This is a genomic window from Streptococcus parasanguinis (assembly GCF_016648925.1).
Classification (GTDB): domain Bacteria; phylum Bacillota; class Bacilli; order Lactobacillales; family Streptococcaceae; genus Streptococcus.
The window spans coordinates 1-55642 of record NZ_JACLQX010000010.1 but is presented as its reverse complement, the minus strand read 5'-3'; the positions used below and the strand labels follow the sequence as shown (position 1 = coordinate 55642).

The window sequence follows — 55642 nt, the reverse complement described above, 5'->3', positions numbered from 1 at the left end:
CGCCCTGAAGACATGATGAAAGGGGTTATCCTTGCGGCCATGGTTGAAACCTACGCCATCTTGGCCTTCGTTGTGTCCTTCCTATTGACCCTACGCGTCGGCTAAGAGCTAGCTTTGATGGATTCGCCTTTCGAGGCGAAAAACACAAGACGCATGCAATAGGAGAAAAACGATATGGATGAACAAACCCAATTAAAGGATTCGATCTTGGCCCAAGCCCATGAAAAAGGGCGTAAACTCTTAGAAGAGGCCAAGGAAACCATCCTAAAAGAAGAGACTGCGCAAGAAGAGCGTTTGATTCAAGATAAACTCAATCAACGCTCCGAGCAGCTCAAGCGGATTCAACGTCAATTGCAACGTGAAACCCAACAAATCGAAAATAAAAAACGCCAATCAACCCTTGTCACCAAGCAACGCGTCTTAAAGGATCTCTTTGCAGATGCTTATGAAGCGATGGTGGCTTGGCCCCTTGAAAAGGAAATGCAGTTTGTAGATGCGGTCTTAGATCGCTATCAGGGACAAGTTGTGACCCTGACCTTCGGTGCGGTGAGTGCTAGCAAATTTGATTCAGCAGCTCTCGAGAGATTGAAGCAGACACATCAGAATGTGACAGTTGCAGATGCAACGATCCCAGCTCAAGCAGGATTTGTCTTGTCGGTTGGGAAGATTGATGACAACTATCTCTACCGTGATTTGGTGGATTCCATTTGGGAGCAAGAAAGCTACCAGATGGCAGCCAGCATTTTCACAGATGAAGAGAACTAGGAGGTTGCAATGAGCGAACGGACCTATTCTCAAGTCAATACAGGAATCAGCGTACGTGAGGCTAGTTTTGTCAGTCCCAGTCAATTCGAGCAGTTGCTTGCAAGTCCCTCAAGCGAGAGCCGAGAAGGCTTGCTACAAGGAACACCTTATGCTTTAGACAGCCACGAGATCAAGGATTTATCAGCCCTTGAAGCCCGCCTGATGGCAGCCTTGTTGGCAGAATACCAATGGGCTTTTGAGGTAAGCCCTCAGCCAGACTTGGTTAGCCTGTTTACCTTGAAATACACCTATCATAATCTCAAGGTTTGTCTGAAACACAAGGCAACAGAGCGCAAGTTGGGGCACTTATTGATCCCTATCGGTCCTTATTCTCTCGATGTGCTCGAGCATTTGGTGGCGACCTTTTCTGCGGAGCATTGTCCGGCCTTTATGGCGGAAGAAGTGGCTGCAACCTGGCAAGAATTCCAAGACTATCAGGACTTGCGGGTTCTCGAAATCGGGATGGACTTAGCTTATTTTAAACACCTGAGATACTTAGGGGACAGCCTAGATCATCCGATTCTGAAGCAGTTGGTGGACGTGACCATTGACTTTTACAATGCGATTACAGTTAAGCGGGCCTTGGATCAGCAAAAACCGCATAGCTTTATGCACCAATTACTTTCAGATGAAGGAAGCCTCAGTGCCCATCAGGTGATCGACCTGCTAGAATCCGGTCAGTGGTTGACCTGGTTTTATCAAGTCAATCCGCTGGACTACGATCTCGCCTTAGAGACTTATGAAGAAAAGATGCGCACCGGTCAACTAAAGACCGTAGAGTTGGAGTATTTAGAAAGCTTGGTGAAATTCAGTCTTCTAGACGCTGGCCGTTTTGAAGTCGATGGACCACTCCCTCTTGTCCGTTATCTTTACGGAAAAGAGTTAGAGGTGACCAACCTTCGTTTGGTCATCTCTGGTTTGGACAATGGTTTTCCGCTAGCAGACATCAAAGAAAGGATGAGACCGATTTATGGACAAACTGACCTATAAGATCGCCGTTGTGGGCAATCGGGACGCCATCCTTCCTTTTCGCCTGATTGGCTTTCAAACCTATCCGGTCACGGAGCCACAAGAAGCGATCAATACCCTGCGAAAACTCAGTCGGGAAAACTTCGGGATTATCTACCTGACAGAGGATATTGCTCAGGCCATTCCAGATACAGTGGCTTTTTACGACCAGCAGCTGACACCGGCTCTGATCCTTATCCCGACCCATAGAGGAACTACGGGACTGGGCCAACAGCGGATTCGTGATAATGTCGAAAAAGCAGTAGGACAGGATATTTTATGAGAACAAATGAATTTGGCCAAGCGATTGGCGATGCACTGCCGGATTTTACACCAGGGCGTCTGCCAGCTATTGAGCGGATCGAAGGTCGCTATACCGTGATCGAGCGCCTCTCAAAAGAAAAACATGGAGCAGATCTTTATCAGGTCTACGGGCCGGACTCTCCAGCAGCGATGTGGACCTTTCTGTTCAAAGGCCCTGCCCGCAATGAAGAGGAGTGGGACCATCTATTAGATGATCTCATGACAGCCCAAGGTCGCTTTTACTATGCGATTGTAGACAAAGATTCAGGCAAGGCTTTGGGAACTTTCTCTCTCATGCGGATCGATCAAGCCAACCGGGTGATCGAAGTCGGAGCAGTGACCTACTCACCAGCGCTCCAAAAAACACGCATGGCTACGGAAGCCCAGTATTTGTTAGCGCGCTACGTGTTTGAAGATTTAGGCTACCGCCGCTATGAGTGGAAATGCGATGCCTTAAACCAAGCATCTCGCAAAGCAGCTGAGCGCTTAGGGTTTACCTATGAAGGCTGTTTCCGTCAGGCTGTTGTTTATAAAGGTCGGACCCGTGATACAGACTGGTTGTCCATCATTGACCAAGAATGGCCAGCTATCAAACAGCGGCTAGAAGCTTGGTTGGATCCAAGCAATTTCGATGCCAATGGCCAACAAAAGCAATCTCTAAGAGAGATGGCACAAAAGTAAAACAAAGAAACAAAGGATTCCCAGGAGGAATACATGACTCAAGGAAAAATTATCAAAGTTTCCGGTCCCTTGGTGGTTGCATCAGGGATGCAGGAGGCCAATATTCAAGACATTTGCCGGGTCGGCGATCTTGGTTTGATTGGCGAAATTATTGAGATGCGGCGGGATGAAGCCTCTATCCAAGTATATGAAGAAACATCTGGAGTCGGTCCAGGAGAACCAGTGGTCACAACCGGAGCTCCCCTTTCTGTTGAATTGGGACCAGGCTTGATCTCTCAGATGTTTGACGGGATCCAACGCCCCTTGGAACGCTTCCAAGAAGTGACTGCCAGTGACTTTTTGGTTCGTGGGGTGCAAGTTCCAAATCTAGATCGGGACACCAAATGGGCCTTCGAACCAAGTGTGACTGAAGGGACAGAAGTGGTCGCTGGAGACATCGTCGGTACCGTTCAAGAGACCAATATGGTGGAACACCGCATCATGGTACCCTTTGGTGTCAGTGGACGTGTGACCAAGATCGCAGCAGGTTCTTACACAGTGGAAGAGCCGGTCTATGAGATCGAGCAGGCAGATGGCAGCCTCTTTACTGGTACTTTGATGCAAAAATGGCCGGTTCGTCGAGGCCGTCCTTTTGCACAAAAACTGATTCCAGTAGAGCCTTTGGTCACCGGTCAACGGGTCATCGATACCTTCTTCCCTGTGACAAAAGGTGGAGCTGCAGCTGTTCCTGGTCCTTTCGGAGCTGGGAAAACAGTCGTGCAACACCAGGTGGCCAAGTTTGCCAATGTAGACATCGTAATTTACGTGGGTTGTGGGGAACGTGGAAATGAAATGACGGACGTTCTGAATGAATTTCCAGAATTGATCGATCCAACGACCGGTCAATCCATCATGCAACGGACCGTTCTGATCGCCAACACTTCGAACATGCCGGTAGCGGCGCGGGAAGCTTCCATCTACACAGGGATTACTATTGCCGAATACTTCCGTGATATGGGCTATTCCGTTGCCATCATGGCGGATTCTACTTCTCGTTGGGCAGAAGCTCTCCGTGAAATGTCTGGTCGTCTAGAAGAAATGCCAGGGGATGAAGGCTACCCAGCCTATCTTGGTAGCCGGATTGCCGAATACTACGAGCGTGCAGGTCGGGTCAAGACACTCGGAACCACTGCGCGTGAAGGTTCGATTACCGCTATCGGTGCCGTTTCCCCTCCAGGTGGAGATATTTCAGAGCCCGTAACGCAAAATACCTTGCGAATTGTTAAGGTCTTCTGGGGCTTAGATGCTCAATTGGCGCAACGTCGTCACTTCCCAGCCATCAACTGGTTGAGTTCTTATTCGCTTTACCAAGATGAAGTTGGTCGCTATATCGATTTACATGAACAAATCAGCTGGTCTGAAAAAGTGACCCGCGCTATGAATTTGCTTCAAAAGGAAAGTGAATTGCAAGAAATCGTGCGCTTGGTTGGTCTAGATTCCTTGTCTGAAAAAGACCGCTTGACCATGAATGCGGCCAAGATGATCCGTGAAGACTACCTGCAACAAAATGCCTTTGATGAGGTCGATACCTATACCTCTTTCAGCAAGCAGGTGGCCTTGTTGACCAACATTTTGACCTTTGATCAAGAAAGTCAAAAAGCACTAGAATTGGGAGCTTACTTCACAGAAATCATGGAAGGAACCGTAGCTCTTCGAGACCGTATTGCCCGGAGCAAGTTCATCCATGAGGATCAGTTGGCAACCATTCAAGCCCTGAAAGAAGAAATCGTAGAAACCCTACACCAAATCGTCGCAAAAGGAGGAGTAGACAATGAGCGTGATTAAAGAATACCGTACTGTCAGCGAAGTTGTTGGCCCCTTGATGATTGTCGATCAGGTCGAAGGGGTTCACTACAATGAACTAGTAGAAATCAAGCTTCATGATGGAACGACCCGTCAGGGACAAGTCCTCGAAGTCCAAGAAGATAAGGCCATGGTCCAGCTCTTTGAAGGATCTAGCGGGATCAATTTGGAAAAAGCCAAAGTCCGCTTTACCGGACGTCCCCTAGAACTTCCTGTGTCTGAAGACATGGTCGGACGCATCTTTAACGGAATGGGCAAACCCATCGATGGCGGTCCAGAGATTATCCCAGAGAAGTACTTGGACATTGATGGACAAGCCATCAATCCTGTTTCGCGGGACTATCCAGATGAATTTATCCAGACAGGGATCTCAGCCATTGACCATTTGAATACCTTGGTTCGGGGCCAAAAACTCCCAGTATTCTCAGGTTCTGGTCTTCCTCACAAGGAGTTGGCGGCTCAGATTGCTCGCCAAGCAACGGTTCTTAATTCGGAAGAAAACTTCGCCGTGGTCTTTGCGGCCATGGGAATCACCTTTGAAGAAGCCGAGTTCTTTATGAACGACCTTCGGGAGACAGGTGCGATTGACCGCTCTGTCCTCTTCATCAACCTAGCCAATGACCCAGCTATCGAACGGATTGCCACCCCTCGGATCGCCTTGACAGCTGCCGAATATTTGGCCTATGAAAAAGATATGCACGTCTTGGTTATTATGACCGACATGACCAACTACTGTGAAGCCCTTCGGGAAGTATCTGCTGCCCGCCGGGAAGTTCCAGGTCGTCGGGGCTATCCAGGTTACCTCTATACTAACCTCTCAACCCTCTACGAACGTGCAGGACGCTTGGTTGGAAAGAAAGGATCTGTGACCCAAATTCCGATCCTCTCCATGCCAGAAGATGACATCACCCACCCCATCCCTGACTTGACAGGCTACATCACCGAAGGTCAGATTATTCTGTCCCGTGATCTCTACAATAGTGGTTACCGCCCACCGATCAATGTTCTTCCATCCCTTTCCCGTTTGAAGGACAAGGGTTCTGGTGAAGGCAAGACTCGGGAAGACCATGCGGCGACCATGAACCAGCTCTTTGCGGCTTACGCCCAAGGGAAACAAGCCAAAGAACTAGCTGTAGTGCTTGGAGAGTCTGCCTTGTCAGATACCGACAAGCTCTATGTTAAATTTACAGACCGCTTTGAGCAGGAATACATCAACCAAGGCTTTACCACCAATCGGACGATTGAGGAAAGTTTGGATCTCGGTTGGGAACTCTTATCCATCCTTCCAAGAACAGAGCTTAAACGGATCAAGGATGAGATGATTGACAAGTATCTGCCAAACAAAGAGGATTAGCCTATGGCACGATTAAATGTAAAACCAACTCGGATGGAGCTCAATATTCTCAAAGAGCGCCTCAAGACAGCAACCCGGGGGCACAAGTTGCTCAAGGATAAGCGGGATGAACTCATGCGCCGCTTTATTGAAGCTGTGCGTGAGAATAATCGCCTGCGCCAAAAGGTGGAGGCAGCGCTGGTGGGCAATATGCAAGATTTCGTGATGGCCAAGTCCTTGGAGAGTGACCTCATGGTAGAAGAAATCTTTGCCGTTCCCACTCGAGAAGTGATGCTACACATCGAGGAAGAAAATGTCATGAGTGTGCGCGTGCCCAAGCTCCATGCCCGTATCGATAATCCATACGGAGATGATGAAGGGGACGTGGTTTATAGCTACCTCGCCTCCAACAGTCAAATGGATAGCACGATCCAAGAAATGGGGGATCTACTCCCTGATTTGCTCAAGTTAGCGGAAATCGAAAAAAGCTGCCAACTCATGGCAGATGAAATCGAGAAAACCCGCCGTCGAGTGAACGGACTCGAGTATGCGACCATCCCAGACCTCAAAGAGACTATCTATTATATCGAAATGAAACTCGAAGAAGCCGAACGCGCCAACCTCGTCAGAATCATGAAGGTAAAATAAGATACAAAGCCGTTAAGCAACTCAAAGGAAAATAGGAAATCCAACGACGAAGCGTCCGCTTCTAGTTGGATTTATCTTTTTCCAAAGAGTTGTAGGCGTGTTCAGTTATAAGATACAAAGCCCGTAAAATGCAAAGTGAAAATAGGGAGCAGGACAGAAGCACTGTTGTATAGAATGCTTCGTTGTCCTGCCCCCACAAGGCTGATTAGGATTTTTTCGAGCTCTTAAAGCGAGAGAAAAATCCAATCAGCTACTGTGCCTTTGAAGTTAGTACTATTACAGTTTGCGTTTTTCCCCCAGCTTTTCAGATCGGCCTCAATTACTTAAAAAATACAAGAACCTCATCGAGGAGCCGCTCCTTGATGAGGCTTTTTTTGCGCCCTCGAACTCTTCTTCCAGGACCCTAATTTTATGTTACTAGTTTGTAACAATGTGACAAGAAAGACGAAATGTTACAAGAAAAATACAGTTTTGTTAAATAGCCAAAAAGGCCTTTTATTATTTTTAAATTGTGATAAGATAGTATGGTAGTTAATTTGTCCAAGAAAATCTTGAGCAAAAAAACAAAGAAAAAAGAGGATAAAAGATGAAATTAAAAGTTAATACGAAAGCCTTGATCGCTTCAACAGTAGCTCTTGCAGTGATTCCATTTACAAAAGCCACTGCAGAAACACTTGAAGATTGGGTAGCTCGCTCAGTAGATGAAATCAAACATGATATCCAACAAAGCGGTGAAAACCAACAAACTTATACCATCAAATATGGTGATACATTGAGTTCGATCGCAGAAGCGCTTGGAATCGATGTTCATGTGTTGGCAAACTTAAACAACATCAGCAACATGGATTTGATCTACCCAGGTACTGTATTGAAAACAACAGTAAATGATCAAAAAGAAGTAACTTCAGTTGAAATCCAAACTCCTCAAGCAGGTGCGACAGATGCAACCGTTGCAAGTGCTGACTTGACAACAAACCAAGTGACAGTTGATGACCAAACAGTCGCTGTCAACGATTTGTCTAAACCAGTAAACGAAGATAACAAAGCTGTTCCAGTAGCTCCAGCAGCGGAAACTCAAGAAGCCCCAGCGGAAGCTCCTGTAGTTGAAGTACCAGCAGCAGAAACACCAGCACAACCAGCTGTTCCAGAAACACCAAACTACGGTGCTCCAGCTGTCAATGTTGAAGTACAAAATCAAGAAGCAGCCCCAGCTGCTGCTCCTGAAGCTCCAGCAACTCCTGAAGCTCCAGCTGCTCCTCAATCTGCTCCAGTAGCAGAAGAAGCTCCAGCACAACCAGCAGCAGTAGAAACTGCTGCAGCACCTGAAGTGCAACCAGTAGCATCAACTCCAACAACTGGTAATGCTATTCCAACTGATCCAAATCTTCAACCGCAAGCGGAAGCTTTCCGTCAAGAAATTGCAGCGAAATTCGGTATCACAAACATCGGTGGTTACCGTGAAGGGGATCCAGAAGACCATGGTAAAGGACTTGCAGTGGACGTGATGGTTCCAACAAATTCAGAGCTTGGAGATCAAGTTGCACAGTATGCGATTGATAACATGGACCGTGCAGGTATCTCATATATTATCTGGAAACAACAATTCTACATGCCAGTAAATAACATTTACGGACCAGCTAATACATGGAACCAAATGCCGGACCGTGGTGGAGATACAGCAAACCACAACGACCACGTACATATCTCATTTAACGGATAATAAAACTTTGAACTAGGACAAGTGCCTAGTTCTTTTTTTGTATGCACAAAAAAGGCCGGAAGATGAATCTTCCAGCCAGACGATGATTATAAAATATGATCGACTTTTTCCACCTGATAAAGGGCAATGGCCATGATAATGGTTAAGATCAGGAGCATAAGAATGGCAGGTGTCCAAGAGTGGAAGAGAGATTTGCTGTAGCCGAAGAGGATGGGACCAAAGGCTGCAAAGACGTAGCCTCCTGTTTGGGCAAGACCAGAAAGTTGAGCTGTTTTTTCAGGTGTGCTGGATTTCATGGAGAAAGCGACCATGAGGTAAGGGAAGAGCGAACTAACAGAACTGCCAATTAGGGCATTTAATACCAACCAGTAGAAGAAGTTGCTGGTCGGGATTAAGAGCATGGCTACCCCCAGAATCCCTGCTCCGACAACAATCGCAAGCATCAAGCGTCGATTGCGATCGGATAATCGTGTCGTTAAACTTGGGATCGTCAAGGAGAATGGGAGACTGATCAGGGTGAACACGGAGGCCAGTAGTCCAGATTCAACCTTTGAAAGGCCAGCTTGAACAGCCATGGTCGGAAGCCAGGTCATACTTGTGTAGAAAAGCAGTGACTGCAAGCCTCCGAAAATCATGATAGCCCAGACATATTTATTGGTATACCACTTGCTACTAGATTCTGTAGTGGCCGTCTTTTTTAGATGGTGGTTGTAGCGAAGGTTAGGAATCCAGATGACCAAAGCAAGAGCACACAAGGCTGTCAAGATGTTGACCAAACCTTGCCAAGAAGTGGCTTTGGTGATCGGAACGGCCAAAGAAGAGGCGATCGCTGTGGACATCCCCATAGAAGTGATGTACAAAGTGGTCAGAATGCCTAGTTGACGGGGTCTGTTCGCCTGAATGAGGCTTGGAAGTAGCACATTGAGAAAGGCGATGCCAGCTCCAATCAAGATGGTTCCCAGATAGAGGAAGGGGAGGTTGATAATCCGAATGGCAGATCCGATCGTAATCGCGATCAAAACTAGGAAAAAGAGGCGCTCAATCCCCAACTTTTTAGCAAATTGAATCGCAAAAGGTGAGAAAATGGCAAAGGTGAGAAGTGGCAAGCTAGTCAATAGTCCCAGAGAGCTCACATCCACCTCCAAACCAGCTGCGATGTCAGACAAGACCGTCGGAAGCGTAGTAAATGGTGTTCGTAAAACAATCCCAAGCATAATGATGCCCGGGATGAATAGCATAGAATGTGTTTTTTTCATAAATCCTCCTCAGACAAAAATTCTCTTCATTATAACATAGATGGAGCATAAATTGGAGTATTAGTGCAAATGAAGGGTAAGGAACGTAGTTCTCACTGTCATTCGAACTGCATCAACGTACCTAAGCTCGCTAACGTTCGCTAAAGGAATAAGGAACGTAGTTTTCGCTTCGCTCAAACTGCATCAACGTACCTAAGTTCGTCTACGCCCCTATTGGACTTGACTCACTAAGGTACGTAGAAAAAGCCACCGGTTTTGGTGGCTCTTATAGGGAGATTATTATGAAAAAGTTTAGGATTTTCTATCAAACAAAGTTAGGAGGTCTTTATTTGATGGTTTTATTATAAGGCGGTTTGCTTAAAGAAAACTTAAGAAAAGGCGCTGATTGAAAGAATCGGTCTAAAGTCTGAGACGTCTTTATTCACTGAAGAAATCAATGCCGGTTTTGTTGAGTTCGTTGACCCGTAACATGAATTTTGTCTTGATTTGAACAAGCGGGCTTCCGAAATTTTCAAGTGCAATCAAGCCTTCCAGGGCTTTTAGGACCTGCTTGGCACGGTAGATCCCTTCTTTGTCATTTAAGCCAAGGAGGGCATAGACCTGCATAAATTCTAACTGCATGGAAATACTGGTGTTTAAAATCGGTTTGCGCTTGCGAAGCTGGTTAATTGATTGAAGAAAATTCAGAGCTTCTAGGTAGAGTTCTTTTTTAATAAGATAGTTGGCCAGATTTAACAGCAAAGAGGCCAACGCATTGGCAGAGTAGGCAGAATAACTGCTTTCAAAAAGTTCCAAGGATTCCTTTCGAATCTTAGCGACGACTTCATAGGGCAAGACAGATAAAAGGGCAATGGTGAAGTCTTGCTCAATTTCATTTTGATAGGCAAACGGCACTTCTTGAGCGATTCGTTGAATCGAGACAGGTGCGTCCTCCAGGTGGATTTCTTTTCCCATCGCGTTATTGACATTGATTTCAAGCGAACGCAAATAGAGTTGCCAGAGCTCTTTGTTCTCCTCGGCAACAGGTGATTTTTCGTGCTTTAAGCGCTCAATAATGGACAGAAAATCCATGTTTTCTTGATTGATATGTTTCATCAAAATGGGGCTGAAATTTTGAATAGTTAAGCCAGGATAATGGGACAAAAAGGTGTCCCAATCCACCCCCATAGACAGCAAGAGGCGAGAGAAGGTCTCGATGGTCACTCCTTTTTGAGAACGCTCAAATTGGCTGAGGAACTGAGGAGAGACAATATCTGCAGCGACTTCTTTTAGAGAAAGACCGCGTGCTTCACGAATTTTACGGAATGTTGGACCAAATGGCGAAGATGAGGACATAGGGGAACTTCCTTTCAATTATCATACCATTAGTATACCTCAAAAAAGGCTGGAATTAAACTCAGAGTTTAATTTTTGACAAAAAAACTAGAAATTCTTCGATTTTTAAGAAAAATGAAACTATAGTTTACATGGCCCTTTTTTAGGGAGGGATTTTTGATAAAATAAGGTCAATTCTAGAAGATAAGCTTATAACAAAAGGAGATTTACAATGACGACACAAGAAATTTTACAACTATTAGATGAAAAGCGCGTGCTAACGGCCCCTGCAGCAGTTGCTTGGGATGAAGTTCAACGGCAACAAAACCGATTAAATAAAGCAGCGAAGAGACTCAATGGGCCAATCACGGTCACACTGGCCCTCAATCTTCTTTTCGCCTTTACGATTTTTCTCTTAGAACAAAGTCACCTCATGCACGGTTTTCTACTGATGCTCGGATTGATGGGTGGGTTGATTGCGATCAAATATTTTGTATTTGTAGCCCCAGCCAAGCAAGCTCTTGCCAATGCCCAGGCCCTTTATAACCAGGAAATCAGCCAACCAGCCTACCAACAAGGGATGCAAGGTTTCCCGCAAAAATTTTACAATTACCACGATCTCTTCCGACTGTATAACTTAATTGCAGAAGGACGTGCCTCTACCTTGCCAGAAGCCTACAATCTGCTTGAAATGCAACAATTCCAAGAAACGCAAGTCAATCTGCAAGAAGAAGCCAATGCCCTACAAGCTGATATCGCACGTAGTTCAAGGGTCAGCGCCGTTGCTAATGTAGTCACTGCTTACAATACTTATCGTATCCACAAAGATATGTAATGTCAAAAAGATAAAAGATGAAAAAACCTCCCAAGAGTCATGATCGAAAATCAGAGCTCTCGTGGAGGTTATTTTGTTGTCCTGTAAAAAGTAGTTCCGCAAGGCATCCATGTACTTAAGTTCGCTAACGTATTAAGGACCGTAGTTCTCACTGTCGTTCGAACTGCGTCAACGTACCTAAGCTCACTACCGTTCACTAAGGGAATAAGGAACGTAGTTTTCGCTTCACTCAAACTGCATCAACGTACCTAAACTCGCTGATGCTCGTAAAGGTACGTAGAGAAAAAGCCACCGGTTTTGGTGACTCTTATAGGGAGATTATTATGAAAAAGTTTAGGATTTTCTATCAAACAAAGTTAGGAGGTCTTCATTTGATGGTTTTATTATAAGGCTGATTTCTTAAAGAAAACTTAAGAAAAGACGCTGTTTATAAGAATCGGTCTTAGGTCTGATATTTTTTTACAACAGAAGCTATTTAGATTTTTTTCTAAATAGAGTTGACAAACCCATCCGAAAGTACTAGAATCTATTTAGAAAGATTTCTAAATAGATTAGAGGAGATAGAGAATGAATTTTGCGCAAACATTTAAAGCTTTATCGAATCCGATAAGAAGAAGTATCTTAGAACTGCTAAAGGCGGGGAAATTATCTGCTGGTGATATCGCTGGCCACTTTGATGTAGCAGGAGCGACCATTTCCCATCATTTAAGCCTCCTCAAGCAGGCAGATTTAATTCGAGAGGAAAAAGAGAAGAATTTTATCTACTATGAACTCAATACTTCTGTCTTGGAGGATTTAATGGTCTGGCTCGTTGATTTGAAAGGAGACTCTACTGATGAAAACGAATAAAAAACTATTGCTATTAACTTCTATGGTGATCCTTTTACCCATGCTTTGGGGGTTGATAATTTGGCCACAATTGCCTAACCAAATCCCGATTCATTTCAATTTTGCCGGCCAGGCCAATAACTTCCAATCGAAACCCCTGGTTGTGTTTGGTCTTCCTATTTTCGATCTCATGGTGCATCTGTTTATGATCTTTATGATCGGTCGCGATTCTAAGAATAGCGCTATGAATGAAAAAATGATCAGAGCGATTTACTGGTTGACCCCAATCGTTTCCTTAAGTACCTCCTATCTCATCTATAGCAAGGCGCTAGGATCTACTACCAATCCATCAGTTTTTGTTTCGGTTCTGCTAGGGCTCATCTTTGTAATCATGGGCAATTACATGCCTAAGCTAAAAGTGAATCACACGGTTGGAATCCGTCTGCCTTGGACCTTGCAGAGTGAAGATAACTGGCACAAAACTCATCGCTTGGCAGGGAAATTGTGGGTCCTCGGAGGGTTGATCCTTCTACTTGAAGCAGGACTTCAATTCGCACTTTCTTATGTTTTGGTGCTGGTCATCCTCGCCATTGTGTTTATCCCTATGGTATACTCATATCAATTAAGTCGGAAAAATCGTTAGTATGAAAAAACAACCAGAGAAGAAGCAGTCGTGAACTGTTTCTTTTCCGGTTGTTTTTGCTTGTTCATCACTTTAAATTCAAAATTTTCAGGGAAAGATTTATTTTCGGAAAGTCATAAGTTTCCATGTTCTTTCTATAATGTAGCTAGTATAGTCATTGAAATTTATCCAAAAAAGGTAGTGATTGAACTGAAATGTACTGCATTTGGCAAAAAGAAAAAAGTCGTTGAAATTGATTTTCAACGACTTTTTAAACTCAATTATTTAACTTCTGTAAACACAACGTGTTTGCGAAGTTTTGGTGAGTATTTCTTCAATTGAAGACGGTCTGGAGTGTTACGTTTGTTTTTAGAAGTAAGGTACAAGCGTTCACCAGATTCTTTGTGTTCAAGTGTAATATTTACGCGCATGGTATCTCCCTTCTATTATTCAGCTGATGCAGCTTTAGCGATCTTACGTCCTTTGTAGTATCCTTTAAGTGATACACGGTGTGAACGTGAGTAATCTCCAGTTGCTTCGTCAAAGTTTACAGATGGAGCTGTTACTTTGTAGTGCGTACGACGTTTGTTTTTCTTCGCTTTTGATGTGCGACGTGCAGGTACTGCCATTTCGTTTTTCTCCTTTTAAGATATAAATTCAATTAGGTTTGATTTTCATCAACTGTAACAGTATAACAAAACTTTTTTGTAAAGTAAAGTTACTTGACAAAAAAATTGAAATTTTTGAAAGAAACTTTTCTGTCGTCTGTCTCTTCAAAGTCCTTGCCTATCTTTGTGGCCTCTTTTATGCTATAATGGTAAAAAATGTAACGAGAGGAATGACATGACAGAATTAGACAAACGCCATCGTAGTAGTGTCTACGATAGCATGGTAAAATCTCCCAACCGTGCCATGCTTCGCGCGACGGGAATGACCGATGAAAGCTTTGAAAAACCGATTGTCGGAGTGATTTCGACATGGGCGGAAAATACCCCTTGTAACATCCACCTTCATGATTTTGGAAAATTGGCCAAAGAAGGTGTGAAAGATGCAGGTGCTTGGCCGGTCCAATTTGGCACCATTACGGTTGCGGACGGGATCGCTATGGGGACACCAGGGATGCGCTTCTCCCTAACGTCACGTGATATCATCGCGGACTCTATCGAAGCGGCTATGGGCGGTCACAACGTCGATGCTTTTGTAGCTATCGGGGGCTGTGATAAGAACATGCCTGGTTCTATGATCGCCATTGCCAATATGGATATCCCTGCGATCTTTGCCTATGGTGGTACCATTGCCCCAGGGAATCTTGATGGAAAAGATATCGACCTGGTTTCGGTTTTCGAAGGAATTGGGAAATGGAATCACGGTGATATGACGGCTGAAGAAGTGAAGCAACTGGAATGTAACGCCTGCCCTGGCCCTGGTGGCTGTGGTGGGATGTATACGGCCAACACCATGGCGACAGCGATCGAGGTCCTTGGGATGAGCTTGCCAGGTTCCTCTTCTCACCCTGCTGAATCAGCGGATAAGAAGGCCGATATCGAAGAAGCAGGTCGTGCTGTTGTCAAGATGCTGGAAATGGGACTCAAGCCATCGGACATCTTGACCCGTGAAGCCTTTGAAGATGCGATTACCGTGACCATGGCGCTTGGTGGTTCTACCAATGCCACTCTTCACTTGCTCGCTATTGCTCATGCGGCCAATGTGGATTTGACGCTTGAAGACTTCAACGATTTCCAAGAGCGCGTGCCTCATTTGGCGGACTTGAAACCTTCAGGAAAATACGTCTTCCAAGACCTTTACAATGTCGGTGGTGTGCCTGCCGTCATGAAATATCTTCTTAAGAATGGGTTCCTTCATGGAGATCGCATCACATGTACTGGTAAAACAGTAGCTGAGAACTTGGAAGCCTTCGCTGATTTGACACCGGGTCAAAAAGTCATCATGCCACTTGAAAATCCGAAACGTGCGGATGGTCCATTGATCATCTTGAAAGGGAACTTGGCTCCTGAAGGAGCAGTTGCCAAAGTATCAGGTGTGAAGGTCCGCAACATCACGGGCCCTGCTAAGGTCTTTGACTCTGAAGAAGCTGCCATTGAAGCCGTTCTTTCAGACGAGATCGTGGATGGCGACGTTGTTGTTGTTCGTTTCGTAGGTCCTAAGGGTGGTCCTGGTATGCCGGAAATGCTGTCCTTGTCATCTATGATCGTTGGGAAAGGCCAAGGAGACAAGGTGGCCCTCTTGACAGACGGCCGCTTCTCAGGTGGTACTTATGGTCTCGTTGTCGGTCACATTGCGCCTGAAGCTCAGGTCGGTGGACCAATCGCCTACCTCCACACAGGGGACATGGTAACGGTTGACCAAGATACCAAAGAAATCACCATGCACGTTTCAGACGAAGAGTTAGCGAAACGTAAAGCTGAAACAACCTTGCCACCGCTGTATAGCCGTGGGGTTTTGGGTAAATACGCTCATATCGTGTCTTCAGCATCACGTGGTGCTGTAACCGACTTCTGGAATATGGAACAGTCTGGTAAACAGTAATTACAAGGACGACTTTGTCAAAAGAGAGAGTGGGACAGAAATCGGTAATTCGTTAGAATTCGATTTCGCCGTCCCACCTCCGCACAATTGAGTAGGGCTGTAAAAGCTGATGGAATCAGCGTAGTAGAGCCCACTCAACCACTGCGTCTTGCTCGACAATCCAAAAATAATTGAGAGGCTAGGACTTTTGTCCCAGCCTCTTTTTTGCCTCAAAGTCGCTATTTTTAACCCTGTCGCTGAAGCGTATGAATATTACTTTTTGGGGGATTTGAGTGTATTATCTGTTATTTTTCTTGTAAATCCGTCTATAATTTGCTATAATTGTGACTAATCGAATCAATCCTTTAATACTGTCCAGAGAGGCAGGCAAGGAGCTATGGAAATGAAAGGCCTGGGAAGACCAGCCTATATTTTGTGTATCTCCTTGTTGTGGGGGATTTTTTTGTATAGTTGAAAAGTGGTTTGATGAAAAAGAGAAATCGTCGATGATGGAAGCAGGGAGTCCATCCTTACGATTTGGTCATCGAAGGTAGACGTTTTTGTTCAGCCATAGCTTGTCGCATCTTAATTTTAGGAGGTTTTTACGATCGTGAATGACGTTAAATATGATGTGAATGATATGCCAAAACCTGGTTTATTGGTTGGTTTATCTTTCCAGCATTTGTTTGCCATGTTTGGGGCGACAGTGCTGGTGCCGATTTTGGTTGGGATTGATCCTGCCATTGCTTTGTTCTCATCTGGTTTGGGGACCTTGGCTCACTTAACCGTGACCAAGTATAAGATTCCTGCTTATATGGGGTCTAGTTTTGCTTATATTGCTGCTATGCAGATGCTGATGAAGTCAGATGGAATCGCAGCAGTTGCGCAAGGTGCTATGGCGGGTGGCTTGGTCTACTTGTTTGTAGCTCTGATTGTTAAGCATGCGGGTAAAGATTGGATTAATAAGGTCCTTCCACCAATCGTGGTTGGTCCCATTATCATGGTAATTGGTTTGAGTCTTGCGGCGAATGCAGTCACTGATGCGACAACCTTAAATAAAAGCTATAGTGGTTATGCTCTATTGATTTCGATGGTGACCCTCTTTGCGGTTATCCTCTTTAACATGTATGGCAAGAAGATTGTCGGTGTCGTCCCAATTTTACTTGGATTAATTGTGGGCTATATTTTCTCATTGGCTCTTGGTTTGCTGACAGGACATAGTTTTGTCAATTTCTCAGAGGTAAGTGCGGCGCATTGGATTCAAGTCCCAAACTTTGACATTCCATTTGTGGATTATAGCTTTAAGCTCTATCCAAGTGCGATTTTGACCATGGCTCCGATTGCCTTTGTGACCATGACGGAACATTTTGGCCACCTCATGGTTTTAAACAGTTTGACTGAGCGTGATTACTTCAAGGATCCAGGGCTTGATCATACGCTTACTGGTGATGGCTTGGCACAGATTATTGCTGGATTCTTTGGAGCTCCTCCAGTAACTTCTTATGGGGAAAACATTGGGGTGATGGCCCTTAGTAAGGTCTACTCAGTTTACGTTATTTCAGGCGCAGCAGTGATTGCGGTTGTCATGAGCTTTATTGGGAAGCTATCAGCACTCTTGCACTCTATTCCAACTCCTGTATTGGGAGGTTTGTCTATTGCCCTCTTTGGGGTTATCGCTGCTAGCGGTTTGAAAATTTTAGTTGAACATAAGATTGATTTTGATAATAAAAAGAATCTCTTGATTGCAAGTGTTATTTTGGTATCAGGGATCGGTGGTTTGATGATTGACCTTGGTGGTCTTCAAATTACAGGTGTGGCAACTTCAACCATTCTAGGAATCGTGTTGTACCAAATCCTTCCTGAACCAAAAGCTGATGAGGCTTAGTCCATTCTGGTAGTGAAAAAGTTTGAATGGATTTAAACATTATAAAAAACGAGGAACAAACTCTGATGGCAGAGTTTGTTCCTCGTTTTTTTATTATGGATCGATTTCCAAAGAGGCCTTCCTTTATTAGTTGACTGCGTTTATTAAATGGTAATGATTGTTATCGTGGTGGAAGACCAAGGGCGATGCGCCCGTATCGGCTGATTCGTGTAATTTTCCAAGCGGGTGACCAAGTCACTTCAACCTTGACATCTTCGATCCCATCGATTTCCTTGAGGCGCGAAACGATTTCGATCGGAAGGCTCTCAGCACAGCTACAAGCCGTATCAGTAAAGGTCATAACCACCTTGCAAGTACCGGATTCATCTAGATGGATCTCGTAGATCAGTCCAAGATTATAAACATCTAACTCAACATCGGTATCAAATACAAGCTCCAATTTTTCGATTAATGACTTCTCTAGGGCCAGGGCGCGGTCATTGATTTTGATATCCTCTCTCATCGCAAGATCCTTTCAGTGTAGTATGGCTTCCATTTTCTCATAATTCGGCTGATAAGGCAAGAAGAGAAAGAGGTTTTGAACGTGTTGAACGAAGGAAATTCGGTCCAGCCTCCATTTCTCTTCGAATTTGTGGTAAAATAGAGGCAAAAGTAAGACAAAGGATGAAGGCTATGAAATTACAAAAACCAAAAGGGACCCAGGATATCCTTCCTGGCGATTCAGCGAAATGGCAATATGTAGAAGGCTTTGCACGCAAGGTCTTTGCGCGATACAATTATGATGAAATCCGCACACCGATCTTCGAACATTATGAAGTCATCAGCCGTTCAGTAGGGGATACGACGGATATCGTTACCAAAGAAATGTATGACTTCTATGACAAGGGAGACCGTCATATCACGCTTCGTCCAGAAGGAACAGCTCCTGTTGTCCGCTCCTATGTAGAAAATAAACTCTTTGCGCCTGAGGTACAAAAACCAAGTAAGTTCTATTACATAGGCCCAATGTTCCGCTATGAACGTCCTCAAGCAGGTCGTTTGCGTCAATTCCACCAAATTGGGGTAGAATGCTTTGGATCGAGCAATCCTGCAACGGATGTCGAAACCATTGCCATGGCAGCGCAATTCCTGAAAGAACTAGGGATTGATAATGTGACCTTGCACTTGAACACCTTGGGAAGCCCTGCTAGTCGTCAGGCTTATCGTCAAGCCTTGATTGATTACCTCTTGCCAATGAAGGATCAATTGTCTAAGGACAGCCAACGTCGCTTAGAAGAAAATCCGCTTCGTGTCTTGGATTCAAAAGAAAAAGAAGACAAGGCCGCGGTTGAACAGGCTCCTTCCATCCTAGACTATCTTGATGAAGAAAGCCAAGCGCATTTTGATGCGGTTCGTCGGATGTTAGAAGACTTAGGTGTAGCCTATGTCATCGATACCAATATGGTGCGTGGCTTGGATTACTACAACCACACGATTTTTGAGTTCATTACAGAAATTGAAGGCAATGAATTGACAGTCTGTGCGGGTGGTCGCTATGATGGTTTGGTTGAATACTTCGGTGGCCCTGCGACAGCTGGTTTTGGATTTGGTATCGGTGTGGAACGGATCCTTCTCGTTCTTGAAAAGAAAGGCATTGAATTACCGATCGAAACAGGCCTAGATGCCTATATCGCTGTCCTAGGAGATGAGGTCAATGAAGCAGCGCTTAGCTTGGTTCAAGCCCTTCGAATCCAAGGCTTCAAGGCAGAACGTGATTACCTTGGACGCAAGCTCAAGGCACAATTTAAGTCAGCAGATGTCTTTGCGGCCAAAGCCTTGATTACCTTAGGAAGTAGTGAAGTTGAGAGCGGTCAAGTTACTGTGAAAAACAACCAAACTCGTCAAGAAGTAACGGTAGCTCTTGAAAAATTGAAGAAAGACTTCCCATCTGTTTTAGCAGAGTTGGGATTAGCTTGATCAAGTCTTGCAGACACCTGAAAAACAGATTCGCATGGGAGTAGGAGCAAAGTCGTTGCGCCTGCTCTCTTTTATCTAGCTTCTGTTTGCCGACCTTTGCCAAGATTTGGTGAAAAGCCGTTAAATTTTCTGACATTTATGATATAATGAGAAGACTACTAGTAAAGGAATGAAACAGTCATGACATTAGTTTATCAATCAACACGAGATGAAAATAATACTGTAACAGCTAGTCAAGCCATCCTTCAAGGATTGGCGACAGATGGCGGTTTGTTTACTCCAGTCTCTTATCCTCAAGTAGAGCTGGATTTTGATACCCTCAAAGACGCTTCTTACCAAGAAGTGGCCAAGCTTGTTTTGTCAGCCTTTTTGGACGACTTTACAGCAGAAGAGTTGGACTACTGTATTTCTCATGCTTATGACAGCAAGTTTGATACCCCAGCTATTGCTCCGCTTGTCAAACTCGATGGTCAATACAACTTGGAACTCTTCCACGGTTCCACCATTGCCTTTAAAGACATGGCTTTGTCGATCTTGCCTTACTTTATGACAACAGCAGCTAAAAAGCACGGCTTGGAAAATAAAATTGTCATCTTGACGGCGACTTCTGGAGATACAGGAAAAGCTGCTATGGCAGGTTTTGCTGACGTCCCAGGAACAGAGATCATTGTCTTTTATCCAAAAGATGGTGTCAGCAAGGTGCAAGAATTGCAAATGACGACTCAAACTGGGGACAATACCCATGTCATTGCGATCGATGGAAACTTTGACGATGCCCAAACCAATGTCAAACACATGTTCAATGATGTGGCGCTCCGTGAAAAATTAGCAGCCAACAAGATGCAATTCTCATCAGCCAACTCTATGAACATTGGCCGTTTGGTGCCTCAGGTTGTCTATTACGTATACGCCTATGCGCAATTGGTCAAGACAGGCCAAATCACAGCGGGAGAAAAAGTCAATTTCACTGTTCCAACAGGAAACTTTGGAAATATCTTGGCAGCTTTCTATGCCAAACAAATCGGTCTTCCAGTTGGAAAATTGATCTGTGCGTCAAATGAAAACAATGTCTTGACAGACTTCTTCAAAACACATGTCTATGATAAGAAACGTGAGTTCAAGGTGACCACCAGCCCATCAATGGATATCCTGGTCTCTTCAAACTTGGAACGCTTGATTTTCCACTTGGTAGGCAATGATGCCACAAAGACCAAAGAGTTGATGGAAAGCCTCGTTGCAACAGGTCAGTACCAGTTGTCCAACTTTGATGCAGACATCTTAGATTTGTTTGCGGCTGCATACGCAGATGAAGCAGAAACTGCTGCAGAGATCAAGCGGGTCTATGAAGCGTCTGATTACATCGAAGACCCTCATACAGCCGTAGCATCAGCCGTTTATCAAAAATACCGGAGCCAAACAGGGGATACTGCTAAAACAGTCATTGCCTCTACAGCAAGTCCTTATAAATTCCCAGTTGTGGCAGTAGAAGCGGTGACGGGCGAGACAGGTCTAGGCGATTTCGAAGCCTTGGCTAAATTACACACACTCTCAGGTGTTCCTGTGCCACCGGCTGTAGACGGCCTTGAAACTGCACCAGTTCGCCATCGTACAAGCGTGGCAGCCAAAGACATGCAAGCAGCCGTAGAAGACTACTTGGGACTTTAATTCTCTGTATTAGAAAGATCAAAAGAGCCGTTTGGCTCTTTTATATACTCATGAATTCATACAAAAAAATCTTAAACATCGCCCTTCCTGCCATGGGTGAAAATTTCTTACAAATGCTGATGGGCATGGTGGACTCTTATTTAGTGGCTTACCTGGGCTTGATTGCCATTTCAGGTGTTTCCGTCGCAGGGAATATCATCACCATTTATCAAGCCATCTTTTTGGCACTGGGTGCGGCAGTTGCCAGTGTTATGTCCAAAAGCTTGGGTGAAAAAAATCAAGACAATATTGCCTACCATGCGACAGAGTCACTGAAGGTGACCTTGTTGTTGAGTGCTCTCTTAGGAGGGGCTTCGCTGTTATTTGGACGCCAGATGATTTCGCTGTTGGGGACTGAAGCTGCAGTAGCCGAAAGTGGGGGGATTTACCTTTCCTTGGTTGGCGGGACCATAGTTCTCTTAGGATTGATGACGACCTTGGGCTCCTTGGTTCGGGTGGCCAACAATCCACGTATTCCTATGTATGTGAGCCTGTTGACCAATCTATTAAACGCTCTGTTCTCCTCTGTGGCCATTTTCCTTTTTGGCTGGGGCATTGTCGGCGCGGCTTTGGGGACAGTGCTGGCCCGTCTGGTGGGGGTCATCCTCTTGTGGCAAAAGGTCCAGCTACCTTTTGCCCCCCTTGGTTGGGGATTGGATCGTAAGCTCTTGAACTTAGCGCTTCCAGCTGCCGGGGAGCGGCTGATGATGCGAGCTGGAGATGTGGTGATCATTGCGATCGTGGTTGCTTTTGGGACCGAGGCAGTCGCAGGAAATGCTATTGGAGAGACCCTGACCCAGTTTAATTATATGCCTGTATTTGGGGTGGCCACAGCGACGGTTATGCTCGTAGCACGGAGCCTGGGTGAAGGTGATCTTGAGCAGATTGATCGCCTTCGAAAGCAGTCTTACTGCTTGTCCTTCGTGTTCATGTTACCCATTGCCTTGGGAATCTTTTTCGGTGGCACCCTTCTGACCCATCTCTACACACAAGATACAAAAGCAGTAGAAGCTAGTTTATCGGTTGTACTCTTTTCTTTGTTGGGAACGCCGTTTACAGCAGGAACGGTCATCTATACAGCCGTTTGGCAAGGCTTGGGAAATGGGAAACTTCCATTTTATGCAACGACGATTGGCATGTGGGTCATTCGAATTGGAGCCGGTTATCTGCTTGGAGTAACCCTTGGCTTTGGCCTTCCAGGGGTCTGGACTGGGACCTTGCTCGACAATGGCTTTCGTTGGCTATTTTTGAGTCAGCTATATAGACGAAAAGTAGGAGAGAAAAAATGACAAAACGAGCCTTTATTTGGGATTTGGATGGGACCTTGCTGGATTCCTATGATGCTATTTTAGCAGGTCTTGAGGAGACCTATGCAACTTATCAGCTTCCGTTTGACCGAGCGAGCATTAAAGATTACATCTTGAAGCATTCGGTTCAAGATCTTTTAGTAGCCGTGGCGGAGGAGTATCATCTGGATGTGACGGACTTAAATCATCGCCGAGCAGAAAGTCTAGCAGAGAAAAATGCCCAGGTCCTTCTGATGGAGGGGGCGCGTGATGTCCTGTCCTGGGGGAAGGATGCTGGGATCGAGCAGTTTGTCTATACCCATAAGGGAGAGAATGCCTTTGTCATCCTGCGGGACTTGGGTTTGGAAGCTTTTTTTACAGAAATTTTGACCAGTCAAAGTGGTTTTGCTCGCAAGCCTGACCCGGAAGCTGCCGTGTATCTGATGGATAAGTACAGGTTGGAGCCAGAAAATACCTACTATATAGGGGATAGGAGCCTGGATATTGACTTTGCAAGAAATAGCCGGATTCAGAGTATCAATTTCTTGATGTCTGACTATGAAGGTAATCATCAGATGGAAAGTTTATTAGATATTCCAGCTATTTTAAACGTTGAAAAGAATCTGTAAAGAATTTGTTTTCATTTTGAAATAAAGTCGTAAGCTTTCTTTAAGAAATGTCCGCTATAATAGAACCATAAACAAAGACCTCCTAACTTTGTTTAGAAAAATCCTAAAACTTTTCTTTTTCATAATAATCTCCCTAAGAGTCGCCAAATCAGGCGGCTTTTTTTGTGCGAAAAAACAGTACAAGCTCTTTTCCTTGCCAGGATAAAAGAAAAAGTTTATAATTGACTTATCAATTATTGATTTATCAAAAATAATACGGAGAAGGAATATGGCAGAAATAAATGATTTGCTCTACCAACTACGTTTGGCAGATCAATCAACTACGCAACTCTTTGAAAAGCGCCTAGGGATTAGCTTAACGCGTTACCAAATCTTGCAGGATTTGTTAGAACAAGCGCCTTGCAATCAGATCGCGGTTCAGGAGCGCTTGCAGATTGATCCAGCGGCTTTAACCCGGCATTTCAAAATATTAGAAAAGGAAGGATTTGTCCATCGGAGTCGAAATCCAAAGAACCAGCGGGAAATCTTAATTCATTTGACGGATACGGCCTATAATCGTTTGGTCAAACATCCCCCTCGCCATCATGTAGCGGTGAAAGAACAGATGAGTCGGATTTTGACTGCTCAAGAACAAGAGCAATTTTCTTACCTGCTGGACAAATTAGTATCTGGCATTGAACAAATAACAGTTGAATAAAAAGGAGAATCTACGATGTCATTACTGACGATTATTTTAGCAAGTCTTGCTGCACTGGAGCATTTATATATTTTTTATTTGGAGAGCATCAGAACCACATCTGATACCACAAGTCGGGTTTTCAACATGGATAAAGAAGAACTCGCTCGCCCATCTGTGACCTCTTTATTTAAGAATCAAGGGATATACAATGCCTTGATTGGTGTGTTTCTCTTGTATGGATTGTTTGTTTCTAAAAATAGTGAAGTTGTTACAATTTTTGTGCTTTTTATTATTGGAGCTGCGGCCTACGGTGCGATGACAGCCAATAAAAAGATTATCTTGACCCAAGGTGGTCCTGCAATTTTAGCTTTATTGAGTATCCTATTGTTGGGATAAAAAGGACGGGCCGCTAGGGCTCTTTGAGCTGATTTTATTAAATAAGTGTAGAAAAAAGTATAAAAAAAGACTAAAAATTTTATTGACTTTCTAAGAAAAAGGGTTATAATGGTAGCAACAGAAAAGTAATGAGTCAGCTATTTTCAGGGAGCTTGTGGGAATTGTGAACAAGCAATAGCGACTGATGAAAATTGGACTGTTGTTATCAATGAATTCTAACCCATGTGAATTCGGTTGGCACCCCTTACCGTGCAACTCCTTGATAGAGGAGATAGAGATGTAGGGAAAGACCAGCTATTTTTCCCTATAAAAGAGGTGGCACCGCGGACACTACGCCCTCACACAGTTTTTGTGTGAGGGCTTTTCTATGTGCCTTAGCAAGCGTGCACATTGATCCCAAAGCGGAAATAGAGCGTGGGATAACCGTGATCGCCTTAGCAAGCCAAGGTGCGGTTGAATTTATTAGAATAAAAGAGTTCTAGAAGAGAGGTTTCTGATATGAAAAAAGTTTTATCTGCTGATGTGTTGAGTCCAATTTTGGCTTATATGCGTTTGGATGCGCCCCATAAAATGATCTTGGAGTCGATCCCTCGTGAAAAAGAGAATGCGCGTTTTTCAATTGTAGCCTATCGGCCAGTCAGTGAAGTCAAGTTTGAAAATGGCGTCCTCTATTACAATGATCAAATTGTTGAAGAGGATCCTTTGGACTTTTTGAATCGCATCACGGTCAAAACGAAAACTTCTGAAGAGCTTCCTTTTAACGGTGGGGCGATTGGATTTGTCGGCTATGACTTGATTGGCCTCTATGAGAACATTGGTTCCATTCCTGAAGATACGATCGGCACACCAGATCTTCACTTTTTCTTATATGAGAGCTATGTGATTTTTGATCACAAAAAGGAAAAGGTCTATGTGGTGGAAGAGAACCTCTATAGTGGACGGAGTGAAGCAGAGCAAACGTCGAGCTTGGAGCAAGTATTAGCACAATTGGCAAGACCTGCAAAAGAAGAGTTTCAGGACAAGGACCTGCATGCGCTTCATTTCCACAATCATTTGGAGCAAAAAGAGTTTGAGGAAATGGTGGCCCTAGCGCGGGACTATATTCGAAAAGGGGATATGTTCCAATGCGTGCTTAGTCAACGTTTTTCAGCTGATTTTTCAGGTAAACCATTGGATTATTACCGCAATTTGCGCGTGACCAACCCTTCGAATTATCTCTACTTTTATGATTTTGGGGAGTACCAAATTATCGGTGCTAGTCCAGAAAGTCTGGTGTCGGTCAAGGATCGAGTGGTGACAACCAATCCTATTGCTGGCACGCGTCCAAGAGGGATCGATGAAGAGGCTGATCGGCAATTGGCAGCTGATTTGGCAGGGGATCCAAAAGAAGTCGCAGAACACCGGATGTTGGTGGATCTAGGGCGAAACGATATTGGGCGTATCGCCCAAAATGGGTCGGTTGAAGTGACCAAATATATGGAGGTGGAGTTCTTCCGTTATGTGATGCACCTGACGAGTGTGGTCAAGGGTCAATTGCTTCCTGGACTAGCCTCCATTGAGGCTCTGAAGGCAACTCTTCCAGCGGGGACCGTTTCGGGTGCTCCCAAGATTCGAGCCATGAAGCGAATCTATGAAGCAGAAAAAGAAAAACGAGGCGTCTATGCGGGTGCTATTGGCTATCTCTCTGTGACGGGGGATCTCGATTTTGCTATTGCGATTCGAACCATGATCCTCAAAAATAAGAAGGCTTATGTGCAGGCTGGAGCAGGAATTGTTTATGATTCGATCGCTGAAAATGAATACCAAGAAACCGTCAATAAGGCAAAATCAATGACTAGGATTGGAGAAGAAGGATGATTTTATTAGTCGATAATTACGATTCATTTACCTACAATTTAGCACAGTATATCGGAAAATTTGATGAGGTCCAGGTGCTTCGAAATGATGATCCGGATTTGTACCAGGTTGCCCAAGAAGCAGATGCCTTGGTCTTTTCTCCAGGTCCAGGTTGGCCAAAGGATGCGGGCAAGATGGAGGAGATGATCCGAGATTTCGCAGGGGTCAAACCAATCTTGGGGATTTGCCTGGGACATCAAGCGATTGCGGAAGTTTTTGGAGGGCGCTTGGGATTGGCACCACAGGTCATGCATGGCAAACAAAGCCAGATACAGCTAGAAGCTCCCTCTCCTCTATACGCGGGTGTCGCAAAAGAAGTCCCAGTCATGCGTTACCATTCGCTGACGATTGAAGACATGCCAGAGGATTTTGTCATTACCTCTCGGACGACGGATGATCAAGCCATTATGGGAATTCAACACCGCAGCTTACCGATTTATGGTTTTCAATACCATCCAGAAAGTATCGGGACGCCAGATGGGCTCAAGACCATCGAAAATTTTGTCAAACTAGTCAAGGAGCGGAAGATGAAACAAGTGCTTGCAAAAGTAGCAGAAGGCATGGATCTTAGCGGTGCAGAGTTAGAAGCGGCCATGGAGGAAGTCGTTGCTGGTCGTGCTTCAGAAGCACAGGTGACGGCCCTTCTTCTAGGTCTCAAAATGAAGGGAGAAATTATTGAAGAGCGGACAGCTATTGCAAAAGTGATGCAGGCCTATGCAGTCGCTATTCCTACAGAAGTTCAAGGAGCAATGGACAATTGTGGAACGGGGGGCGATCGTTCGTATAGTTTCAATATTTCAACAACAGCTGCCTTCGTCCTTGCTGGTGGTGGCATCAAGATGGCGAAACACGGAAATCGTTCGATCTCTTCTAAATCTGGTTCTGCGGATGTATTAGAAGCTCTAGGGATTAACCTTGATTTGGGTCCAGAAGACTTGGGACGAGTGTTTGAAAAGGCGGGGATTGTCTTTCTATTTGCTAAAAACCTGCATCCTGGCATGCGCTATATTATGCCCGCTCGCTTGGCGCTAGGGGTTCCAACAGTGATGAACTTAACCGGTCCTCTTATCAATCCGATTCCTCTAGAAACCCAGCTATTGGGAACCAGTCGTCCAGATATGCTGGAAAGTACGGCGGAGATTCTAAAGAATTTGGGTCGAAAACGCGCAGTGGTGGTGAGTGGCCCACAAGGCTTGGACGAGGCAGGCCTTGATGGGGAAACCCAGCTCGCTGTTCTGGAAGATGGACAGGTTACCTTATCCAGCTTTCAACCAGAAGATATTGGAATGGAGCGCATCGAAATTGATCAAGTACGAGGTGGAGACGCCAAACGCAATGCGGAAATTTTGCTCAGTGTCTTGAAGAATGAAGCGAGTCCCTTCTTAGAGGTGACTGTCTTGAATGCTGGCCTTGGTTTTTATGCCAACGGCAAAGTAGATTCTATCAAGGAGGGGATTGCCTTGGCACGTGAAGTGATTGCCAGTGGGGCTGCCCTTGAGAAATTGAGATTATTACAGGAGTATCAAAAATGAGTCAAGAATTCTTGCCAAAGATTCTAAAGGAAAAGGCGCGTGAAGTGGCTGCGATGAAGGAAGAGGAGCTCCAACCTTTGCGCGAGACCTACCGCTTGTATGATTACCTAAAGAGTCATCCAGAAAAGCTTCAGGTCATTGCGGAAGTGAAAAAGGCTAGCCCGAGTCTGGGAGATATTCATGTCGATGTGGATATCGTCGCGCAGGCTAAGACTTACGAAGAAAATGGGGCCGTGATGATTTCTGTCTTGACCGATGAAGTGTTTTTCAAGGGCAGTATCGAGTATCTCCGGGAAATATCTAGTCAGGTGCGTATCCCCACCCTCAATAAAGATTTTATTGTGGATGAAAAACAAGTGATTCGGGCGCGAAATGCAGGGGCGACCGTGATCTTGTTGATTGTTGCAGCCTTATCAGAGGCTCGTCTGAAAGAACTCTATGAGTTTGCGACCCATCTTGGCCTGGAGGTCTTGGTGGAGACCCATAATCTGACAGAACTAGAGGTTGCTCACCGGATTGGGGCTCAGATCATAGGGGTCAATAATCGCAACTTGGTGACCTTTGAGACAGATCTCCATACTAGCCTTGAATTAGCGACCAATTTTGAACAAGAACCGGTCTACATCTCTGAGTCTGCTATTTTCACAGCAGCAGACGCGCGTATGCTGGCTCCTTATTTTAATGGTATTCTCGTTGGGACAGCCCTCATGAAGGCAGACAATGTGGCTGAAAAAGTAAAGGAGTTGCAGATTGACAAAGGTTAAAATTTGCGGACTGTCCACTCCAGAAGCTGTCCAGACAGCTGTTGAAGCTGGTGCAGACTACATTGGTTTTGTCTTTGCACCAAGCAAACGGCAAGTGACGCTGGAGCAAGCCCGGGAGTTGGCTACAGGGATTCCAAAGGGGGTTCAAAAAGTCGGTGTTTTTGTATCACCACAAAGAGAAGAAGTGGAGCAAGCTTGCCAAGTTGTGGGCTTGGACCTGATACAAGTGCATGGATCGATGGATGATGCCATCTTGCAAGAGTTTCCCCAACAAACGATTCGCGCTGTTCAAGTGGGGAAAGATGCAGCTCTTCCGGAGACCAGTGCCGATTATCTGCTCTTTGATGCTCCTGTAGCAGGAAGTGGAGAGACTTTTAACTGGCAAGAACTCGAAAGTCAAAACGTTACAAAGCCCTTCTTTATTGCAGGAGGCTTGACGGTAGATAATGTAGCAGATGCTATTCGCTTCTTTCATCCTTATGCGGTGGATGTATCCAGTGGGGTCGAGACAAATGGAATAAAAGATCAAGAAAAGATAAAACGATTTATAGAAAGGGTCAAGCATGGCATATAAACAACCAGATAAAAACGGATTTTACGGGCGGTTCGGGGGACGATTTGTCCCTGAAACCTTGATGACAGCAGTTTTAGAATTAGAAGAAGCCTACAGAGAAAGTCAAAAAGATCCTTCTTTTCAAGCCGAATTGGATCAGCTTCTGAAACAATATGTCGGTCGGGAAACACCGCTCTATTACGCTAAAAATCTTACCAAGTACGTCGGTGGAGCCAAGATCTTTCTTAAAAGAGAAGACCTCAACCATACAGGGGCTCATAAAATTAATAATGCCCTAGGACAAGTTTTATTGGCACATCGGATGGGCAAAAAGAAGATCATCGCAGAAACAGGGGCCGGACAGCACGGTGTTGCAACGGCAACGGCGGCTGCTTTATTTGATATGGAATGTACGATCTACATGGGGGAAGAAGATGTCAAACGCCAAGCCCTCAATGTCTTTCGGATGGAATTGTTGGGCGCCAAGGTTCAATCAGTAACAGATGGGTCACGGGTTCTCAAGGATGCGGTCAATGCTGCCCTTAGAGCCTGGGTAGCAAATGTGGAGGATACCCACTATATCATGGGATCTGCTCTAGGACCTCATCCATTCCCAGAGATTGTCCGTGATTTTCAAAGTGTCATTGGGAGGGAAGCTAAACGCCAATTTGCAGAGCAAAATGACGGGGCGCTGCCAGATGCCGTCCTAGCCTGTGTAGGAGGCGGATCGAATGCCATTGGGCTCTTTTATCCTTTTGTTGAGGATGCGTCTGTCGCCATGTATGGGGCGGAAGCTGCTGGACTTGGAGTAGATACAGACCAGCATGCAGCAACCTTGACCAAGGGGCGTCCGGGAGTCCTTCACGGTGCCTTGATGGATGTTTTACAGGATGCGCATGGACAGATTTTAGAAGCTTTCTCGATTTCAGCAGGTCTCGATTACCCAGGGATTGGGCCAGAGCATTCTTATTTCCATGACATCAAGCGGGCGACCTATGTGCCAGTGACAGACAAAGAAGCCCTAGAAGCCTTTCAATTGCTTTCGAAAGTAGAAGGAATCATTCCAGCCCTGGAATCGAGCCACGCTATCGCCTATGCGGTGAAATTGGCCAAGGAAATGGGGCCTGAAAAATCTATGATCGTTTGCTTATCAGGTCGTGGGGATAAAGATGTGGTACAAGTCAAAGACCGCCTTGAACAAGAGAGAGGAGAGTAAGATGGGAAAGACCTTAACAGAGCATTTACAAAAGCTGAAAGACCAGCAGCAAGGGATCTTTGTTCCTTATATTATGGCAGGAGATCATGAAAAAGGCTTGGCAGGTTTGCAGGAAACCATCCAATTTTTGGAGGAGCTTGGTGTCTCAGCTATTGAGGTTGGCATTCCTTTTTCGGATCCGGTGGCAGATGGTCCTGTGATTGAAGAGGCGGGACTACGAAGTTTAGCCCATGGGACGACGACAGAGGAACTGGTGCAAACGATCCAGCGTCTGGAGACAAGTGTTCCTTTGGTCATCATGACCTATTTCAACCCCTTGTTCCAATATGGGCTCGAAAACTTCTTTAGAGATGTAGAAGGAACAGCGGTCAAGGGAGTGATTATTCCGGATCTTCCTCATGAGCATGCGGATCTGGTAGAACCTCTATTAGTGGATAAAGACATCGCTTTGGTGCCGCTAGTGAGTCTAACCACAGGAATCGAGCGCCAGAAGAAATTGATCCATGATGCAGAAGGATTTATCTATGCCGTTGCTGTCAATGGGGTGACGGGGAAAGCTGGTAGCTATCGAGATGATTTGGATCACCACTTGGCCCAATTACACGGAATAGCGTCCATTCCTGTTTTAACAGGTTTTGGAGTTTCCAGCATGGAGGATGTTCACCGTTTCAACAAGGTCTCAGATGGGGTTATTGTGGGGTCCAAAATCGTTAAGGCTCTCCACCAAGGAGAGACAGATGCCATCGCTCGTTTTATTTCTCAAGCAGTGAAGGGCTAGAAGGTTCATTTTATTCATCATCAGCTTGATTCTCCTAGATCAAGCTCTTTGTCTACTATTTTAAACATTCCCCTTGTTTGTCTTTACAAACGAGGGTTTCTCGTTACAATAGAGGTAGTAACAAGAAAAAAGGAGAAGAGAATGATAAGCCTTGAAGAGATTGATCAAGTTGTCCAGTCAGGTCCTTTTGAACCAACCTGGGACTCTCTTAGCCATCAAGTCTGTCCAGATTGGTATCGGGATGCCAAATTTGGAATGTTTATCCACTGGGGCGTCTACAGTGTACCTGCCTTTGGTTCGGAATGGTATTCGCGAAATATGTATATCCAAGGGAATCCTTGCTATGACTATCATCGAGAGCATTTTGGAGACCAGGCTATCTTTGGCTACAAGGATCTCATTCCTCTTTTTACAGCCGATCAATTTGATCCGGCATCTTGGCTAGATCTCTTTCAAAAAGCGGGAGCTCAGTATCTTTTCCCAGTTGCGGAGCACCACGATGGTTTTCAGATGTATGCCTCTACTCTCTCGCCTTATAATAGCTTAGAAATGGGGCCGAAACGAGATGTCTTAGGGGAGTTGAGGGAGGAAGCAGAAAAACGTGGCCTGCACTTCTGTACGTCTTCTCACCGGGCAGAGCACCAGTTTTTCTTTTCACATGGCAAGGAATTCGTCAGTGACATTTCGCAGGAAGTCCCAAGAGACAGTCTTTATTGGCCAGCGGAGCCAGAGCCCAAGGATCATTTTGATCTGACTTCCAAGCCTTATCCAAGCAAAGAATTCTTGGAAGATTGGCTTTTGCGAACCTGTGAACTGGTGCGGGACTACCAACCAGAGCTCCTATATTTTGACTGGTGGATCCAGCATGAGAGTTTCCGTCCCTACTTGATGCGCTTTTTGGCTTATTATTACAATCTAGCAGCACAAGAGGATCGCAAGGTGGCTGTTTGTTACAAACAGGATGCCCTCCCTTTCGGTTCAGGAATCGTTGAGATGGAGCGGGGAGGATACGGAGAGACGCAAGCCTTTCCGTGGCAAATGGATACCGCGATCGCCCGTAATTCTTGGTGCTATACCCAGGATCTAGCCTACAAGACCAGTAAGGAATTGCTACAAAATTTAGTTGATGTTGTGGCAAAAAATGGCAATCTTCTGCTCAATATTGGCCCCAAGGCAGATGGTACCATCCCTGAGCAAGACCGAGACATCCTCACAGAGATCGGGGACTGGCTGGCGGTAAATGGAGAAGCCATTTATCAGAGTCGGCCTTGGCGGGTGTCATCGGACGGACCAACCGAGGCCCAGGAAGGTTCCTTCTCAGATGGAGAAGCGCCACTCTATACCAGCCAAGATTTCCGCTATACCATGCGTGATGGCTTTCTTTATGCTATCCAGCTGGAACCAAGTGGAAGGATAGAAGAGCTGACCTTACCGTCTCTCGCCTATGATCTCAAGCAACCGAGAATTCTTCATGCGCGCATTCAAAAACTAGAGCTCCTTGGAGAAAATCAGCCCCTTTCTTGGAGCCAAGATGAGACAGGGCTCCATCTTCAGTTACCAGCTTGCAGCAAAAAACAACCGCGTGTTTTGCGCCTCAGCTTTTAGTTTTCTTGAAGCTTTCTATAAGGAATCGTTTAGGTTTCTCTTGTATACTGTACTCATCCAATAAGAAATGAGGTACAGAAAATGAAAATCTCAGTTAATTATCCAAAACGCTTTAAGAAATTGCCACAACAAGGTTCTTGTTACGGCGAATAAACACTTCTCTTCATTTTTCATAAGACACTCCTAAAGAAGGCTCTACCCGAAAGGGTAGAGTTTTTATGTACCAGAGACCTTGTGATTCGTGGTATAATAGGCCTATGGAAAAAAAGAATAAATTACTACTCATCGACGGGTCTTCCGTCGCTTTTCGTGCCTTTTTCGCACTCTATCATCAAATTGATCGCTTCAAAAATGCCAATGGTTTGCATACCAATGCGGTCTATGGCTTTAACCTCATGTTGAGCCATCTATTGGAGCGCATCCAACCAACCCATGTCCTCGTTGCTTTTGATGCAGGAAAGACGACCTTCCGGACAGAGATGTATGCCGACTACAAAGGGGGCCGTGCAAAAACTCCAGATGAGTTCCGTGAGCAGTTTCCTTTCATTCGTGAGCAACTGGATCATTTGGGAATCCGCCATTATGAGCTGGCCCAGTATGAAGCGGATGATATTATTGGGACGCTAGATAAGATGGCAGAAACTAGCTCGGTGCCATTTGATGTGACCATTGTCTCTGGGGACAAGGATTTGATTCAGCTGACAGATGACAATACGGTGGTTGAAATCTCTAAAAAAGGGGTAGCGGAGTTTGAGGAATTCACTCCATCCTACCTCAAAGAAAAGATGGGGCTGACACCAGAGCAATTTATCGACCTCAAGGCCTTGATGGGAGATAAGTCGGATAATATCCCAGGTGTCACAAAGATCGGAGAAAAGACCGGGATCAAACTACTCCTAGAATACGGCTCTCTCGATGGCATTTACGAGCATATCGACGAGATGAAGGCTTCTAAGATGAAGGAAAACCTCATCAACGACAAGGAGCAGGCCTATCTGTCTAAGACTCTCGCAACCATCGATACCAATGCGCCTATTGAAATTGGCCTGGACGATATCACCTATACGGGCCCTCATCTAGAAAATCTCGCCAAGTTTTATGAGGAGATGGGCTTCAAGCAACTCCGTCAGGCTTTGGATCTCAGTGGAGAAGAAGCAGCTCCTGTAGCCATTGACTATACAGAAGTCGAGCAAGTCACTTCAGATATGCTCACGGAAGATAGTTTCTTCCATTTTGAGATTTTTGGGGACAATTACCATACGGAACCCATCATCGGTTTCGCATGGGGGACCAAAAGTCAGCTCTACGCGAGTACAGATACTGGTCTTTTACAAACACCGATTTTCAAAGAATTTCTCGAAAAAACGCCCCTCAAGGTCTATGACTTCAAGCGGGCCAAGGTCTTGCTCAGCCACTTGGGCATTTCCCTTCAAAATCCCGCGTTTGACAGTCGATTGGCCAAGTATCTCTTGTCGACCGTAGAGGACAATGAAATTTCAACCATTGCGAGTCTCTATAGTCAGATTGCGCTGCCGCTGGACGAAGTCGTTTATGGCAAGGGAGTCAAAAAAGCTATCCCAGAGAAGGCGGTCCTATTAGAGCATTTGGCACGGAAAGTCGCTGTTCTACTGGATACCGAAGAGCCCATGGTGGAACAGTTGCAAGCCCATGACCAGCTAGATTTGCTCTATGATATGGAGCAACCACTAGCAGCTGTTTTGGCCAAGATGGAAATCGCAGGGATTAAGGTAGAACGCCAGACCCTAGAAGACATGCAGGCGGAAAACGAAGTGGTTTTGGAGCGCTTGACTCAAGAAATCTATGAGCTTGCTGGAGAGGAATTTAACATAAATTCTCCAAAACAATTGGGGGTCATCCTCTTTGAAAAATTGGAACTTCCTCTTGAATATACGAAGAAGACCAAAACCGGCTATTCAACAGCTGTTGATGTCTTGGAACGCCTGGCTCCAATTGCACCGATTGTGTCTAAGATTCTTGAATACCGCCAAATTGCTAAGATCCAATCGACCTATGTCATTGGTCTTCAAGACTGGATTTTGGAAGATGGGAAGATCCATACCCGCTATGTACAGGATTTGACGCAGACAGGCCGTTTGTCCAGTGTGGATCCCAACCTGCAAAACATTCCTGTCCGTTTGGAACAAGGTCGTCTCATTCGTAAAGCCTTTGTCCCAGAAGAGGAAAACAGTGTCTTGCTGAGTTCGGACTATTCACAAATCGAATTGCGCGTCTTGGCCCATATTTCGGGAGATGAGCATTTGATTGATGCTTTTAAGCATGGGGCAGATATCCATACATCGACTGCTATGCGAGTTTTCAATATTGAAAAACCAGAAGACGTGACGCCGAACGACCGTCGCAATGCAAAAGCAGTAAACTTCGGTGTGGTTTATGGAATTTCCGACTTTGGACTGTCTAATAACCTAGGGATCAGTCGAAAAGAAGCCAAGGCCTACATTGAGACTTACTTCAAACGCTACCCTGGCATCAAGGACTATATGGAGAGAGTGGTACGGGAAGCGCGTGACAAAGGCTATGTGGAGACCCTCTTCAAGCGTCGTCGGGAGATTCCAGATATCAATTCTCGCAACTTCAATGTTCGAGGCTTTGCGGAGCGGACAGCTATCAACTCACCCATCCAAGGATCGGCAGCAGACATCTTGAAAATTGCTATGATCCACTTGGACCAAGCGCTAGAAATAGGAGCATACAAGACCAAGATGCTCCTTCAGGTGCACGATGAAATCGTTCTGCAAGTACCAAGTGATGAACTGGCAGCGATCAAAGAACTCGTCAAAGAGACCATGGAATCCGCTATTGAACTTGCAGTACCACTGGAAGCTGATGAGAACGAAGGCAAAACATGGTATGAAGCCAAATAAAATGGAAGTCGTACAAGTACGTCCAGTACCATATAAATTCTTAAGACAAGAAACACAAAAAGGAGATTCTTATGGCTTATTCATTTCGCAATCCTAGTGATGGCATTATCAAACATTACCTAGAAACCAGCAAGATCATCGCTGTGGTTGGATTATCTGACCGTGAAGAGACGACCAGTCATCGTGTCAGTAAGGAGATGCAAGAGCGGGGCTATCGGATTATTCCTGTCAACCCTCGTGCAGCTGGTGGCCAGATTCTTGGAGAAACGGTGTATGCTAGCCTGCAGGAGATTCCTTTCCCAGTAGATATCGTCGATGTATACCGTCGCAGTGAGTTTTTACCAGATGTGGCACGTGATTTTATTGAGACGGATGCGAAAATTTTCTGGGCACAATTGGAGCTGGAAAATCAAGAAGCAGAAGAAATCCTTCGTGGAGCTGGACGAGAAGATATCGTCATGAACCACTGTATCAAACGGGAACACACCCGACTGATCTTAGGAGACTCCCTATACGGTTTATAAATGATAAACAATTGATCATAGAAGAAAACCCCAGCTTGCTGGGGTTTTCTTCTTACTCTTATTCAGTTTCATGGCTTGGATGGCCTGTAAAATGGAGCGGCCCTTGTTTGATCTGCTTGATTTGATCATAAAAGGCAATTTGGCAGTTGATAAAGTAAGGCATGGTATAAAAGCCGATGACATCGCGCGTGAAGTAATTCAAGAAGTACCAACCAATCAAGGTTAGATCGAGCACTAGGCGATTGCTGCGGAACCCTTTCATGGTTTCACGACTTTGGCGAAGGACTCCAAAGGCTCCCTTGTAGTCGCCGTCTCGTAATTGCTCATAGAGGATCAATTCGACCAAGCTGAGACTGTAGTATTGTGGCAGGTAAAAGAGGAGGCCGATCAGGCCAAGTACGACGCCAGCAGTCATCAGAGGCATTTGTTGCATGAGAGATTGAAATTCAGGACTGGAAGCACTCAGAGTGCTAGGGTTGCTCACCTTATCGTAGATCGCCAAAAATCGAATGCTGGCGTAGGTGCTGATGAGACTCCCCACATAGAGGATGAGTCCCCATAAAAAGAGGACGGCTTGCTTCAAAATCAAGGTGGCAAATACAGAGGTAAAGCGATCTTGTTTAAAGATATCTAAGACGCGTGTTCGGTGTTCAATCTTGGGATTAATCGTATCTAAATAGCTAAAAGTCGCACCGACCACTAAAATGGAGATGACAAAGGAGACGACGGAAGGAAAGAGCTGTCGCTGGATCATGTAAATACTTGCTTGCTGCAAGGTCATGTCCGGTAGTAGATCGGCCAGATCTTGCCCACTTAAGAGAAAGTTAGCAAGAATGGTCAACAGGACCGGAAGAGCAAAAAGGATAGCTAAGCCCGGTTGCTGGACTTGCATGGTACGTGCCCGGAGGCGAATCAGTTTAAGGTTCATAGATGATACTCTCTTCATAGTAGTACTTTTTATTATAACATAAGTCCGTGACAGAGCCGGTAAAATTTGGTACAATCGTACAGGTGCTCACAGGAAAACTGTGACAGGAATAAGAAGGCTGGGACTGTTTTTCCCAGTACGGAGGTAACCATGACAGATTCACCGATTCAATATCGATTAATCAAAAAAGAAAAGCATACAGGTGCTCGTCTGGGAGAAATTATCACCCCTCACGGGACCTTCCCGACCCCAATGTTTATGCCTGTAGGAACTCAGGCAACCGTTAAGACCCAATCGCCAGAAGAACTCAAGGAAATGGGCTCCGGCATTATCTTGGCCAACACCTACCATCTCTGGCTTCGTCCCGGGGACGACTTGGTCGCAAAAGCAGGAGGACTGCACCAGTTCATGAACTGGGATCAGCCGATTTTGACAGATAGTGGAGGCTTCCAGGTCTATTCATTAGCGGATACCCGCAACATCACTGAAGAAGGGGTAACCTTTAAAAACCACCTCAACGGCTCGAAGATGTTCCTTTCTCCAGAAAAAGCCATCTCCATCCAAAACAATCTAGGGAGCGACATCATGATGTCCTTTGATGAATGCCCGCAGTTCTATCAGCCCTATGATTATGTGAAAAAATCAATCGAACGGACCAGTCGTTGGGCAGAACGTGGCCTGAAGGCTCACCGTCGTCCTCATGATCAAGGTCTTTTCGGGATTGTTCAAGGGGCTGGATTTGAAGACTTGCGCCGTCAGTCTGCTCAAGATTTGGTCAGCATGGACTTTCCAGGCTATTCCATCGGTGGCTTAGCTGTTGGGGAAAGCCATGAAGAGATGAATGCGGTGCTGGATTTCACAACTCCGCTCTTACCGGAGAACAAGCCTCGCTATCTCATGGGAGTAGGAGCTCCAGATAGTCTGATCGATGGCGTTATTCGTGGAGTGGACATGTTTGACTGTGTCTTGCCGACGCGGATTGCGCGAAATGGTACCTGTATGACCAGCCAAGGACGCCTAGTAGTGAAAAATGCGCAATTTGCAGAAGACTTTACACCGCTGGATCCTGAATGTGATTGCTACACTTGTAAAAATTACACCCGAGCTTATCTTCGCCACCTCCTCAAGGCAGATGAGACCTTCGGCATTCGCTTGACCAGCTACCACAACTTGTATTTCTTGATCAACCTCATGAAGAAGGTCCGTCAAGCCATCATGGATGACAATCTCTTAGAATTCCGTGAGCATTTCGTTGAAAAATATGGCTATAACAAATCAGGACGGAATTTCTAGGATGGATCGCGAAAGACTAGTAGACTCCTTGGTAAAAAAGATCCAGGCAAAAGAATTACAGACCCTTGGGATCTATGGTCATGGTGGTTCAGGAAAAACAACCTTTACAAGAGCGCTCTGTGAGCGATTGGACCCCACAAAAGTTAACCTTTTAGAGACGGATCCCTATATTATTGGAAGCCCAAGAGGATTGGTTGTGCCAAAAGACTTACCGGACCAAAAAGTAACCGCATGTTTGTCAAGTGCCCATGAATTGGCTAGTCTAGAACGAGATATTCGAGCCCTTCAAGCAGGAATGGATATACGGACAATTGATCAGCCATGGTCTCCAAGCCACATATTATCTGGCAACAAGCCTATTCTCATCGTAGAAGGGATGTCAGTAGCTTTTTTACCCAAATCTTTGTTTGATCAAACCATTTGTTTTTACACAGATGATCATACGGAGCTAGAAAGACGATTAAGCAGAGATGTCGCCCAACGGAATCGAGAAATAGACTTCATCTATCGAACTCACCAAATCAGACGAGAACAATACCATCAGTACTACCAACCTATGGAAGGTGAAGCGGATATCCTGGTCAATACATCACAAGATCAGTTTCGTATTGAAAAAGAATAAAAAGTTCTACAAAGAAGCAATATTTAGAACATTGCTAAACTATTTTTTATCTAAAACAATTTAAGTGATGATAAAAAAGGTTAAAATGATATACTAGAAGATTCATTTAAACATATACTGAAACTTTCTGCTGTGAGAAAAGTGGTAGAAACATGATTGTTTCTACCACTCGGTAGTTTTGAAACATTAGGTTCAAAACTAAGTCATGGAACTTCTTCGAAGTTCGCTGACGTCCGTACTCACCTAAAGAAAGTTTCTAAAATAACTTTGTTTTCAATCTGAAGTTCTACGGAAAAGTAGAACTTTTTTCTATATAATGGCAACATTTTTAGCATTCTATATTTTTCGAAAACACTTTCATTAAAAAAACGAAAAAAATCTTCTCAAATCCCTTGCATTGGGCCTTTGTTTGTGTTAAACTACTATGGTGCTGTGAAAAACAGCTATTAGCTTTGATGCAAGAGGTTGCGACACGCTCGGTTGCATTGCCACGCAACGCGCGTCGGTTTTCTTGTGGAGCTAGCCTATTATCTTAAATAGACGAAAAGGAGAAAAAGATGGCAAACAAAAAAATCCGCATCCGTTTGAAAGCGTACGAACACCGTACACTCGACACAGCGGCTGCAAAAATCGTAGAATCAGCTACTCGTACAGGTGCACAAGTTGCGGGTCCAATCCCACTTCCAACTGAACGTAGCCTCTATACAATCATTCGTGCGACTCACAAATACAAAGATTCTCGCGAACAATTCGAAATGCGTACACACAAACGTTTGATCGATATCATCAACCCAACTCAAAAAACAGTTGACGCTTTGATGAAATTGGATCTTCCAAGTGGTGTAAACGTAGAAATCAAACTTTAATCTAAAGCTTGATCAAGAGCATGAAAAACGCTCGTTAAAAACTTTTTGAATAAAAAACTATAGAAAAGGAACTATTTTCTCATGACAAAAGGAATCTTAGGGAAAAAAGTGGGAATGACTCAAATCTTCACTGAAGCTGGCGAATTGATCCCTGTAACAGTTATCGAAGCAACTCCAAACGTTGTTCTTCAAGTTAAAACTGTTGAAACAGATGGTTACAACGCTATCCAAGTTGGTTTCGATGATAAACGCGAAGTATTGAGCAACAAACCTGCTAAAGGACATGTAGCAAAAGCTAACACGGCTCCTAAGCGCTTCATTCGTGAATTCAAAAACGTTGAAGGCTTGGAAGTTGGTGCTGAAATCACAGTTGACACTTTCGAAGCTGGAGACATTGTTGATGTAACTGGTACTTCTAAAGGTAAAGGTTTCCAAGGTGTCATCAAACGCCACGGACAATCACGTGGACCTATGGCTCACGGTTCTCGTTATCACCGTCGTCCAGGTTCTATGGGACCTGTTGCACCTAACCGCGTATTCAAAGGTAAAAACCTTGCAGGACGTATGGGTGGCGATCGTGTAACAATTCAAAACCTTGAAGTTGTACAAGTTGTTCCAGAAAAGAACGTTATCCTTATCAAAGGTAACGTACCAGGTGCTAAGAAATCTCTTATCACTATCAAGTCAGCAGTTAAAGCTGGTAAATAATAAGGAAAGGGGAATACAGTCAAAATGGCAAATGTAACATTATTCGACCAAACTGGTAAACAAGCGGGCGAAGTTGTTCTTAACGATGCGATCTTTGGTATCGAACCAAACCAAGCAGTTGTATTTGATGTGATCATCAGCCAACGTGCTAGCCTTCGTCAAGGAACTCACGCAGTTAAAAACCGTTCAGCCGTTTCAGGTGGCGGACGCAAACCATGGCGTCAAAAAGGAACTGGACGTGCTCGTCAAGGTTCTATCCGCTCTCCACAATGGCGTGGTGGTGGAATTGTCTTCGGACCAACTCCACGTAGCTATGCGTACAAACTTCCTCAAAAAGTTCGTCGCCTTGCACTTAAATCTGTTTACTCAGAAAAAGTTGCTGAAAACAAATTTGTAGCCGTTGATTCTCTTGAATTTACAGCTCCAAAAACTGCTGAATTTGCAAAAGTTCTTGCAGCTTTGAGCATCGATTCTAAAGTCCTTGTTATTCTTGAAGAAGGAAATGAATTCGCAGCTCTTTCAGCTCGTAACCTTCCAAACGTGAAAGTTGCGACTGCTACAACTGCAAGTGTTCTTGACATCGCAAATAGTGACAAACTTCTTGTTACTCAAGCAGCTATCTCTAAAATCGAGGAGGTTCTTGCATAATGAATTTGTATGATGTTATCAAAAAACCTGTTATCACTGAAAAGTCAATGGCTCAACTTGAAGCAGGCAAATATGTATTCGAAGTTGACACTCGCGCTCACAAACTTTTGATCAAACAAGCTGTTGAAGCTGCGTTTGAAGGTGTAAAAGTTGCGAATGTGAACACTGTAAACGTAAAACCTAAAGCAAAACGCGTTGGACGTTACACTGGTTTTACTTCAAAAACTAAAAAAGCTATCATCACGCTTGCAGCTGATTCTAAAGCAATCGAGTTGTTTGCTACTGAAGCTGAATAATCTAAGGAGGAAATATCGTGGGAATTCGTGTTTATAAACCAACAACAAACGGTCGCCGTAATATGACTTCTTTGGATTTTGCTGAAATCACAACAAACACACCTGAGAAAACTTTGCTTGTTTCTCTTAAAAACAAAGCAGGTCGTAACAACAACGGTCGTATCACTGTTCGTCACCAAGGTGGTGGACACAAACGTCATTACCGTTTGATCGATTTCAAACGTAACAAAGATGGAGTTGAAGCAGTCGTTAAAACGATCGAATACGATCCAAACCGCTCAGCTAACATCGCGCTTGTACACTACACTGACGGTGTGAAAGCTTACATCATTGCCCCTAAAGGTCTTGAAGTAGGTCAACGCATCGTATCAGGACCAGAAGCAGATATCAAAGTCGGAAATGCTCTTCCACTTGCTAACATCCCAGTTGGTACTTTGATCCACAACATCGAATTGAAACCTGGTAAAGGTGGAGAATTGGTACGTGCTGCTGGAGCTTCTGCTCAAGTATTGGGTTCTGAAGGTAAATATGTACTTGTTCGTCTTCAATCAGGCGAAGTTCGTATGATTCTTGGAACTTGCCGTGCTACAGTTGGTGTTGTCGGAAACGAACAACATGGACTTGTTAACCTTGGTAAAGCGGGACGTAACCGCTGGAAAGGTGTTCGCCCTACAGTTCGTGGTTCTGTAATGAACCCGAATGATCACCCACACGGTGGTGGTGAAGGTAAAGCACCAGTTGGACGTAAAGCGCCATCTACTCCTTGGGGTAAACCTGCGCTTGGTCTTAAAACTCGTAACAAGAAAGCGAAATCTGACAAACTTATCGTTCGTCGTCGCAACCAAAAATAATCATAAGCAACTAGCTTACACTTTCCGCCAGCTCGGTAGCGCTGCATAGCAGCGCAAGCCGCTGTGGTACTAAATTTTAAAGGAGAAAATTACAAAATGGGACGTAGTCTTAAAAAAGGACCTTTCGTCGATGAGCATTTGATGAAAAAAGTTGAAGCTCAAGCAAACGACGAAAAGAAAAAAGTAATTAAAACTTGGTCACGTCGTTCAACGATCTTCCCAAGTTTCATCGGATACACTATCGCAGTTTATGATGGACGTAAACATGTACCTGTTTACATCCAAGAAGACATGGTAGGTCACAAGCTTGGTGAATTCGCACCAACTCGTACTTACAAAGGTCACGCGGCAGACGACAAGAAGACACGTAGAAAATAAGGAGAACATAAATGGCAGAAATTACTTCAGCTAAAGCAATGGCTCGTACAGTGCGTGTTTCACCTCGTAAATCACGTCTTGTTCTTGACAACATCCGTGGTAAAAGCGTAGCCGATGCCATCGCTATTTTGACATTCACACCAAACAAAGCTGCAGGGATCATCCTTAAAGTGTTGAACTCAGCAGTAGCAAACGCTGAAAACAACTTTGGTTTGGAAAAAGCTAACTTGGTAGTATCTGAAGCATTCGCAAACGAAGGACCAACAATGAAACGTTTCCGTCCACGTGCGAAAGGTTCAGCTTCACCAATCAACAAACGTACAGCTCACATCACAGTAGCTGTTGCAGAAAAATAAGGAGGTAAACTCGTGGGTCAAAAAGTACATCCAATTGGTATGCGTGTTGGTATCATCCGTGATTGGGATGCCAAATGGTATGCTGAAAAAGAATACGCGGATTACCTTCATGAAGATCTTGCAATCCGTAAATTCATTCAAAAAGAATTGGCTGACGCAGCCGTTTCAACTATTGAAATCGAACGCGCAGTAAACAAAGTTAACGTTTCTCTTCACACTGCTAAACCAGGTATGGTTATCGGTAAAGGTGGAGCAAACGTTGATGCACTTCGTGCAGCTCTTAACAAATTGACTGGTAAACAAGTACACATCAACATCATTGAGATCAAACGTCCTGACTTGGATGCTCACCTTGTTGGTGAAGGAATCGCTCGTCAATTGGAACAACGTGTTGCTTTCCGTCGTGCACAAAAACAAGCAATCCAACGTGCTATGCGTGCTGGAGCTAAAGGAATCAAAACTCAAGTATCAGGTCGTTTGAACGGTGCAGATATTGCCCGTGCAGAAGGATACTCTGAAGGAACTGTTCCACTCCACACACTTCGCGCTGATATCGATTACGCTTGGGAAGAAGCAGACACTACTTACGGTAAACTTGGTGTTAAAGTATGGATCTACCGTGGTGAAGTTCTTCCGGCTCGTAAAGACGCTAAAGGAGGTAAATAACCAATGTTAGTACCTAAACGTGTAAAACACCGTCGCGAATTCCGTGGTAAAATGCGCGGTGAAGCAAAAGGTGGAAAAGAAGTAGCATTCGGTGAATACGGTCTTCAAGCTACAACTAGCCACTGGATCACAAACCGTCAAATCGAAGCTGCTCGTATCGCCATGACTCGTTACATGAAACGTGGTGGTAAAGTTTGGATTAAGATTTTCCCACACAAATCATACACCGCTAAAGCTATCGGGGTACGTATGGGATCTGGTAAAGGGGCTCCTGAAGGTTGGGTAGCACCAGTTAAACGTGGTAAAGTGATGTTCGAAATCGCTGGTGTATCTGAAGAGATCGCACGCGAAGCACTTCGTCTTGCTAGCCACAAATTGCCAGTTAAAACTAAATTTGTGAAACGTGAAGCAGAATAAGGAGAGGTCATGAAACTTACAGAAGTAAAAGAATTTGTTAAAGAACTTCGTGGTCTTTCTCAAGAAGAACTCGCGAAGCGTGAAAATGAATTGAAGAAAGAATTGTTTGAACTTCGTTTCCAAGCAGCTGCTGGTCAATTGGAACAAACTGGACGTTTGAAAGAAGTGAAAAAACAAATCGCTCGTATCAAAACTGTTCAATCAGAAGCTAAATAATAGACTAGGGAAGGAGAATTTCAATGGAACGCAATAATCGTAAAGTTCTTGTTGGACGCGTTGTGTCTGACAAAATGGACAAAACAATCACAGTTGTAGTTGAAACTAAACGTAACCACCCAGTCTATGGTAAACGTATCAACTATTCTAAAAAATACAAAGCTCATGATGAAAACAATGTTGCTAAAGAAGGCGATATCGTTCGTATCATGGAAACTCGTCCGCTTTCAGCTACAAAACGCTTCCGTCTTGTAGAAGTCGTTGAAGAAGCGGTCATCATCTAATCATACCTGAAAGGAGAAAACGTAAATGATTCAAACAGAAACTCGTTTGAAAGTCGCTGACAACAGTGGCGCACGCGAAATCTTGACAATCAAAGTTCTTGGTGGTTCAAAACGTAAATTCGCGAGCATCGGTGATGTAATCGTTGCATCTGTAAAACAAGCTACTCCTGGTGGTGCGGTTAAGAAAGGTGACGTTGTAAAAGCTGTTATCGTTCGTACTAAATCAGGTGCTCGTCGTAAAGATGGTTCATACATCAAGTTCGACGAAAATGCAGCAGTGATCATCCGTGACGACAAAACTCCTCGCGGAACTCGTATCTTTGGTCCAGTTGCACGTGAATTGCGTGACGGTGGATTCATGAAGATCGTATCACTTGCTCCAGAAGTACTTTAATCAATCAAAAACAAACACAGTCCCCTGGCTCAGCCAGGGTGCCCATCGGGCGTAAGAATAAAAGGAGAATAAAATGTTTGTAAAAAAAGGCGACAAAGTTCGCGTTATTGCTGGTAAAGACAAAGGCGTAGAAGCTGTTGTTCTTACTGCTCTTCCAAAAGTAAATAAAGTTGTTGTAGAAGGTGTAAACATCATTAAGAAACACCAACGTCCAAATAACGAAAACCCTCAAGGTGCGATCGTTGAAAAAGAAGCTCCAATCCATGCTTCTAACGTTCAAGTTTTGGACAAAAACGGTGTTGCTGGACGTGTTGGCTACAAATTTGTAGACGGCAAAAAAGTTCGCTACAACAAAAAATCAGGCGAAGTGCTTGACTAATCACGAAGGAAAGGAGAAGTATAATGGCTAATCGTTTAAAAGAAAAATACCTTAATGAAGTAGTACCATCATTGACTGAACAGTTCAACTATTCATCAGTTATGGCTGTGCCAAAAGTTGATAAAATCGTTTTGAACATGGGTGTCGGTGATGCAGTATCAAATGCTAAGAACCTTGAAAAAGCTGCTGAAGAGCTTGCTTTGATCTCAGGTCAAAAACCATTGATCACTAAGGCTAAAAAATCAATCGCCGGCTTCCGTCTTCGTGAAGGTGTTGCGATCGGTGCAAAAGTTACCCTTCGTGGTGAACGTATGTACGAATTCTTGGATAAATTGGTAACAGTTTCACTTCCACGTGTACGTGACTTCCATGGTGTTCCAACAAAATCATTTGATGGACGCGGAAACTACACACTTGGTGTGAAAGAACAATTGATCTTCCCAGAAATCAACTTTGATGATGTTGATAAAACTCGTGGTTTGGATATCGTAATCGTAACTACAGCGAACACAGACGAAGAATCACGTGCATTGCTTACTGGCCTCGGTATGCCGTTTGCAAAATAATATAGGAGGTAAAACTAATGGCTAAAAAATCTATGATTGCTAAGAACAAACGCCCAGCGAAGTTCTCTACTCAAGCATACACTCGCTGTGAACGTTGTGGACGTCCACACTCAGTTTACCGCAAGTTTAAACTTTGCCGTGTTTGCTTCCGTGAATTGGCATACAAAGGTCAAATCCCAGGTGTCACAAAAGCATCTTGGTAATTTAAGATATCAAGGGCGTTAAAACTCCAAGTGAAAATAGGAAACTTGACGAAGAAACTTTAGTTTCTAGGAAAGTTTATCTTTTTCACACAGAGTTTAGCCCGGGTTCAGTTGGGCTTGCCAATTTGAACACGAGCTACAGCTTTGGCAAAAAAGACCAATTTTCTTTGGAGCATCGCTCCTGCATCAAATTGCCTATTTTTGCTCTCGCTGTTACGCTCTCTGTATCATGTATTAACTAGCAAGTGCAACTTGCAAACTACTAGTAAGAGGAGAAATTATAATGGTTATGACTGACCCAATCGCAGACTTCCTTACACGTATTCGTAACGCTAACCAAGCAAAACACGAAGTACTTGAAGTACCTGCATCAAACATCAAAAAAGGGATTGCTGAAATCCTTAAACGCGAAGGTTTTGTAAAAAACGTTGAATTCATCGAAGATGACAAACAAGGTATCATCCGTGTATTCTTGAAATATGGACAAAACGGTGAAAAAGTTATCACAAACTTGAAACGTGTATCTAAACCAGGTTTGCGTGTTTACAAAAAACGTGAAGATCTTCCAAAAGTTCTTAACGGACTTGGAATTGCTATCCTTTCAACTTCTGAAGGTTTGCTTACTGATAAAGAAGCACGCCAAAAGAACGTTGGTGGGGAAGTTATCGCTTACGTTTGGTAATATTTAGCTTCCAATTTCGTTGTGACTCTTCGTTGTTGTCTCTTGTCTAACCCAAAGTTATGTCTGTGAGACAATGCCTCGATTCACTTAGAAAATGAGACCTAAACATTAACTTTTAAATCAAAAAGATTTAAACCCCGTGAAAACTGGCCCGCAAAGGCCTGACAATTTAACAGGAGAATAAAAAACATGTCACGTATTGGTAATAAAGTTATCGTGTTGCCTGCTGGTGTTGAAATCACTAACAATGACAACGTTGTAACTGTAAAAGGACCTAAAGGAGAACTTACTCGTACGTTCTCAAAAGATATTGAAATCCGTGTGGAAGGTACTGAAGTAACACTTCACCGTCCAAACGATTCAAAAGAAATGAAAACAATCCACGGAACAACTCGTGCCCTTTTGAACAACATGGTTACTGGTGTATCAGAAGGATTCAAGAAAGAACTTGAAATGCGCGGGGTTGGATACCGTGCACAACTTCAAGGATCAAAACTTGTTTTGGCTGTTGGTAAATCACACCCAGACGAAGTTGAAGCTCCAGAAGGAATTACTTTTGAACTTCCAAACCCAACAACAATCGTTGTTAGCGGAATTTCAAAAGAAGTAGTTGGTCAAACAGCTGCTTATGTACGTAGCCTTCGTTCACCTGAACCATACAAAGGTAAAGGGATCCGTTATGTTGGTGAATACGTTCGCCGCAAAGAAGGTAAAACAGGTAAATAATGTAGTTTGGTTGTTTTTCAACCAAACTTCATCTTACCAACTCAGTGCTTAGCACATGATTTTAAAATTAAGAGGTGAAAATTGTGATTTCGAAACCAGATAAAAACAAAATCCGTCAAAAACGCCACCGTCGCGTTCGCGGAAAACTCTCTGGAACTGCTGATCGCCCACGTTTGAACGTATTCCGTTCTAATACAGGCATCTACGCTCAAGTAATTGATGACGTAGCGGGTGTAACGCTCGCAAGCGCTTCAACTCTTGACAAAGAAGTTTCAAAAGGAACTAAAACTGAACAAGCCGTTGTTGTCGGCAAACTTGTTGCTGAACGTGCAGTTGCTAAAGGTATTTCTGAAGTGGTGTTCGACCGCGGTGGATATCTATATCACGGACGTGTTAAAGCTTTGGCTGATGCAGCTCGTGAAAACGGATTGAAATTCTAATAGGAGGACACTAGAAAATGGCATTTAAAGATAATGCAGTTGAACTTGAAGAACGCGTAGTTGCCATCAACCGTGTAACAAAAGTTGTTAAAGGTGGACGTCGTCTTCGTTTTGCAGCTCTTGTAGTTGTTGGTGACCGTAATGGCCGTGTTGGATTTGGTACTGGTAAAGCTCAAGAAGTTCCAGAAGCAATCCGTAAGGCTGTTGAAGATGCTAAGAAAAACTTGATCGAAGTTCCTATGGTTGGAACAACAATTCCACACGAAGTAACATCAGTATTTGGTGGAGCTCGTGTATTGTTGAAACCAGCTATCGAAGGGGCTGGGGTTGCTGCAGGTGGAGCAGTTCGTGCCGTTGTCGAATTGGCAGGTATTGCAGATGTTACATCTAAATCACTTGGATCAAACACTCCAATCAACATCGTTCGTGCAACTGTTAACGGTTTGGCACAATTGAAACGCGCTGATGAAGTTGCTGCCCTTCGTGGTATTTCAGTTTCTGACTTGGCTTAAGAAAGGAGATTCAAATGGCTCAAATTAAAATTACTTTGACTAAGTCTCCAATCGGACGCATCCCGTCACAACGTAAAACTGTTGTAGCACTTGGACTTGGCAAATTGAACAGCTCTGTTATTAAAGAAGATAACCCAGCAGTACGTGGTATGATCACTGCTGTATCTCACTTGGTAACAGTTGAAGAAGTAAAATAATCTATTTAAAATAGAAACAAAGTTTTCAGGGGTATGAGAAGTTCTCATCCCCTAAAACTAAATATAAGTATAGGCGAGTTTGTAGTTAGGACACCTTTTCCTGATTACATGCGTTAGCAATTTACAAAAGAGGAGAAAATAAATAATGAAACTTCATGAATTACAACCTGCTACAGGTTCACGTAAAGTCCGCAACCGTGTTGGTCGTGGTACTTCATCTGGTAATGGTAAAACTTCTGGCCGTGGTCAAAAAGGTCAAAAAGCTCGTAGCGGTGGCGGTGTACGTCTTGGTTTTGAAGGTGGACAAACTCCATTGTTCCGTCGTCTTCCAAAACGTGGATTTACAAACATCAACGCTAAAGAATATGCTATTGTGAACCTTGATCAATTGAACGCCTTTGAAGATGGTGCTGAAGTAACTCCAGTAGTACTTGTAGAATCAGGAATTGTAAAAGCTGAAAAATCAGGTATCAAAATTCTTGGTAACGGAGAATTGACTAAGAAGTTGACTGTTAAAGCAGCTAAATTCTCTAAATCAGCTGAAGAAGCTATCACTGCTAAAGGTGGTTCAGTTGAAGTCATCTAAGTGAGGTGACCTATGTTTTTTAAATTATTAAAAGATGCATTTAAGGTGAAACAAGTACGGTCGAAGATTTTATTTACGATCTTCATCATTCTTGTTTTCCGCATTGGGACCACGATTACAGTGCCTGGTGTAAATGCGAAAATTCTGAACAACCTTCAAGATGTGTCCTTCTTGAACATGCTCAGTTTGGTTTCTGGGAATGCCATGAGGAACTTCTCAGTTTTCGCATTAGGGGTTAGCCCATACATTACAGCTTCGATCGTCGTGCAACTTTTGCAAATGGATCTGTTGCCTAAGTTTGTTGAATGGGGCAAACAAGGGGAAGTTGGTCGAAGAAAGCTCAACCAAGCAACACGCTATATTTCTTTGGTTCTAGCCTTTGTTCAATCCATCGGGATTACAGCCACCTTCCACACTTTGTCTCAGGCGAAATTAGTCGCAACTCCAAATACCAAGACCTATCTATTAATCGGTGCGATTCTGACGACCGGTTCCATGATTGTGACCTGGCTTGGAGAACAAATCACAGATAAAGGGTACGGTAATGGTGTTTCAATGATTATCTTTGCAGGGATTGTGTCATCAATTCCTGAGATGATTAAAGAAATCTATGAAAATGCATTTGTGAATGTTCGTTCTGGTCAAATGACCAATTCCCTCATTTTTGTTGGGGTATTAATCCTTGCTGTCTTGGTTATTGTTTACTTTACAACCTTTGTGGAGCAAGCACAATACAAGATTCCAATCCAATATACAAAGATTGCACAAGGAGCTCCATCAAGTTCTTACCTACCTTTGAAAGTAAACCCAGCAGGAGTTATTCCTGTCATCTTCGCTAGTTCGATTACAGCAGCGCCTGCTGCAATTTTCCAAGTGATTAGCGCTATGGGTTACAATGCAGGATGGGTGAAAACAGCTCAAGCCATGTTGGCTACAAACACACCAACTGGTGTGGCAATGTATGCCTTATTGATCATTCTCTTCACCTTCTTCTACACGTTTGTTCAGATCAATCCTGAAAAAACTGCAGAAAACCTTCAAAAGAGTGGTGCCTATATCCCAGGCGTCCGCCCTGGTAAGGGGACAGAAGAGTTTATGTCTCGTTTGCTACGTCGTTTAGCAAGCGTCGGATCAGTATTCCTTGGCTTTATTACCATCATTCCAATCCTGGCTCGAGATTTATTTGGTTTGACAGATGCAGTTGCTCTTGGAGGAACTAGTTTGTTAATCATTATTTCAACAGGTATTGAGGGAATGAAACAATTAGAAGGCTACTTATTAAAACGTAAGTATGTCGGATTTATGGACACAACAACAGAATAGAATAAGGTTGACTTTGTCAGCCTTCTATTTTGTTTTTAAATGGAAATAGGAATTCGCTCCTGCTTCCATTTAAAAACAAAATAAGGAGAATTCATCATGAATCTTTTAATTATGGGGTTGCCTGGAGCAGGTAAAGGAACTCAAGCAGCTAAAATCGTTGAAGAGTTTCACGTAGCGCATATCTCCACTGGAGATATGTTCCGCGCAGCGATGGCTAACCAAACTGAAATGGGTGTGCTTGCAAAATCATACATTGATAAAGGTGAGTTGGTACCAGATGAAGTAACCAATGGAATTGTAAAAGAACGCCTTGCTCAAGATGATATTAAAGAAACAGGTTTCTTGTTAGACGGATATCCACGTACCATTGAGCAAGCTCATGCTTTAGATAAAACATTGGCTGAACTTGGTATTGAGCTTGAAGGTGTTATCAACATCGAAGTAAATCCAGACAGTCTTTTAGAGCGTTTGAGCGGACGTATCATTCATCGTCAAACTGGAGAAACTTTCCATAAAGTATTCAATCCACCAGTTGATTACAAAGAGGAAGATTACTACCAACGTGAAGATGATAAACCTGAGACAGTAAAACGTCGTTTGGATGTTAATATTGCCCAAGGTGAACCAATCATTGAATTTTATCGTTCAAAAGGACTCGTACATGACATCCAAGGGAACCAAGATATCAATGATGTATTTTCAGACATTGAAAAAGTCTTGTCAAATTTGAAATAAAAGCGTTTTTCATGCTTGCAATATTGGACAACTAGTGTTACAATTAGTTAGTCTGACTTATAATTGTTACCTCTGTGCTCAGAGGAATGAATCGAAATTTATGGAGGTACTTTTGCGTGGCAAAAGACGATGTGATTGAAGTAGAAGGCAAAGTAGTCGATACAATGCCGAATGCTATGTTTACGGTTGAACTTGAAAATGGACATCAGATTTTAGCAACAGTTTCTGGTAAAATTCGTAAAAACTATATTCGTATTTTAGCGGGAGATCGTGTTACAGTGGAGATGAGTCCGTACGATTTGACACGTGGACGTATCACATACCGCTTTAAATAATCGAAAAACTTGGAGGGATAAAAATGAAAGTAAGACCATCGGTCAAACCAATTTGCGAATACTGTAAAGTAATTCGTCGTAATGGTCGTGTTATGGTAATTTGCCCAGCAAATCCAAAACACAAACAACGTCAAGGATAAGATAGAAAGGAGAAAACATGGCTCGTATTGCTGGAGTTGACATTCCAAATGACAAACGTGTAGTAATTTCATTGACTTATGTGTACGGTATCGGACTTCCAACATCTAAGAAAATCCTTGCTGCTGCAGGCGTTTCTGAAGATATTCGTGTTCGCGATCTTACACCAGATCAAGAAGATGCTATCCGTCGTGAAGTTGACGCAATCAAAGTTGAAGGTGACCTTCGTCGTGAAGTAAACTTGAACATCAAACGCTTGATGGAAATCGGTTCATACCGTGGTATCCGTCACCGTCGTGGACTTCCAGTTCGTGGACAAAACACTAAAAACAATGCTCGCACTCGTAAAGGTAAAGCTGTTGCGATTGCAGGTAAGAAAAAATAAAATAAAATAAGGAGGTAAAAATCTTGGCTAAACCAACACGTAAACGTCGTGTGAAAAAGAATATCGAATCTGGTATTGCTCATATTCACGCTACATTTAACAACACAATTGTTATGATTACTGATGTGCATGGTAACGCAATCGCTTGGTCATCTGCAGGTGCACTTGGATTTAAAGGTTCTCGTAAATCTACACCATTTGCTGCTCAAATGGCATCAGAAGCTGCTGCAAAAGCTGCTCAAGAACACGGACTTAAATCTGTTGAAGTAACTGTTAAAGGTCCTGGTTCAGGTCGTGAGTCTGCTATTCGTGCACTTGCTGCTGCTGGTCTTGAAGTAACTGCAATCCGCGATGTAACTCCTGTACCACACAATGGTGCTCGTCCTCCAAAACGTCGCCGTGTATAATCATCAACAATTACACAGCTTTTCGTTTAAGAGGGAGTATAGCAAATGATTGAGTTTGAAAAACCAAATATAACAAAAATTGATGAAAACAAAGATTATGGCGTGTTTGTCGTAGAACCACTTGAACGTGGCTATGGTACAACACTTGGAAACTCACTTCGTCGTGTACTTCTGGCTTCACTTCCAGGTGCAGCTGTCACTTCAATCAACATTGAAGGTGTACTCCACGAATTTGATACCGTTCCAGGAGTCCGTGAAGACGTTATGCAAATTATTCTTAACGTTAAAGGAATCGCCGTTAAATCTTACGTCCAAGACGAAAAGATTATTGAACTTGATGTAGAAGGACCTGCAGAAGTAACTGCTGGAGATATTCTTACTGATAGTGACATCGAAATTGTAAACCCTGATCATTATCTATTTACAATCGGAGAGGGAGCATCTTTGAAAGCGACGCTTACTGTAAACAGTGGACGTGGCTATGTTCCAGCTGATCAAAACAAAAAAGATGATGCACCAGTGGGAACACTTGCTGTAGATTCAATCTATACGCCAGTGACTAAAGTCAATTACCAAGTTGAACCAGCACGCGTTGGTAGCAACGATGGCTTTGACAAGCTAACCCTTGAAATTTTGACAAATGGGACAATCATTCCAGAAGATGCCTTAGGTTTGTCTGCTCGTATTTTGACAGAACACCTAAATCTATTCACAAACTTAACTGAAATTGCTATTGCAACAGATGTTATGAAGGAAGTAGATACAACTTCTGATGATCGCATTTTAGAACGTACGATCGAAGAATTAGATCTTTCAGTTCGTTCATATAACTGTTTGAAACGTGCTGGCATTAATACTGTTTACGATTTGACTGAAAAATCAGAAGCAGAAATGATGAAAGTTCGTAACTTGGGACGTAAGAGTCTTGAAGAAGTTAAAATCAAACTTGCCGACTTAGGCCTTGGGTTAAAAAACGATAAATAGAGGAGGAATACATGGCTTACCGTAAACTAGGACGCACTAGCTCACAACGTAAAGCGATGCTTCGCGATTTGACTACAGATCTTATCATCAATGAAGCAATTGTAACAACTGAAGCACGTGCGAAAGAAATCCGTAAATCAGTTGAAAAAATGATTACTTTGGGTAAACGTGGTGATTTGCATGCACGTCGTCAAGCTGCTGCATTCGTACGTAACGAAGTTGCATCACAAAACTTTGATGAAGAAACAGGTAAATACTCAGAAACAACTGCACTTCAAAAATTGTTCTCTGAATTAGCACCTCGTTATGCTGAGCGCAATGGTGGATATACTCGTATCCTTAAAACTGAACCACGTCGTGGTGATGCTGCGCCAATGGCTATCATCGAATTGGTATAATATCATCAATTTTGTTGAGTGTTATGATGATGGAATACACTGTTATTCTTAGTCTAGCTCTGGTCTACCGCTGGGGGTTTTCCCCAGCGGGAACACTCATCATATTGAATGAATGGTAGACGCTTGTTTACGAAATTGCTTTAATTTAAAACAATTTCGTAAGCAGGCGTTTTGTCTTGCTTTTCATGAGTAGTCGAGAATAGCAAAAAATGATATAATGGAACCCATATCTCCAATAGAAGAAAAAGGATTCAATGACAAAACAACAAGCAATTAAATTACTAAAAGAGAAGTACCTTAGTAATATGAAAGAGGATTCGGAACTCTTTGTCGGAGTTGAATTAGAGTTTCCGATTGTAGAAACAAATGGAAACAAAACAAATATAGAGGTGACGAAAAATCTTTTTCGAACCTTAGCCAACTTATCAGATTTTGAAGTTGAAAAAATAGATGACGATCAAAATCCCATTCAATTGATTCACTGCTCTTCTAAAGATCGTATTCTATTCGAGTTGAGTTACAATACAATTGAATTTGCATTTGAGAGAGCTCATTCTATAAATGAGGTAGCCAAACGTTTTGAGGCCTATTTAAAGATCATTCAACCGATTTTGCAAGAAAATAATCACGAAATCCAAGGGCGCGGAATCCATCCTTTGTGGAAAGAAAATGATAATAGCCCAGTGAAAATCGAACGATACAAGATGTTAATGGCTTTCCTTGCAATGAATGGTACAGGGATGAAAACACACTCCTATCCTTCGTACGGAGCATTTATATGCGGAAACCAGGTTCAATTGGATGTAAGGCGCGATAACTATCTTCGCATCATTAATGCATTTAATAAAATTGAAGCAGTAAAAGCATATTTGTTTTCTAACTCAGAATTTTCAGCAGAGGTTTGGGATACAAAAATTGCCAGAGATATTTTCTGGGAAGAATCCTTACATGGTTATTATAAGGAAAATGTAGGGATGTATCCTAAGGACTACCAAAGCGAAGAAGAGTTTTTTAATAATCTCGCTAGAACAGCTATTTTTACGGCAATTAGAGAGGGCAAATCATATTATTTTAAACCAATTCGAGTGGAAAACTATCTAGATCAAAAAGAAATTACGGCCTATACGGCTGATGGAAATGAGAAGATCATTAACCCTGTAAAAGAAGATCTAAAACAACATCGAAGTTACCAATTACAAGATTTAACTGCTCGTGGGACTGTGGAATTTAGAAGCGTTTGTACACAACCATTAGAAACCACCTTTGCCCCGATAGCCTTTGAGTTGGGCTTGTTTGTAGAATTAGAAAAACTGGAAAACTATTTAGAAGAATGTTCATTTTTTAAAAATGAAGAACAGGACTATCGAAAACTTAGAAAGAAATATTCAAAGAAAAATCTAAGTGAAAAGGAAAAAGAAGCGATACAATCCTTTTCAAAAGATCTTCTGGACATAGCTAAAGCAGGATTAATTAAAAGAGGTTATGGAGAAGAAAAATTTCTCATCATTAACAAAGAACTAGACTAATAGAAAAGCCTGTAATACAGGCTTTTCTTTGTTTATTTCAAAAAAACTTTCAAAAAAATAAAAAATTTTTAAAAAAAGTGTTGACAGTAAGGGTAGGTCATGATATACTAATATAGTTGTCGCGCGAGAGCGACAAAGACCTTTGAAAACTGAACAAGACGAACCAATGTG

At 43.7% G+C, this 55642-nt stretch carries 67 protein-coding genes and 1 pseudogene (1 of these 68 cut by a window edge); 62 read left to right on the top strand and 6 right to left on the bottom strand.

Features of this window, described 5'->3' with window-relative positions:
- The 9 genes from H7T97_RS05200 to H7T97_RS05160 all read left to right on the top strand — a co-directional run.
- On the top strand, positions 1 to 105 hold the end of the coding sequence (locus H7T97_RS05200) for a V-type ATP synthase subunit K (protein ID WP_003009435.1). 375 nt of this gene lie to the left of the window's left edge; only the last 105 of its 480 coding nucleotides appear in the window; its start codon lies off the left edge, out of view; the stop codon is at positions 103 to 105.
- Positions 106 to 174: 69 nt separating this feature from the next.
- Positions 175 to 765 carry a V-type ATP synthase subunit E family protein gene (locus tag H7T97_RS05195; RefSeq protein WP_049498129.1) on the top strand — a complete coding sequence of 197 codons (591 nt, stop codon included), beginning with the start codon at positions 175 to 177 and terminating at the stop codon, positions 763 to 765.
- A 9-nt stretch (positions 766 to 774) separates the two neighbouring features.
- Positions 775 to 1794 carry a V-type ATPase subunit gene (locus tag H7T97_RS05190; RefSeq protein ID WP_201089623.1) on the top strand — a complete coding sequence of 340 codons (1020 nt, stop codon included), beginning with the start codon at positions 775 to 777 and terminating at the stop codon, positions 1792 to 1794.
- A complete protein-coding gene (locus tag H7T97_RS05185) occupies positions 1775 to 2095 on the top strand; it encodes a V-type ATP synthase subunit F (protein ID WP_201089621.1) in 321 nt (106 codons plus the stop codon). Before H7T97_RS05190 ends, H7T97_RS05185 begins: the two co-directional genes overlap by 20 nt.
- Positions 2092 to 2796, top strand: a complete 705-nt coding sequence (locus tag H7T97_RS05180; protein ID WP_061591037.1) for a GNAT family N-acetyltransferase — start codon at positions 2092 to 2094, stop codon at positions 2794 to 2796. The genes H7T97_RS05185 and H7T97_RS05180 overlap by 4 nt, the downstream gene beginning before the upstream one ends.
- Before the next feature lie 33 nt (positions 2797 to 2829).
- Positions 2830 to 4620, top strand: a complete 1791-nt coding sequence (locus H7T97_RS05175) for a V-type ATP synthase subunit A (protein ID WP_041826169.1) — start codon at positions 2830 to 2832, stop codon at positions 4618 to 4620.
- Positions 4607 to 5992, top strand: coding sequence for a V-type ATP synthase subunit B (locus H7T97_RS05170; protein ID WP_003002370.1), 1386 nt, complete (start codon positions 4607 to 4609; stop codon positions 5990 to 5992). The genes H7T97_RS05175 and H7T97_RS05170 overlap by 14 nt, the downstream gene beginning before the upstream one ends.
- 3 nt (positions 5993 to 5995) lie before the next feature.
- Complete coding sequence (locus H7T97_RS05165) at positions 5996 to 6619, top strand: V-type ATP synthase subunit D (RefSeq protein WP_003002380.1); 624 nt, start codon at positions 5996 to 5998, stop codon at positions 6617 to 6619.
- A gap of 586 nt (positions 6620 to 7205) precedes the next feature.
- Positions 7206 to 8339 (top strand): M23 family metallopeptidase, encoded by a 1134-nt coding sequence (locus H7T97_RS05160; protein ID WP_070586611.1) that lies wholly within the window; start codon positions 7206 to 7208, stop codon positions 8337 to 8339.
- A gap of 86 nt (positions 8340 to 8425) precedes the next feature.
- Here the strand turns inward: H7T97_RS05160 and H7T97_RS05155 are convergent, their stop codons facing one another.
- Together H7T97_RS05155 and H7T97_RS05150 are read right to left on the bottom strand one after the other, a co-directional pair.
- Positions 8426 to 9595: a CynX/NimT family MFS transporter gene (locus tag H7T97_RS05155; protein WP_201089619.1), complete on the bottom strand. Its 1170-nt coding sequence runs from the start codon at positions 9593 to 9595 to the stop codon at positions 8426 to 8428.
- A 417-nt stretch (positions 9596 to 10012) separates the two neighbouring features.
- Positions 10013 to 10930 carry a helix-turn-helix domain-containing protein gene (locus H7T97_RS05150; RefSeq protein WP_049489195.1) on the bottom strand — a complete coding sequence of 306 codons (918 nt, stop codon included), beginning with the start codon at positions 10928 to 10930 and terminating at the stop codon, positions 10013 to 10015.
- Positions 10931 to 11141: 211 nt separating this feature from the next.
- Between H7T97_RS05150 and H7T97_RS05145 the strand changes: the two genes are divergently transcribed.
- The 3 genes from H7T97_RS05145 to H7T97_RS05135 all read left to right on the top strand — a co-directional run bounded on the left by H7T97_RS05145 (position 11142) and on the right by H7T97_RS05135 (position 13215).
- On the top strand, positions 11142 to 11744 hold the full coding sequence (locus H7T97_RS05145; protein ID WP_049486045.1) for a hypothetical protein: 603 nt from the start codon (positions 11142 to 11144) through the stop codon (positions 11742 to 11744).
- 567 nt (positions 11745 to 12311) lie between these two features.
- Positions 12312 to 12593 (top strand): autorepressor SdpR family transcription factor, encoded by a 282-nt coding sequence (locus H7T97_RS05140; RefSeq protein WP_003009465.1) that lies wholly within the window; start codon positions 12312 to 12314, stop codon positions 12591 to 12593.
- A complete protein-coding gene (locus H7T97_RS05135; protein ID WP_201089617.1) occupies positions 12580 to 13215 on the top strand; it encodes an SdpI family protein in 636 nt (211 codons plus the stop codon). Before H7T97_RS05140 ends, H7T97_RS05135 begins: the two co-directional genes overlap by 14 nt.
- 260 nt (positions 13216 to 13475) lie before the next feature.
- Here the strand turns inward: H7T97_RS05135 and rpmG are convergent, their stop codons facing one another.
- Positions 13476 to 13625, bottom strand: coding sequence for a 50S ribosomal protein L33 (gene rpmG, locus H7T97_RS05130; protein ID WP_001265622.1), 150 nt, complete (start codon positions 13623 to 13625; stop codon positions 13476 to 13478).
- 15 nt (positions 13626 to 13640) lie between these two features.
- Entirely contained in the window at positions 13641 to 13823 is a 183-nt protein-coding gene (rpmF, locus tag H7T97_RS05125) for a 50S ribosomal protein L32 (RefSeq protein ID WP_003009516.1), read from the bottom strand.
- 214 nt (positions 13824 to 14037) lie between these two features.
- Here rpmF and ilvD point away from each other — a divergent pair, with 214 nt between their 5' ends.
- Positions 14038 to 15741: a dihydroxy-acid dehydratase gene (ilvD, locus tag H7T97_RS05120; RefSeq protein ID WP_003009522.1), complete on the top strand. Its 1704-nt coding sequence runs from the start codon at positions 14038 to 14040 to the stop codon at positions 15739 to 15741.
- Between the two features lie 589 nt (positions 15742 to 16330).
- On the top strand, positions 16331 to 17605 hold the full coding sequence (locus tag H7T97_RS05115; RefSeq protein WP_070586605.1) for a uracil-xanthine permease family protein: 1275 nt from the start codon (positions 16331 to 16333) through the stop codon (positions 17603 to 17605).
- Between the two features lie 160 nt (positions 17606 to 17765).
- Here H7T97_RS05115 and H7T97_RS05110 read toward each other — a convergent pair whose 3' ends face one another.
- The gene (locus tag H7T97_RS05110) at positions 17766 to 18107 is read right to left on the bottom strand and encodes a metal-sulfur cluster assembly factor (protein ID WP_201089615.1); all 342 of its coding nucleotides are present in this window, start codon (positions 18105 to 18107) and stop codon (positions 17766 to 17768) included.
- 170 nt (positions 18108 to 18277) lie between these two features.
- On the opposite strand from H7T97_RS05110, the gene hisS reads away from it, so the two are divergent.
- From hisS to H7T97_RS05035, 16 genes and pseudogenes are all read left to right on the top strand, one after another.
- Positions 18278 to 19561 (top strand): histidine--tRNA ligase, encoded by a 1284-nt coding sequence (hisS, locus tag H7T97_RS05105; RefSeq protein WP_201087958.1) that lies wholly within the window; start codon positions 18278 to 18280, stop codon positions 19559 to 19561.
- Between the two features lie 180 nt (positions 19562 to 19741).
- A complete protein-coding gene (gene thrC, locus H7T97_RS05100; RefSeq protein ID WP_201089613.1) occupies positions 19742 to 21226 on the top strand; it encodes a threonine synthase in 1485 nt (494 codons plus the stop codon).
- Between the two features lie 50 nt (positions 21227 to 21276).
- Entirely contained in the window at positions 21277 to 22554 is a 1278-nt protein-coding gene (locus H7T97_RS05095; RefSeq protein WP_201089611.1) for an MATE family efflux transporter, read from the top strand.
- Positions 22551 to 23180 (top strand): HAD-IA family hydrolase, encoded by a 630-nt coding sequence (locus H7T97_RS05090; protein ID WP_201089609.1) that lies wholly within the window; start codon positions 22551 to 22553, stop codon positions 23178 to 23180. Before H7T97_RS05095 ends, H7T97_RS05090 begins: the two co-directional genes overlap by 4 nt.
- Before the next feature lie 268 nt (positions 23181 to 23448).
- On the top strand, positions 23449 to 23877 hold the full coding sequence (locus H7T97_RS05085) for a MarR family winged helix-turn-helix transcriptional regulator (RefSeq protein WP_003009542.1): 429 nt from the start codon (positions 23449 to 23451) through the stop codon (positions 23875 to 23877).
- 15 nt (positions 23878 to 23892) lie between these two features.
- A complete protein-coding gene (locus H7T97_RS05080) occupies positions 23893 to 24255 on the top strand; it encodes a DUF1304 domain-containing protein (RefSeq protein WP_003009544.1) in 363 nt (120 codons plus the stop codon).
- Between the two features lie 498 nt (positions 24256 to 24753).
- Positions 24754 to 26112 carry an anthranilate synthase component I gene (trpE, locus tag H7T97_RS05075; RefSeq protein ID WP_201089607.1) on the top strand — a complete coding sequence of 453 codons (1359 nt, stop codon included), beginning with the start codon at positions 24754 to 24756 and terminating at the stop codon, positions 26110 to 26112.
- A pseudogene (locus H7T97_RS10295) lies at positions 26109 to 26669 on the top strand (aminodeoxychorismate/anthranilate synthase component II); the annotation flags it as partial. The gene trpE and the pseudogene H7T97_RS10295, both read left to right, overlap by 4 nt.
- 9 nt (positions 26670 to 26678) lie before the next feature.
- Positions 26679 to 27683: an anthranilate phosphoribosyltransferase gene (gene trpD / locus H7T97_RS10290; RefSeq protein ID WP_260314069.1), complete on the top strand. Its 1005-nt coding sequence runs from the start codon at positions 26679 to 26681 to the stop codon at positions 27681 to 27683.
- Positions 27680 to 28447 (top strand): indole-3-glycerol phosphate synthase TrpC, encoded by a 768-nt coding sequence (trpC, locus tag H7T97_RS05065; RefSeq protein WP_201089603.1) that lies wholly within the window; start codon positions 27680 to 27682, stop codon positions 28445 to 28447. The genes trpD and trpC overlap by 4 nt, the downstream gene beginning before the upstream one ends.
- On the top strand, positions 28434 to 29021 hold the full coding sequence (locus H7T97_RS05060) for a phosphoribosylanthranilate isomerase (protein WP_201089601.1): 588 nt from the start codon (positions 28434 to 28436) through the stop codon (positions 29019 to 29021). Before trpC ends, H7T97_RS05060 begins: the two co-directional genes overlap by 14 nt.
- Positions 29011 to 30216, top strand: a complete 1206-nt coding sequence (trpB, locus tag H7T97_RS05055) for a tryptophan synthase subunit beta (protein WP_201089599.1) — start codon at positions 29011 to 29013, stop codon at positions 30214 to 30216. Before H7T97_RS05060 ends, trpB begins: the two co-directional genes overlap by 11 nt.
- A gap of 1 nt (position 30217) precedes the next feature.
- A complete protein-coding gene (trpA, locus tag H7T97_RS05050) occupies positions 30218 to 30994 on the top strand; it encodes a tryptophan synthase subunit alpha (RefSeq protein ID WP_049492204.1) in 777 nt (258 codons plus the stop codon).
- A gap of 141 nt (positions 30995 to 31135) precedes the next feature.
- Entirely contained in the window at positions 31136 to 32599 is a 1464-nt protein-coding gene (locus tag H7T97_RS05045; protein WP_201089597.1) for an alpha-L-fucosidase, read from the top strand.
- A 257-nt stretch (positions 32600 to 32856) separates the two neighbouring features.
- Positions 32857 to 35502, top strand: coding sequence for a DNA polymerase I (gene polA, locus H7T97_RS05040; RefSeq protein ID WP_201089595.1), 2646 nt, complete (start codon positions 32857 to 32859; stop codon positions 35500 to 35502).
- A 71-nt stretch (positions 35503 to 35573) separates the two neighbouring features.
- Positions 35574 to 36026 (top strand): CoA-binding protein, encoded by a 453-nt coding sequence (locus H7T97_RS05035; protein ID WP_201089593.1) that lies wholly within the window; start codon positions 35574 to 35576, stop codon positions 36024 to 36026.
- 58 nt (positions 36027 to 36084) lie between these two features.
- Here H7T97_RS05035 and H7T97_RS05030 read toward each other — a convergent pair whose 3' ends face one another.
- On the bottom strand, positions 36085 to 36954 hold the full coding sequence (locus tag H7T97_RS05030; protein WP_201089591.1) for a DUF975 family protein: 870 nt from the start codon (positions 36952 to 36954) through the stop codon (positions 36085 to 36087).
- Between the two features lie 150 nt (positions 36955 to 37104).
- On the opposite strand from H7T97_RS05030, the gene tgt reads away from it, so the two are divergent.
- From tgt to H7T97_RS04870, 32 genes are all read left to right on the top strand, one after another.
- Positions 37105 to 38247, top strand: a complete 1143-nt coding sequence (gene tgt, locus H7T97_RS05025; protein WP_201089589.1) for a tRNA guanosine(34) transglycosylase Tgt — start codon at positions 37105 to 37107, stop codon at positions 38245 to 38247.
- A gap of 1 nt (position 38248) precedes the next feature.
- Positions 38249 to 38869, top strand: coding sequence for a uridine kinase family protein (locus H7T97_RS05020; protein WP_201089587.1), 621 nt, complete (start codon positions 38249 to 38251; stop codon positions 38867 to 38869).
- A 557-nt stretch (positions 38870 to 39426) separates the two neighbouring features.
- Positions 39427 to 39735, top strand: coding sequence for a 30S ribosomal protein S10 (gene rpsJ / locus H7T97_RS05015; RefSeq protein ID WP_003009585.1), 309 nt, complete (start codon positions 39427 to 39429; stop codon positions 39733 to 39735).
- Positions 39736 to 39816: 81 nt separating this feature from the next.
- Positions 39817 to 40443 (top strand): 50S ribosomal protein L3, encoded by a 627-nt coding sequence (gene rplC / locus H7T97_RS05010; protein ID WP_003010846.1) that lies wholly within the window; start codon positions 39817 to 39819, stop codon positions 40441 to 40443.
- Positions 40444 to 40467: 24 nt separating this feature from the next.
- On the top strand, positions 40468 to 41091 hold the full coding sequence (gene rplD, locus H7T97_RS05005) for a 50S ribosomal protein L4 (protein WP_003009591.1): 624 nt from the start codon (positions 40468 to 40470) through the stop codon (positions 41089 to 41091).
- A complete protein-coding gene (locus tag H7T97_RS05000; RefSeq protein ID WP_003009593.1) occupies positions 41091 to 41387 on the top strand; it encodes a 50S ribosomal protein L23 in 297 nt (98 codons plus the stop codon). The genes rplD and H7T97_RS05000 overlap by 1 nt, the downstream gene beginning before the upstream one ends.
- Before the next feature lie 17 nt (positions 41388 to 41404).
- A complete protein-coding gene (gene rplB, locus H7T97_RS04995; RefSeq protein WP_000512900.1) occupies positions 41405 to 42238 on the top strand; it encodes a 50S ribosomal protein L2 in 834 nt (277 codons plus the stop codon).
- Positions 42239 to 42334: 96 nt separating this feature from the next.
- Entirely contained in the window at positions 42335 to 42616 is a 282-nt protein-coding gene (rpsS, locus tag H7T97_RS04990; RefSeq protein WP_000533766.1) for a 30S ribosomal protein S19, read from the top strand.
- A gap of 11 nt (positions 42617 to 42627) precedes the next feature.
- Positions 42628 to 42972 carry a 50S ribosomal protein L22 gene (rplV, locus tag H7T97_RS04985; RefSeq protein ID WP_000818139.1) on the top strand — a complete coding sequence of 115 codons (345 nt, stop codon included), beginning with the start codon at positions 42628 to 42630 and terminating at the stop codon, positions 42970 to 42972.
- A gap of 12 nt (positions 42973 to 42984) precedes the next feature.
- Complete coding sequence (rpsC, locus tag H7T97_RS04980) at positions 42985 to 43638, top strand: 30S ribosomal protein S3 (RefSeq protein ID WP_003002336.1); 654 nt, start codon at positions 42985 to 42987, stop codon at positions 43636 to 43638.
- Between the two features lie 3 nt (positions 43639 to 43641).
- Positions 43642 to 44055, top strand: a complete 414-nt coding sequence (gene rplP / locus H7T97_RS04975) for a 50S ribosomal protein L16 (RefSeq protein WP_000960947.1) — start codon at positions 43642 to 43644, stop codon at positions 44053 to 44055.
- Between the two features lie 9 nt (positions 44056 to 44064).
- Positions 44065 to 44271, top strand: coding sequence for a 50S ribosomal protein L29 (gene rpmC, locus H7T97_RS04970; RefSeq protein ID WP_003002350.1), 207 nt, complete (start codon positions 44065 to 44067; stop codon positions 44269 to 44271).
- Positions 44272 to 44294: 23 nt separating this feature from the next.
- Entirely contained in the window at positions 44295 to 44555 is a 261-nt protein-coding gene (gene rpsQ, locus H7T97_RS04965) for a 30S ribosomal protein S17 (RefSeq protein ID WP_000440801.1), read from the top strand.
- A 25-nt stretch (positions 44556 to 44580) separates the two neighbouring features.
- Positions 44581 to 44949 carry a 50S ribosomal protein L14 gene (rplN, locus tag H7T97_RS04960; protein ID WP_003002384.1) on the top strand — a complete coding sequence of 123 codons (369 nt, stop codon included), beginning with the start codon at positions 44581 to 44583 and terminating at the stop codon, positions 44947 to 44949.
- A 73-nt stretch (positions 44950 to 45022) separates the two neighbouring features.
- Entirely contained in the window at positions 45023 to 45328 is a 306-nt protein-coding gene (rplX, locus tag H7T97_RS04955; RefSeq protein ID WP_003002315.1) for a 50S ribosomal protein L24, read from the top strand.
- A 23-nt stretch (positions 45329 to 45351) separates the two neighbouring features.
- Positions 45352 to 45894: a 50S ribosomal protein L5 gene (gene rplE / locus H7T97_RS04950; RefSeq protein WP_003009606.1), complete on the top strand. Its 543-nt coding sequence runs from the start codon at positions 45352 to 45354 to the stop codon at positions 45892 to 45894.
- Positions 45895 to 45911: 17 nt separating this feature from the next.
- The gene (locus H7T97_RS04945; RefSeq protein WP_001085699.1) at positions 45912 to 46097 is read left to right on the top strand and encodes a type Z 30S ribosomal protein S14; all 186 of its coding nucleotides are present in this window, start codon (positions 45912 to 45914) and stop codon (positions 46095 to 46097) included.
- A 283-nt stretch (positions 46098 to 46380) separates the two neighbouring features.
- Positions 46381 to 46779: a 30S ribosomal protein S8 gene (gene rpsH, locus H7T97_RS04940; RefSeq protein WP_003010897.1), complete on the top strand. Its 399-nt coding sequence runs from the start codon at positions 46381 to 46383 to the stop codon at positions 46777 to 46779.
- 189 nt (positions 46780 to 46968) lie between these two features.
- Positions 46969 to 47505, top strand: a complete 537-nt coding sequence (rplF, locus tag H7T97_RS04935) for a 50S ribosomal protein L6 (RefSeq protein WP_003010839.1) — start codon at positions 46969 to 46971, stop codon at positions 47503 to 47505.
- Between the two features lie 83 nt (positions 47506 to 47588).
- A complete protein-coding gene (rplR, locus tag H7T97_RS04930; RefSeq protein WP_003010871.1) occupies positions 47589 to 47945 on the top strand; it encodes a 50S ribosomal protein L18 in 357 nt (118 codons plus the stop codon).
- Positions 47946 to 47962: 17 nt separating this feature from the next.
- Positions 47963 to 48457, top strand: coding sequence for a 30S ribosomal protein S5 (gene rpsE / locus H7T97_RS04925; RefSeq protein WP_003009617.1), 495 nt, complete (start codon positions 47963 to 47965; stop codon positions 48455 to 48457).
- Positions 48458 to 48471: 14 nt separating this feature from the next.
- The gene (rpmD, locus tag H7T97_RS04920; RefSeq protein ID WP_002894509.1) at positions 48472 to 48654 is read left to right on the top strand and encodes a 50S ribosomal protein L30; all 183 of its coding nucleotides are present in this window, start codon (positions 48472 to 48474) and stop codon (positions 48652 to 48654) included.
- 145 nt (positions 48655 to 48799) lie between these two features.
- Positions 48800 to 49240, top strand: a complete 441-nt coding sequence (gene rplO, locus H7T97_RS04915; protein ID WP_003002405.1) for a 50S ribosomal protein L15 — start codon at positions 48800 to 48802, stop codon at positions 49238 to 49240.
- A gap of 12 nt (positions 49241 to 49252) precedes the next feature.
- Positions 49253 to 50563, top strand: a complete 1311-nt coding sequence (gene secY / locus H7T97_RS04910; protein WP_023920186.1) for a preprotein translocase subunit SecY — start codon at positions 49253 to 49255, stop codon at positions 50561 to 50563.
- Between the two features lie 96 nt (positions 50564 to 50659).
- Positions 50660 to 51298 carry an adenylate kinase gene (locus H7T97_RS04905; RefSeq protein WP_021154254.1) on the top strand — a complete coding sequence of 213 codons (639 nt, stop codon included), beginning with the start codon at positions 50660 to 50662 and terminating at the stop codon, positions 51296 to 51298.
- A 116-nt stretch (positions 51299 to 51414) separates the two neighbouring features.
- On the top strand, positions 51415 to 51633 hold the full coding sequence (infA, locus tag H7T97_RS04900; RefSeq protein ID WP_001029883.1) for a translation initiation factor IF-1: 219 nt from the start codon (positions 51415 to 51417) through the stop codon (positions 51631 to 51633).
- A gap of 23 nt (positions 51634 to 51656) precedes the next feature.
- On the top strand, positions 51657 to 51773 hold the full coding sequence (rpmJ, locus tag H7T97_RS04895) for a 50S ribosomal protein L36 (protein ID WP_001808836.1): 117 nt from the start codon (positions 51657 to 51659) through the stop codon (positions 51771 to 51773).
- Between the two features lie 17 nt (positions 51774 to 51790).
- Positions 51791 to 52156 (top strand): 30S ribosomal protein S13, encoded by a 366-nt coding sequence (gene rpsM, locus H7T97_RS04890; protein WP_003009631.1) that lies wholly within the window; start codon positions 51791 to 51793, stop codon positions 52154 to 52156.
- Positions 52157 to 52179: 23 nt separating this feature from the next.
- Positions 52180 to 52563, top strand: coding sequence for a 30S ribosomal protein S11 (rpsK, locus tag H7T97_RS04885; RefSeq protein WP_003002390.1), 384 nt, complete (start codon positions 52180 to 52182; stop codon positions 52561 to 52563).
- A gap of 45 nt (positions 52564 to 52608) precedes the next feature.
- Positions 52609 to 53547 carry a DNA-directed RNA polymerase subunit alpha gene (locus H7T97_RS04880; protein ID WP_003009635.1) on the top strand — a complete coding sequence of 313 codons (939 nt, stop codon included), beginning with the start codon at positions 52609 to 52611 and terminating at the stop codon, positions 53545 to 53547.
- A gap of 11 nt (positions 53548 to 53558) precedes the next feature.
- The gene (gene rplQ / locus H7T97_RS04875) at positions 53559 to 53945 is read left to right on the top strand and encodes a 50S ribosomal protein L17 (protein ID WP_003002399.1); all 387 of its coding nucleotides are present in this window, start codon (positions 53559 to 53561) and stop codon (positions 53943 to 53945) included.
- A 254-nt stretch (positions 53946 to 54199) separates the two neighbouring features.
- The gene (locus H7T97_RS04870; RefSeq protein ID WP_201089585.1) at positions 54200 to 55471 is read left to right on the top strand and encodes a gamma-glutamylcysteine synthetase; all 1272 of its coding nucleotides are present in this window, start codon (positions 54200 to 54202) and stop codon (positions 55469 to 55471) included.
- Positions 55472 to 55642 lie beyond the last annotated feature (171 nt).

Coding starts and splice junctions, on each gene's coding strand:
- trpD (WP_260314069.1), top strand. CDS start 26,679: ATGAAACAAGTGCTTGCAAAAGTAGCAGAAGGCATGGATCTTAGCGGT.
- H7T97_RS05030 (WP_201089591.1), bottom strand. CDS start 36,954: ATGAACCTTAAACTGATTCGCCTCCGGGCACGTACCATGCAAGTCCAG.
- secY (WP_023920186.1), top strand. CDS start 49,253: ATGTTTTTTAAATTATTAAAAGATGCATTTAAGGTGAAACAAGTACGG.
- hisS (WP_201087958.1), top strand. CDS start 18,278: ATGAAATTACAAAAACCAAAAGGGACCCAGGATATCCTTCCTGGCGAT.
- H7T97_RS05170 (WP_003002370.1), top strand. CDS start 4,607: ATGAGCGTGATTAAAGAATACCGTACTGTCAGCGAAGTTGTTGGCCCC.
- rpsM (WP_003009631.1), top strand. CDS start 51,791: ATGGCTCGTATTGCTGGAGTTGACATTCCAAATGACAAACGTGTAGTA.
- rpmJ (WP_001808836.1), top strand. CDS start 51,657: ATGAAAGTAAGACCATCGGTCAAACCAATTTGCGAATACTGTAAAGTA.
- rpmC (WP_003002350.1), top strand. CDS start 44,065: ATGAAACTTACAGAAGTAAAAGAATTTGTTAAAGAACTTCGTGGTCTT.
- H7T97_RS05080 (WP_003009544.1), top strand. CDS start 23,893: ATGTCATTACTGACGATTATTTTAGCAAGTCTTGCTGCACTGGAGCAT.
- H7T97_RS05090 (WP_201089609.1), top strand. CDS start 22,551: ATGACAAAACGAGCCTTTATTTGGGATTTGGATGGGACCTTGCTGGAT.
- rpmG (WP_001265622.1), bottom strand. CDS start 13,625: ATGCGCGTAAATATTACACTTGAACACAAAGAATCTGGTGAACGCTTG.
- trpB (WP_201089599.1), top strand. CDS start 29,011: ATGGCATATAAACAACCAGATAAAAACGGATTTTACGGGCGGTTCGGG.
- rplX (WP_003002315.1), top strand. CDS start 45,023: ATGTTTGTAAAAAAAGGCGACAAAGTTCGCGTTATTGCTGGTAAAGAC.
- rplF (WP_003010839.1), top strand. CDS start 46,969: ATGTCACGTATTGGTAATAAAGTTATCGTGTTGCCTGCTGGTGTTGAA.
- rplV (WP_000818139.1), top strand. CDS start 42,628: ATGGCAGAAATTACTTCAGCTAAAGCAATGGCTCGTACAGTGCGTGTT.
- rpsQ (WP_000440801.1), top strand. CDS start 44,295: ATGGAACGCAATAATCGTAAAGTTCTTGTTGGACGCGTTGTGTCTGAC.
- H7T97_RS05185 (WP_201089621.1), top strand. CDS start 1,775: ATGGACAAACTGACCTATAAGATCGCCGTTGTGGGCAATCGGGACGCC.
- H7T97_RS05110 (WP_201089615.1), bottom strand. CDS start 18,107: ATGAGAGAGGATATCAAAATCAATGACCGCGCCCTGGCCCTAGAGAAG.
- rplQ (WP_003002399.1), top strand. CDS start 53,559: ATGGCTTACCGTAAACTAGGACGCACTAGCTCACAACGTAAAGCGATG.
- rpsE (WP_003009617.1), top strand. CDS start 47,963: ATGGCATTTAAAGATAATGCAGTTGAACTTGAAGAACGCGTAGTTGCC.
- polA (WP_201089595.1), top strand. CDS start 32,857: ATGGAAAAAAAGAATAAATTACTACTCATCGACGGGTCTTCCGTCGCT.
- H7T97_RS05165 (WP_003002380.1), top strand. CDS start 5,996: ATGGCACGATTAAATGTAAAACCAACTCGGATGGAGCTCAATATTCTC.
- H7T97_RS05190 (WP_201089623.1), top strand. CDS start 775: ATGAGCGAACGGACCTATTCTCAAGTCAATACAGGAATCAGCGTACGT.
- rplP (WP_000960947.1), top strand. CDS start 43,642: ATGTTAGTACCTAAACGTGTAAAACACCGTCGCGAATTCCGTGGTAAA.
- H7T97_RS05035 (WP_201089593.1), top strand. CDS start 35,574: ATGGCTTATTCATTTCGCAATCCTAGTGATGGCATTATCAAACATTAC.
- rpsJ (WP_003009585.1), top strand. CDS start 39,427: ATGGCAAACAAAAAAATCCGCATCCGTTTGAAAGCGTACGAACACCGT.
- H7T97_RS05150 (WP_049489195.1), bottom strand. CDS start 10,930: ATGTCCTCATCTTCGCCATTTGGTCCAACATTCCGTAAAATTCGTGAA.
- H7T97_RS05000 (WP_003009593.1), top strand. CDS start 41,091: ATGAATTTGTATGATGTTATCAAAAAACCTGTTATCACTGAAAAGTCA.
- rpmF (WP_003009516.1), bottom strand. CDS start 13,823: ATGGCAGTACCTGCACGTCGCACATCAAAAGCGAAGAAAAACAAACGT.
- H7T97_RS05020 (WP_201089587.1), top strand. CDS start 38,249: ATGGATCGCGAAAGACTAGTAGACTCCTTGGTAAAAAAGATCCAGGCA.
- H7T97_RS05145 (WP_049486045.1), top strand. CDS start 11,142: ATGACGACACAAGAAATTTTACAACTATTAGATGAAAAGCGCGTGCTA.
- H7T97_RS05180 (WP_061591037.1), top strand. CDS start 2,092: ATGAGAACAAATGAATTTGGCCAAGCGATTGGCGATGCACTGCCGGAT.
- rpmD (WP_002894509.1), top strand. CDS start 48,472: ATGGCTCAAATTAAAATTACTTTGACTAAGTCTCCAATCGGACGCATC.
- rpsS (WP_000533766.1), top strand. CDS start 42,335: ATGGGACGTAGTCTTAAAAAAGGACCTTTCGTCGATGAGCATTTGATG.
- rpsH (WP_003010897.1), top strand. CDS start 46,381: ATGGTTATGACTGACCCAATCGCAGACTTCCTTACACGTATTCGTAAC.
- H7T97_RS05155 (WP_201089619.1), bottom strand. CDS start 9,595: ATGAAAAAAACACATTCTATGCTATTCATCCCGGGCATCATTATGCTT.
- H7T97_RS05135 (WP_201089617.1), top strand. CDS start 12,580: ATGAAAACGAATAAAAAACTATTGCTATTAACTTCTATGGTGATCCTT.
- H7T97_RS05160 (WP_070586611.1), top strand. CDS start 7,206: ATGAAATTAAAAGTTAATACGAAAGCCTTGATCGCTTCAACAGTAGCT.
- H7T97_RS05140 (WP_003009465.1), top strand. CDS start 12,312: ATGAATTTTGCGCAAACATTTAAAGCTTTATCGAATCCGATAAGAAGA.
- tgt (WP_201089589.1), top strand. CDS start 37,105: ATGACAGATTCACCGATTCAATATCGATTAATCAAAAAAGAAAAGCAT.
- rplE (WP_003009606.1), top strand. CDS start 45,352: ATGGCTAATCGTTTAAAAGAAAAATACCTTAATGAAGTAGTACCATCA.
- H7T97_RS04945 (WP_001085699.1), top strand. CDS start 45,912: ATGGCTAAAAAATCTATGATTGCTAAGAACAAACGCCCAGCGAAGTTC.
- H7T97_RS05085 (WP_003009542.1), top strand. CDS start 23,449: ATGGCAGAAATAAATGATTTGCTCTACCAACTACGTTTGGCAGATCAA.
- H7T97_RS05195 (WP_049498129.1), top strand. CDS start 175: ATGGATGAACAAACCCAATTAAAGGATTCGATCTTGGCCCAAGCCCAT.
- rplC (WP_003010846.1), top strand. CDS start 39,817: ATGACAAAAGGAATCTTAGGGAAAAAAGTGGGAATGACTCAAATCTTC.
- H7T97_RS04905 (WP_021154254.1), top strand. CDS start 50,660: ATGAATCTTTTAATTATGGGGTTGCCTGGAGCAGGTAAAGGAACTCAA.
- rplO (WP_003002405.1), top strand. CDS start 48,800: ATGAAACTTCATGAATTACAACCTGCTACAGGTTCACGTAAAGTCCGC.
- rplD (WP_003009591.1), top strand. CDS start 40,468: ATGGCAAATGTAACATTATTCGACCAAACTGGTAAACAAGCGGGCGAA.
- trpE (WP_201089607.1), top strand. CDS start 24,754: ATGAAAAAAGTTTTATCTGCTGATGTGTTGAGTCCAATTTTGGCTTAT.
- H7T97_RS05175 (WP_041826169.1), top strand. CDS start 2,830: ATGACTCAAGGAAAAATTATCAAAGTTTCCGGTCCCTTGGTGGTTGCA.
- H7T97_RS05095 (WP_201089611.1), top strand. CDS start 21,277: ATGAATTCATACAAAAAAATCTTAAACATCGCCCTTCCTGCCATGGGT.
- H7T97_RS04870 (WP_201089585.1), top strand. CDS start 54,200: ATGACAAAACAACAAGCAATTAAATTACTAAAAGAGAAGTACCTTAGT.
- H7T97_RS04880 (WP_003009635.1), top strand. CDS start 52,609: ATGATTGAGTTTGAAAAACCAAATATAACAAAAATTGATGAAAACAAA.
- trpA (WP_049492204.1), top strand. CDS start 30,218: ATGGGAAAGACCTTAACAGAGCATTTACAAAAGCTGAAAGACCAGCAG.
- rplN (WP_003002384.1), top strand. CDS start 44,581: ATGATTCAAACAGAAACTCGTTTGAAAGTCGCTGACAACAGTGGCGCA.
- trpC (WP_201089603.1), top strand. CDS start 27,680: ATGAGTCAAGAATTCTTGCCAAAGATTCTAAAGGAAAAGGCGCGTGAA.
- H7T97_RS05045 (WP_201089597.1), top strand. CDS start 31,136: ATGATAAGCCTTGAAGAGATTGATCAAGTTGTCCAGTCAGGTCCTTTT.
- thrC (WP_201089613.1), top strand. CDS start 19,742: ATGACATTAGTTTATCAATCAACACGAGATGAAAATAATACTGTAACA.
- ilvD (WP_003009522.1), top strand. CDS start 14,038: ATGACAGAATTAGACAAACGCCATCGTAGTAGTGTCTACGATAGCATG.